Genomic DNA, 57671 nt, shown 5'->3' with positions numbered 1-57671 from the left:
TCTTTTCAAGATGGCCGACTTTACCAAGTTGAAAACTTTGTAGAAAAACCTGCATTAGGAACAGCTCCTTCTAATTTAGCAATAATGGGACGTTATATCCTTACTCCTGAAATCTTTAGTTTTCTTGATCAGCAGGAAGCTGGTGCAGGAGGAGAAATTCAGTTAACGGATGCGATACAAAAGTTAAACCAGATACAACAAGTTTTTGCTTATGATTTTGAAGGAAAACGATATGATGTTGGGGAGAAATTAGGGTTTGTAAAAACGACATTAGAGTTTGCTCTGCAGAACGAAGAAATCAAGGATGAGTTAGTAGAGTTTTTAGAACAAATGGTTAAGGATTTTTCTTCAGAAAAGATTAATGCTTAGGAATAAAGTTACCTATTTATCAGTCCTTTTGACTCGGGTATCGTTTTTTATTTTCCTAGTTGGGTTAACATAAGAAAAAATCTAAAAAAAAAATCAAAACTTGAAAAAAAGCGAGGAAATCAAAGTGGTTGATATACAAGTAAGAAACATACCTTTTTCTCCACCAGATATAACAGATGCTGAGATTGAAGAAGTTATAAAAGCAATGAAGTCAGGTTGGATTACTACCGGACCAAGAACTAAAGAGTTTGAAAAAAAAATAGCTGAATATGTTGGGACAAAAAAAGCGGTTTGTTTAAATTCCGCAACAGCATCTATGGAGCTTACTCTTCGTATTTTAGGAATTGGCCCTGGAGATGAGGTCATTACTTCTGCATATACTTATACAGCATCTGCCTCTATTATTGATCACGTAGGTGCAAAAATTGTACTGGTTGATACAGCGCCAGATTCCTTTGAAATGGATTATTCAAAACTTGCTGATGCGATTAATGAGAAGACAAAAGCGATTATTCCCGTTGATATAGCAGGAAAGATGTGTGATTACGATTCTATATACGAAATAGTGGAGAGTAAAAGAGAATTATTTAAGGCTAATAATAAAATTCAAGAGTTATTTAATAGAGTAATTGTAATGACTGATGCTGCTCATGCTTTTGGAGCTGAGAGAAAAGGTAGGAAAAGTGGGCAAGTTGCAGATTTTACTTGCTACTCTTTCCATGCAGTAAAGAATCTGACAACTGCTGAAGGTGGTGCAGTCGTTTGGAGTGATGACCTTGGGTTAGATGATGAGTGGCTTTATAAGCAATTCATGCTATACAGTCTTCATGGTCAATCTAAAGATGCATTTGCGAAAACACAAAAAGGTGCATGGGAATATGACATTGTCTATCCCGCTTACAAGTGCAATATGACCGATATTATGGCTGGGTTTGGTTTGATACAGTTAAATAGATATGAAGGTCTGATGAAAAGACGTAAAGAGATTATTGAGATGTATGATAAAGCACTTTTACCAATGGGTATTCAAAGTTTACAGCATTATGGTCAGGATTTTGCTTCATCAGGTCATCTTTATTTAGCGAGGATACCAGATATTGGGGAACAACAGAGAAATGAGATAATTGTTCAAATGGCGGAGGTTGGTATTACATGTAATGTCCATTATAAGCCACTGCCTATGTTGACGGCGTACAAGAATTTAAGCTTTGATATTAAGGAATTTCCTAACGCTTTTGATATGTATAGGAATGAGATTACACTTCCACTTCATACATTGTTGAGTGATGAGGATGTAGAGTATGTCGTTGGAAATTTTAAAAAACTAATTGGTGAAATCACGGTGGGTGACTAAATGTATAATATTTTTTTTAAAAGAGTATTTGATATAATACTCGCATTAATAGTTTTCCTAGTTTTCTTTATTATCTTAGTTATTGTAGGCCCAATCATATATTTTCAAGATAAGGGGTCAATATTTTATAATGCACCACGACTTGGTAAGAAAGGAAAAGTATTTAAGATGTATAAATTTCGTTCTATGAAAACAAATGCTCCTGATTTGAGAAATGAGGATGGTTCAACTTTTAATTCAGACGATGATCCTAGATTAACTAAGATAGGGAAGTTTTTAAGAAAAACTAGTATAGATGAATTACCCCAAATTATAAATGTACTTATAGGAGACATGAGTTTTATAGGTCCAAGACCTGACTTACCTGAAGCATTAGGTTTTTATAATAAGGAAGAAATTCAAAAGTTAGATGTAAGACCGGGTATAACTGGTTACAATCAAGCTTATTATAGAAACTCGATAACACAAAGAGAAAAATTTAAAAATGATATTTTATACGTAAATAACATATCATTAATTGTTGATATTAGAATATTCTTTGCTACTATTATTAGTGTTATTAGAAGAAAAAATATTAATATAGAAAATAATAAAAAATTGCAAAATAATAAATGATTTTATAAAGCCTCTTCGTATAAATTTTGCCGTCAGGAAGGTGATTGTATTGGTAATCGGTGAAAAAGTGATTATACGAGCTCTTAAAAGAGACGATTCACAACAGATTTTGAAGTGGGTAAACAATCCTAAGTTGAAATATTTAACAGGAACGTTATATCCCGTTTCGGATGTCGAACATGAAAAATGGTTTGAGAATAAACTCAATGAAAAGGTCGATAAAATATTTGGTATTCAAGAGAGTACTACTGAAAGCTTAATTGGTATTATTGGACTAAAAAACAGCGATTTAATTAATCGGAGTGCAGAATTATATACTTATATTGGTGATGAACTGCAGCGGGGTAAAGGACTTGGAACTGATGCTGTCAGAACCTTAATTCGATTTGCTTTTGATGAACTCAACTTGCATAGAGTTTCTCTAGTCGTATTTTCATATAATACTAGGGCAATAAGTGCATATGAAAAAGTTGGATTTATAACTGAAGGGATAATGAGAGAGAGTCATTTTAAAGATGGAAAATATCATGATAAAATCCTAATGGCTATATTAAATGATAAGTAAAAACCTCTTTTTTTAGGAGAATGATAACATGCTAGAGCAAAAACACATTTTGATAATTGGTGCTGGTATATTGCAAGTACCTGCAATCATTAAAGCTAAAGAGATGGGCCTTTATGTAGTTACCCTGGATATGGATCCTAATGCCCCTGGTTTTAAGATTTCAGACAAACAAATACATTTAAGTACCATTGATGTTGAGAATGCAGTAAAAAAAGCAATGGAGTTAAAACTAGATGCTGTTATGACTTTGGCTAGCGATATGCCTATTAGAACAGTTGCTGCAATAGGAGAAAAGTGTGGCTTAAAAACAATCTCATATGATACTGCAATAAATGCTACAGATAAAGGGAAAATGCGAAAAAGACTTAAAGAAATGAATATCCCAATCCCTAACTTTTTTATTGTTTCAAGTATAGAACAATATCTTGAGGTAACGAGCAATTTTAAGGGAAAATTCATTGTTAAACCATCCGATAATTCAGGTAGTAGGGGAATCGTTTTAGTTAAGGATATCAAAAATTTAAATGAAGCTTTTTGGTATGCTAAACAACATTCAAGAACGGGTGAAATCTTGGTAGAAGAATACATGGAGGGGCCTGAAGTAAGCGTAGAAACACTAACTATTGATGGCATAACTCATGTTGTAGCAATAACAGATAAACTCACTACTGGAGCCCCACATTTTGTTGAAATGGGGCATTCTATACCGTCCCAACTTCCTGTTGATATGCAAAATAAAATAAAAATATTAGCAACTTCTGCGATACATGCAATTGGAATTGATGTCGGACCAACTCATACAGAAATTATTTTTACTTCTGATGGTCCCAAAATTGTTGAACTGGGTGCTAGACTAGGTGGAGATAATATAACAACACACCTAGTACCTTTGGCAACGGGGATTGATATGGTTGAATGTTCTCTACGCTTAGCTCTCGGAGAAGATGTAAAGCTACCCCAAATTCACCAAAGGGGAGCAGCGATTAGATATTTGGAATCAGGAGAAGGAATATTAAAGTCAATCGATTATCCAACCGATTTAATTAAGAAAGATGGCGTTAAAGAGGTAACGATAACGAAAAGTATTGGTGATAGAATCACAAAAATAGGTAGTAGTATCGATAGGATTGGATATGTTATTACCCAAGCTAGCACATCAAATGAAGCGATTAATGTTTGTAAAGAGGCTGTAACTTCCATAAAAGTTAATGTTTTATAATCAATATAATTTATATTAAATAAGGGTCAACACATAGAATATGTTCTTTTTATATTCCGACATTGCTCTTTTAAACCAGCTAATTAAACTGATGTACTAGCCTAAAAGGAAAGCAGAGCAACTGCTTTTCATATTAAAGCAGTTGTTTGGTATAGACCCTTATTTAATATTAAATATTTACTTGCATTTAAATAAAAGGTTTTATTTGATATAAGAAAGGAAGTAAAAATTTGAATGTGTGGATAGTTTCGGACGGTGAACCTTTACCAACAGATGAAGGTAAAGTAAGACTAAGAAGGATGGGTATGCTTTCTGAGATTTTGTATCAAAATGGGCATGAGGTCCACTGGTTTAGTTCATCCTTCCATCATTATAAAAAAGAACAAAGATGCAACAATGATAAAGATATAAGCGTTGAAAAAAATTTTACCATTCACTTGTTAAAAACAAAAGGATATAGCAAAAATGTATCATTTGAAAGAATATCTCATCATAGGGAATTATCACGAAAATTTTCATCGAATACAAATTCCTATGAAAAACCAGATATAATTATAGCAACAATGGCCCCCCTTGAGTTTTCAAAAGCAGTAATAGAATATGGAGAACATAATAACGTTCCAGTAGTAATAGATATTAGAGATTTATGGCCTGAAATTTTTAATGAAGTAGTTCCAAAATGGGGGAAAATAATTATAAAACCATATATATGGTTTTGTAAAAGCCAATTAAGGAAAATACTTAAAAAATCTACCGCAATGATTGGAGTTACTCCACAGTTTTTAGACTATGGTTTAAATATAGCGAAAATAAATAAAAGAGAATTCGATAATGTTTTTTATACATCATATAATCCACGTGATTTATCAGGACAATTAAAAAACTTCGAAAAACATTGGTCGAAGTTTGGCCTAAAAAGTACAGATTTCATTGTTGTTTTCTTAGGCAATTTTGGTCGGCAGTTTATTTTAGAACCATTAATTGACGCAGCAAAAAAACTCAATGGATATAGCAATATTAAGTTTGTCCTTTGTGGTGTAGGGGAATCCCTTGATAATATTAAGAAGATGTCTAGTAATTCAGAGAATGTTGTGCTACCAGGATGGATTGAAGAAGAACAAATCTTATCATTATTATCTGCTTCATCAGTTGGTATTGCTCCTTATAGAAACAGTGTAAATTTTACTAGTAATACCCCAAATAAATTTGGAGAATATTTATCAGCATCACTTCCAGTTATCTTAGGTGTAGAGGGGGTTATGGAAGATTTAGTTTCTGAGTATAAATGTGGAGCGAAATATAAAGATTCAAATGAGCTAGCGTTAATAGTAGAAAGATTTTTTTTAGATAGACATCTATTAAATGATATGTCAGAAAATGCTTATAGATTATATGAAACAAAATTTAATGCCGAAAAAGTTTACGTAGAGCTATCAAGACACTTACAGGCAATATCAAAAAAAATTAACTAATAAAGGGAGATTATTATGAGTTTTAATTTGTATGCTAATATTGTAGAAAAAAAGGAAAAAATATCTGTAATTGGATTAGGATATGTAGGACTCCCCCTTGCTATTGAGTTAGCAAAAAAATTTGATGTTATAGGGTTTGATGTGAATACTAGAAAATTAGACAAATATTTATCTGGTATTGATATAACAGACGAAGTAGGGGATGAAGCTTTAAAAACTACTACTATGATTTTTACAAATGAAGAAGGGAAATTAAGAGATTGTAAATTTCATGTAGTAGCGGTACCTACTCCAATTAATAGTGATAAAACACCTGATTTAACTCCAGTAATTGGAGCAAGTAAAACTGTAGGGAGAAATCTTACTAAAGGATCTATAGTTGTTTATGAATCTACAGTATACCCTGGAACTACTGAAGAAGTTTGTATACCTATACTTGAGAAAGAATCAGGTTTGGAATATGGTAAAGACTTTAAAGTTGGTTATTCCCCTGAACGAATAAATCCAGGCGACAAAATAAACACACTGACAAAAATCACTAAGGTAGTATCTGGATCGGATGAAGTTGCTCTTGAAAATATAGCTAAAATTTATGAGTCAATTATTGAAGCGGGTGTTCATAGAGCTGAATCAATAAAGGTAGCAGAAGCGTCAAAGGTAATAGAAAATTCTCAAAGAGATATCAATATTGCCTTTATGAATGAACTTTCAATGGTATTTAACAGGATGGGTATAGATACAAAAGCCGTTTTAGAAGCCGCGGGAACAAAATGGAACTTCCTTAAATTTGCTCCTGGTTTAGTTGGGGGGCATTGTATAGGGGTAGATCCATATTATTTCACTTATAAAGCTGAACAACTTGGTTATCATTCTCAGATAATTCTTTCTGGTAGAAAAATCAATGATGATATGGGTGTATATGTAGCACATAATATTATTAAAAATTTAATTAAAGCAGAACAACCTATAAAAGGGTCGAAAGTGGCGTTATTAGGAATAACATTTAAAGAGAATGTTTCTGATGTTAGAAATACTAAGATAATTGATATTATTAAAGAACTTGAAGAATTTGGTGTAGATGTTATAGTTCATGATCCCGTTGCAGATAAAGAAGATGTATGGAATTCTTATAGAATAAATCTAGCTGATAAAGAGGAATTGAAAAATTTAAACTGTGTAGTACTAGCTGTTAATCATAATGAATTTAAAGAAAGCTATGATTTAGATTTCTTTGATAATGTGTATAAAGACAATAAAAAGGTTTTGATTGATATCAAAGGATTGATGAATCGAAGAGAATGTGAATTAAGAGAGTATGTTTATTGGAGTTTATAATTTTTTTAATACTACATATGATCTAATAAATATCGAAAATTAAGTGTGTTGAATTAATCTTAATCTATAAAGAAATATCTGGAGTACTCTTTATCCAATGCAAGGGAGCTTAGTTTGGATTAGGGGTACTTCTGTATATTGTTTATCTCGACAAACTATTCTAGAACTTGATGATTTTCACTTAGAAAATCCAATGAATCAAGGGTTGGGAATGTATTTATATGCTTATTGTAGATTATGTAATTGAAAGGTGAATATTATGAGTTTAATAAGGAAAGCATTATTTAGGATTTTCAGAATTACTATAGGTAAAAAAGGGATTTATGGAGATATTCATGGGAAAGGAAATAAATTCACAAAAGGAGTATTTATAGTAGAAGGTGCATCCATTGGTAAGTACAACTACTTTGGACCTTATACAATGATTAATAATGCCAAAGTCGGAAATTATTGTTCTATTGGTCCTGGAGTTAAGATGGGACAAGGAAAACATAGTTTGTCATATATAACAACCTACCAAAAGATTAGTTCTGAGTTAATAGGATATTCGCTAAGTACAACACCTACAATAATAGGAAATGATGTATGGTGTGGTGCTAATGTAGTTATTATGCAAGGAGTTAAGATTGGTAATGGTGCAGTTATCGGCGCCAATGCGGTCGTTACAAGTGATGTACCTGATTACGGAATTGCAGTAGGCATACCAGCTAAAGTAATTAAATACCGCTTTAATGATAAAATGATTAAAACCATACAAGAAAGTGGATGGTATAACTTTGACATTGCCAAAGCTAAAGAAGTAATAAAATCTATTGAAATGCGTCTATAGTTGTATATAATAGTTTCACACCTTAAATTAACTAACTCTATCAACGATTAACTATAAGCTATTAATATAATTATGGCTAAGGGCATATAAAACAAGTTTTAGTGGTTTTTAAAATCCTGATTCAGACAATATTATTATGAAACGAGAATTTAAAAGATGAAAGTATTACACATAAACTCAAATTATTTATATACCACACTTTATGAAAAATTAATTGAATGCTTAAATGAAAAAAATATAACTAACAATGTATATATGCCTACGCATGGAGAAACGGAATTTGTAATATCCTCTAAAGATTATGTTTATCATCCAGTGTGTTTTAAAAAAAATGATAGATATTTTTATTACTATAAACAAAAAAAAATTTTTACTAATTTAAATAAGGATATGGATGTTAATTCATATAATTTAGTACATGCGCATACTCTGTTCACTGATGGTTATGTTGCTTATAAGTTACAAAAAAAATATAGTATCCCTTATGTAGTAACTGTGCGTAATACAGATATTAATGCTTTTTTTAAGAAAAGGGTTTTGTTAAGAAATACAGGGGTAGAGATTTTAAAAAATGCAAGTAAAATAATTTTTATTTCAAAAGTTTATAAAAATGAATTATTAGATAACTATATACCTAAAAAATATCATAGAGATATTGAGGAAAAGAGTGTAATAGTACCTAACGGTATAGATGAATTCTGGTTAAAGAATAAATTTGAGTCAAGGAAAAAAAATAATTCTAATATTATTAAACTTATATATGCAGGACGAATAGATTCAAACAAAAACATTACGACTACTGCAGAAGTTTGTAATTTGTTGAAAAGTAGGGGGATAAATACAACTTTAACGGTTGTAGGGAAAATTGATGACGAAAAGGAATATAAAAAAGTGGCTAAATATGACTTTGTTTCGTTTATACCACCTAAGCCTAAAGAAAAGCTAATTGACTTATTCCGTACAAATGATATTTTTATTATGCCTTCCATACATGAAACTTTCGGTTTGGTATATGCAGAAGCAATGAGTCAAGGATTACCAGTTATTTACACGAAAAATCAGGGGTTTGACGGTCAATTCCAAGATGGTAAAGTAGGATATAGTGTGGATTGTTTTAATCTAAAAGAGATTGCAGATAAGATAATTGATATATCCAAAAATTATGAAATTATGTCACTAAATTGTATTGAACTATGTGATAAGTTTAATTGGGACTTAATAGTTAAAAAATATATAGATATTTATGAAGAGGTAAGTTGTCATGAAAAAAAAGATAAATAGTATTTGTATAATATCAGCAAAATACCCTACAGAAAAGAATCCAGAGTATACATTTGTAGATCAACTTGTATGTGAATTGGCGGATAACGGGATTGAATGCACTGTAATATCACCTGTAAGTATCACAAAACGTATTGTAAGAAGAGTTGAAAATGTGCCAATAGAAAGTACTAAAAAAACAAGAAAAGGTAATACCATAAAAATTTTTAGACCAAGGTTTATTTCTTTTTCTAGTAAAATCATGAATATAAATACATCTAGAATTACTTATAATAGTTATAAAAGATGTGTTTTACATGAGATGAAAAATCGTAATATATCGGTTGATGCCATTTATGGGCATTTTATATCTCCATCAGGAATATGTGCTGCAGATATAGGCCAAGACATGAATATTCCCTCATTTTTAGCATATGGTGAGAGTTCACTTGATAGGTATAAAAATGTAAAAAAATCTTTTTTGAAAAATAAGATTAAAAAATTAAGTGGCATAATATCTGTGTCTAGTGAGAATAAGAGAGAACTTCTAGATGCAGGATTAGTTGAGAATAATTCAGTTGTTGATGTTTTTCCAAATGCAATTGATTCTGGTAAATTTTATAAGGAAGATAAGGCTTCTGTAAGAAAGGAACTTAATATTAGTGAGGATAAGTTTGTTGTTGCCTTTTTGGGACAATTTATTGAAAGAAAAGGAATTAATGTTCTATCTAATGTATTGAATGAATTTCAAGATGTTTATTCTATATTTATTGGTTCAGGGTTAAATGAACCCCAATGTAACAATATTTTGTTTAAGGGCAAAGTCCCACATGATAGTGTCTATAAATACTTAAATGCAGCGGATGTATTTGTATTACCAACAATTGCGGAAGGTTGTTGTAATGCAATTATAGAAGCATTGGCGTGCGGTTTACCTATTATATCATCCAATTTACCATTTAACGATGATATATTAGATGAAAATTGTTCGATAAGAGTTGATCCGTTTGATGAAACTTCAATCTATAATGCTATTAATTTGTTGAAAAATAAGAAGACTCTACGGGAAAAATTATCAGACGGTGCAATAAATAAAGCAGAAAAACTAAGTATAAGTGAGCGTGCAAAAAATATTATTAATTTTATGGAGAGAATGAGTTAGTTATACACTTATTCTCTACCAACTATAATGTGATTTTCTTTGTATAAACGTTTTATGAGTAAATATGTAGGAGGATATAATGAAACATGTTGCACATCTTGGGGTTGAGCCGAAAAATAGTTCGATTATTTTAAAATGTTCAATTATAGCGTTCCTGGTTCTAATTGGAGTGAATATTCCTTTCTTTACTATTATTGCTTTTTTGTTGGCCTGTATCTTTATTTTCTTGGGTTCATTTAAACAATTACTTGGGATACTTTTCTTCGTATTAGCTTTTTCTCCTATATTTAAACTCAATCCAAATAGCTTTAGTTTCTTCAGTTTTTTAATTATAGCAGCAATCGTTAAATTACTATTTACAAAAGTAGATTTGAGGTTTAATTATAAACAGGTTTTTGTACTATTGCTTTTTTTTACTTATGTATTGATATTTGGTGGAGTAAATGGAACAATTCGCTTGGGTGATATTATCCCCGGTTTTGTGTTGATGTTACTCGTGTTTAACCAAGACAAGAAAATAGATTTACGTAGTATATTATTGTTTTTTACTTGGGGTTTAATTTTGGCATCTGTGGCAGGGTTGTTTAGTGATTATATTACCGGACTTTCTTCTTTTATACGAGATGTGAGATTTAAATTAGAGCCTGGTGAATATTTTGAACGGTTTTCTGGTATACAATCAAACCCTAATTTTTATACTATGGACTTAAGTATAGCTTTAGCTGGATGGTTTGGATTGGTAATAAGTAGGCTTGCAAAACCGTTTGATTATATATTAATTATTATGTTATCAGTATTTGGAATAATGTCTCTTAGTAAGTCGTTCTTGGTAATTTATTTAGTATTGTTACTATTAGTGCTGACTAGCTTTGGAAAGCAGAGTATTAGAGGTTTAATAAAGGGAGTATTTATTGTCGGAATAGTAATTGTCGGGATATATATTTTTGTAGATAAGGAATATCTTAATGTATTGTTAGGCAGATTCTTAAATAATGATAGTGCTAATGCATCCTTATCTAGTGTTACTACTGGACGTTATGATATATGGACGAGCTATGTAGGTTATATATTTTCTGATATTAAGGTTTTTTTGTTTGGTAAGGGGCTCGGTGCAGAAGTCTATGGGTCTATAGCATCCCACAATTATATAATAGAGACCATTTATTATCTTGGGGTTATAGGGGCAATTCTATATCTTTTCTGTATAATTAGTATTTTCCCTAAACGTAATTTATCTGTTAAACGTAATTTAGTGAATCATTTACCATTTATAATACTAATGGTACGAGGAACAGCTATTAATTTAATATTTAGAGAAAATCTGATTTTTTATTTGATTATTATAGCAATAATTTTAAACACTAATTTAAATGTTAAGGATAAATTAAATTTTGTTACGATAAAAAACAACTCTTAAATTATTATCTTAATTTAAAGTTTACTAAATTATATGTTGATTTTAAATCTAGACTAAAAGATATATCTACTTCAATTAGAGAGTACTATTAGTATAAATTCTTAAGGGAGAAAATTTGGATGAAAGAAAAGGAATTTAAACTAAAAGTAGCGAAGGCAACAAAATGGTCAACTATTACAGAAGTATCTGCTAAATTAGTTGCGCCTATTGCCAATATGATTTTAGCCAGAATACTTGTACCTGAAGCTTTTGGTGTAGTAGCAACAATAACTATGATTATTAGTTTTGTTGAGATGTTTACTGATGCGGGATTCCAAAAATATCTTGTACAGCATGAATTTAAAGATGAAGATGAAAAGTATAAAAGTGCTAATGTTGCGTTTTGGACAAATTTTAGTATTTCTATTTTTTTGTTTGGAACTATAGCTTTTTTTTCTAATTCAATCTCAGTATTAGTAGGAAGTCCAGGTTTAGGGAATCTGATTATGATAGCATGTATTCAGTTACCAATTACAGCATTTTCTAGTATTCAAATGGCACTTTACAAGAGAGAGTTTGACTTTGAAACTCTTTTTTTCGTTCGAATGGTATCAATCTTAATTCCACTAGTATTGACAATCCCTTTAGCTCTATTAGGTCTTAGTTATTGGGCTCTAATAATTGGCTCAATATTTACGTATCTTTCTAATGCAATTATATTGACAGTTAAGTCTAAGTGGAAACCTAAATTATATTTTGATGTTAGTCTTTTAAAAAAGATGTTAGCTTTTAGTATTTGGTCTTTTATAGAGGCAATATCTATTTGGTTTACAGTTTGGGTAGATGCATTTATTGTAGGATATTACTTAAATCAACATTTTCTCGGACTATTTAAGACATCCACAACAATGGTCAATTCAATTATGGGTCTTATAACTGCTTCTATTATACCTGTCTTTTTTGCAACACTATCTCGTTTACAAAATGACAATAGTAGTTTTAAACAGGTGTTTTATAAATTTCAGAGAATAGCTTCGATTTTTATATTTCCTTTTGGGGTTGGAATATATCTCTTTAGTGATTTAGTTACGAGTGTATTATTAGGCAATCAGTGGGAAGAAGCTAGTGTGTTAATTGGTCTTTGGGCATTAACAAGTGCAGTAAAGATAATTTTTTGTAATTTTTCAAGTGAAGTATATAGAGCAAAGGGTAGACCTAAATTATCATTTTTAGCTCAAATTTTATATTTAATTGTCTTGGTTCCAACTATAATTATTAGTGCTAAAGTTGGTTTTTTGACCCTGGTTTATGCTAGATCATTAATCCAGTTTTATTTTGTATTAATCCATTTTATTGTAATGAAATTTGCTATAGGATTTCCTATTGTAAAAACATTAAAGAATCTAATACCTTCAGCAGTTTCAGTAATGATAATGGGTATTTTTGTTTTTCTACTTCAACATTTATACAGTGGAATATTTTGGAATATAATAACAATAAGTTTATGCGCTTTCTTGTACTTTTTCGTTTTATGTTTATTCCCAATTATACGAAAGGACATCCGAGATTATAAAAATAGGATTAAATCAAGACAAATTTAATTAATGTACCTACTTTTATAATGAGCGTTCTTTAGAGCTGATATAAGATATTATTAAAGATAAGAAGGTAGGATCATTTGTGAAATAAAGGTTTTAAATATATGACTTTGAAACACATATAAAATTACAAGAGCAAAGGAAGGCTAATTATGTACAAAATAGCAGTAGCTGGAACAGGGTATGTTGGCTTAGTGGCAGGTGTATGTTTTGCTGAAGTTGGTCATCAAGTAACCTGTGTTGATATAGATGAAAATAAAGTAAACGTAATGAAGTCTGGGATTTCTCCTATCTATGAAGCAGATTTAGAAGACTTAATGCAGAAGAATTACACTGCTGGAAGGATTGATTATACAACTGATTATAAATCAGCCTATAAGGATGCTGATGCGATCTTTATCGGTGTCGGTACTCCAGAGCAATCAGATGGTTCTGCCAATCTTTCTTACATCGCAACAGTCGCAAGGCAAATTGCTGAATCAGTGGAAAAGGACAGTTTAGTTGTGGTGAAATCTACGGTCCCGGTTGGAACGAATGATAAAGTCGAGCAGTTTATTCAAGACTTTTTGGTTAATGATGTTAAGGTGGAAGTTGTATCGAACCCGGAATTCTTGGCACAAGGTTCTGCTGTGCATGATACACTGCATGCCGAACGGATCATTATCGGAACGGAAAGTAAATGGGCTGAAGAACTGATGCAGAATATTTATGAGCCATTTCATTTACCTGTTGTTTCAGTCAATAGAAGATCCGCAGAAATGATCAAGTATGCCTCCAATGATTTTCTTGCTCTTAAAATCTCTTATATGAATGATATCGCCAACCTTTGTGAACTTGTTGGCGCGGATATACAGGATGTTGCTAGAGGGATGAGCTTCGATAATCGTATCGGAAGCAAGTTTTTAAACGCAGGTATTGGTTATGGAGGTTCATGTTTTCCAAAGGATACTAAAGCATTGGAGTATCTGGCAAGACAAAACGGTTACGAGCTTAAAACCGTCAAAGCCGCCATTGATGTGAACAAGGACCAAAAGACGATGCTATATAAAAAAGCTAGTAAAAGACTGATTACGTTTAATGGTCTTAAGGTAGCTGTACTAGGATTGACTTTTAAGCCTGGGACTGACGATTTAAGAGAGGCTGCATCTCTTGAGAACGTGCCTTTATTATTAGAACAAGGTGCCGATATCTATGCTTTTGATCCTGTTGGAGCAGAGAATTTTGCTAGAGTGTATCCAGAAGGTAAAAATGGCAAAGGCAGTATCACGTATGTTGCGAATATAGAGCATGCCTTAGAAAGTGCAAATGTCTGTTTTATTTTTACTGAATGGGGAGAAGTGAAAGCATTAACTCCTGAAACATATAAAAAGTTGATGAGGACTCCTTTAGTATATGACGGAAGAAATATCTATAATGTTGAAGAAATGCAAAAATCAGGTGTGGAGTATCACTCCATTGGAAGAAAACCTGCAAGTAGAGAAGCTATAAAGGAGTCGAAACAAGTTGAATTACAAATCCCTAGATCCTAGTAAAACATACTTGATTACTGGAGCGGCAGGTTTCATCGGTTTTTTCTTATCAAGAAAACTATTAGAACAGGGCTGTAATGTGATCGGTGTTGATAATATAAATGATTACTATGATGTGAAGCTTAAATATGCTCGTTTGGAGCAGCTTAAACCTTATGAGAAATTTACCTTTATTAAGGGTGATATTTCTGACAAAGCGATGATCTCCAATATCTTCGAAGAGTATAAACCTAATATTGTAGTAAATCTGGCTGCACAAGCGGGAGTACGATACTCGATCGAGAATCCAGATGTGTACATTCAAAGTAATATCATTGGTTTTTACAACATACTTGAAGCTTGCAGGCACTATCCTGTCGACCATCTTGTCTATGCTTCTTCCAGTTCAGTTTATGGAGCTAACAAAAAGGTTCCATTTGAAGAAACGGATTTTGTGGACAATCCTGTATCGCTTTATGCTTCAACTAAGAAATCTAATGAATTGATGGCCCATACATACAGTCATCTATATAATATACCTACTACAGGACTCCGTTTCTTTACGGTTTATGGACCTATGGGACGACCGGATATGGCCTACTTTGGATTTACTGATAAGTATTTTGCTGGTGAACCAATTAAGATCTTTAACAATGGTGATTTTGAAAATGACTTATATAGGGACTTCACCTTCATTGATGACATTATCGAGGGAATAGAACGGCTTCTATCTAATCCTTCAGTTGGAGATAATGACGTTCCTCACAAAGTATTTAACATTGGAAACAATAATCCTGAAAAGTTGATGGCTTTCATTGGAGCTTTGGAGAAATGTTTAAGTAATGCTCTAGGTAAAGAGGTTGAATTTAATAAGGTTTTCGAACCAATCAAACCTGGAGATGTACCTGCTACTTATGCTTCTACTGATTTGCTGCAGAAGGCTGTCGGATTTAAACCGGAAACTTCAATAGAAGAGGGTTTGCAAAAGTTCGCAAATTGGTATGTGGAATATTATAATAAAAAGTAACAATAGTAAACTGATAAATGGTATGAAATTTTTTTGGATGCCAGGCCCTAAGAATTTTCTAAGATTAATAGAGACAGAGAGTGTTTTTGAAAGCTCTTTGTCTTTTTTTAAACTCGAAAAGGGATTCTTCTATTATTATATATACCTCGTGATAGTCCTACATTTCCTTCATAATTAAAGCCCACAAACATTTCAGTCATATTTGTTAAAATTGAAACATTTTTTAGCTGTCTGTACTTTTATATTGACAGTTACTGAAACTATTATGCAAAAATTGATGGGAGACTCTTATCTCCTGTAGGAGTCACCTAAATAAAAAACTTTAAAAAGGATGAATTTCATGAAAAAAATCATCGTTTTTTCCTTATGTTTTTTGCTGATTGTTTTCTTCATTTTTCAGCAGAAACATTCTCTATCAAATCACAAAGAAAAGATATACGTTGAAGATTTTAAAGGGTCCGATGATTCTGCAAAGATACAGGCTGCCATTGATCATGCAAAGGCCAATAAGTTAAAGACGGTTATGCTGGATGATAGGGAGTATTCGGTTTCATCACCGATCAAAGTTAGGAAAGGTGTTAGGCTATTATTTGGATACGGAACGAAGTTCATTGTTGAGGGGAATTTCAGGGTGCTTGAGCTTGAGCAGAATGCTTCCATAGAGGGTGCTTATGTAGTGATAAATGATGCTGAATTTGATTCAGAGGTCATTTACTTAGATGGTAAGTATAAATATTATAATACCTGGAACAAAACGCAAGTGAAGGATGTAAATATCATTAACTGGTCTGAGAGTAATAAGGGTACAGGGCTATCATTGTATGCTGGCGGTAAAGAACATGAGATTTCTTTCGTGAACTTTGAAAATGTCAAAGTTGCAGGAATGGAGACTGGAGTAAAACTAATAGCTAAAAAACCGTCTTCTGGTAAGACCTGGATCAATGCTAATCGTTTTTTTAACCTATCATTAGAAGATTGTGTCAATATGATTTACATAGATAGTAACTCTACCGTACCGAATGAGGTTAGTGGTAATCAATTTACTAGCTTACAGATACAGCCTTCAGGCAAAACAAAGAGCATTTTGAAGATAAGTGGGCAATACAATAAGTTTGAGGGAATGGTTTGGGATCTGGACAAAATCACACTGCAAAACGAGGTTATTGAACTTAAGGATAATAGCATGGGAACTAGCATTGATATCCCATCTCTGCCTATAAGTTGAATAGCTGACAGAGGTCAAGCCAATATCTTGAAGTGATAATAAAATTGAAAAGGGTGATTAGCAGCTAATAGATAGGCATACACCCTGTAATGTAATTGCTGGTACTATTAATCTTTATCACTGGGGAATAATTCTTTCTTCTGTGGATAAAAGGTATATATGCCAGTTTTTTAATATTAATAGTCAAAGCTTTGTAGTGATAATTTGCCCTTGATCATTAATAGTCACTTTCCACTTTGTTCCGTTTGGTGAAGCCATTGTCACAGCTTTCCCCTTTTGAAGTTCTAAATCTCCATATAATGTTCCGCCTGTAGTCGGTAGCCAAGCTGCACCTTGCTGTAACGATGATCTTGCGAAGAGCCGATTGATCCGGAATCGTTTGTGCTCTTGTGTATAGCCGCTTAACGTCAGTCTAATCTTGTACAGTGTTTCTGCTCTTGTTTCTGAGATTACCGTGTTACCTGCATTAAATGGGAGATTTTTAGCTGCAGTCCATGGTCCATTTAAGCTTTGTTGATATTCAATCAATACTCGGCTGGGACTTTCATTCCATCCAAAATAAATACCAAAGCAATTTAGCATTTTAATAGGCTGTTTGGTAAAATCCAATTCAATCACTACCGGTTGCGAACTAGGCACATCGAGGTAATTTACACTTTGCTCATCGAGTAAATTGAAACAGTTATTGATATTTCCTCCATAAGGAGCCTTTCCAGAAAGCTGACGTACAGCGTAGCGGACGTTTGCACTTACTAAAATATCGTCTTGATTCCCGACCAGATGGGCTTTTCCTAAGGCAATAGGTGGATATACTTGAAGCGATTCTTCATGTGGCGATGTGCACCGATTGTATTGGCCACGGTCTAGAATTGATGTAGCTACTTGGTTCGAAAAGAGGTAGTTGTGATGAGATGTAGAAGAGAATTCGATGACCAGAGGAGGAGCATCCATACGATAGGTATCCCATATAACTCCTTCAAAAAAATTATAGGCACCCGAACAACGGATGACTTTCTTTGTTTGGCTCCGGCATTGAACTTGGATTCCGGTAAACATATTTCCGGAAATTTCGTAAGGTAGATCACTGCTTCCGACAATCTCGATTCCATACTGGCAGCCATCTATAAAGATGGACTCGAAGGAGTTGGCATTAATCCAGCATGGGGTATCTACATTTGATAGTTTTTCGGTTTTTAAATAGAGGGCTGTATGGAAGTTTGTAATTTGGAGGGAGCTTGCCTTAAAGAAGCTGATGAAATCCCATGCTTTGTTACAGTATAAATGGATGGCGATACCTTGATATGTTGTTGTACGATTAATAATATTGATATTCGATATAGCTGTATGATTATGGATTTCTATTTGCTGCGCCCCGGAAAGAAAAATGACGGATGAATTGAAGCTAGTATCGACTACTTCAATCGTCCCGCCGGAGAGGGAAGCATCCTTTTGAAGCTCAAAAACCTGGAAATTACCTTTAACGATTAATGTTATCGTCGGATCAATTTCTAGATGGACATTTTGCTTAATGACAATGGGGGAGGAGAGGATATATTGTTTCTTCCCTGTAATGACAACTTTAGAGTAGTTATTATCTACACAATAATCAATCGCTGCTTGAATGGCTGGTGAATTATCCGCTAGATTCGGATCGGCGCCAAAACAATCTATATTAGCGACATTCCTGTTCTGGCAATCCTCAGGGAGGTTGAGTGGGTCTGCCATATATAACACTCCTTTTATGGTGATGTTATATAGCATATGCTTGTCCAAAAAGTATGTATAGGTATAAAAAACAAAAAACAAACGAGGTCATCGTTTGTTTTTTGTTCATTGATAGGTTTTCATTGTAGAATGAATCATATTCGAGAGGGAGAAGGATTCTTCTACTTTTTGTCTCGCTTTACTTCCCAAGCGTTGTCTTAAATCTACACTATCTTGAAGCGCTTTTATTTGTTTGGCAAATTCCTGTTCTGAATGCTGTGAAATGAGAATCCCGGTTTCATGGTCCACAACCGCCTCTTTAATGCCGCCTACATCGACTGACATAATTGGTGTTCCGGCTGCCATTGCTTCCAGGACGACCATCGGAAAAACTTCTCTAAGTGATGTTAAAAGAAGTACGTCCATATTGCATATAAATTCATATGGATTGGAGGCATTGCCTAAGAGCACCACTTTATGGCGTAACTTTAAGTCTTTAATCATTTTTTCTACAGAATCCCGCTCCGGTCCATCACCAGCAATATAAAACATCACATTAGGAACATCCTTTAACTCATTAACGATTTTTAAGAAAAGTTCATGATTTTTCTCCTTTGATAAGCGGGCTAAGATTCCTACATTGAAGGTTTCTTTAGGCTGTAATTGTTTAAAAGAAAAGTGCTCTACATCTACGCCATTGTAAATCGTCCGAATAAGCTCCTTCCTAACACCAAGCTGAAGTAAGTTATCCCGTTCAAAATTACTAATTGCAATAATTTCTTCCACATGCTGATTCAGCACTCTTTTAAATAGAAAGGGCATCTTTTTTTCTAGGATGGTTACATTATGCTTGGTATACACCAGCTTGATATTTCTTCTGGTAAGCTTCTTGATGGCGATCGAGTATAGCAGCATTCGTAAGCTATTGGCATGAATGACATTGATGTGTTTTAAGCGGACTTCTTTAGTCAGTATTTTAAGGTTGGCAAGGTGATTCTTTAAGCTTAAAGGAATGAATTGTTGTTTGTTATGAATTTGCTTGTATAATTCCCCAGTCGCAGCAGCAGAGTAAAACGTCATGTTTTCATCCTGGAGATGGTTTTCCAATTTGCAAAAATACATCTCAGCTCCGCCAATTATGAGTTTATCTGTAAGTAGCAGGACATTGTTCATATACCTTATTTCCCTCCATTTTGTAAAGAGGCAGGCTGTGAACCTCTGTTTTTGTTGTATGCGTTATAGGCGTACTTGCTAAAATAGAAGTTAGCTTTTACAAAGCTTAATTTTTCCTGGCTTCGTAACAGCTTCCAATATCGGTAAGCAGCCTTAAATTTATTTCTTGAAGTAGAGTTACTTACAATCCGATATTTGGATAAGACTTTTGGTAAGCCATGCGCTTTATATCCTTGTCGTAACAGTAACAGCCATAATGCAGTATCTTCAGGCTGAATATCGGGCATTTCGATATGCTTGAATTGCAGCCTATCCAGCATCACGGTTAAACAGCCAATTGTTGTATTTCCAATCAGATGCTTATAATCCACCTCTTTAGGTGCCTTTACTTCAACATCAAGAGACTTACCTTCTTCATCTATTAAAGAATAGGAGGTGAAAGAGAATGCTAGTTTTCCCTTTTGCATAAATGCGACTTGTTCTTCCAATTTAGTTGGGAGCCATAAATCATCACTATCAAGAAACGCGATATATTTTCCGTTGGCTTCTTTAATGGCTATATTTCTTGCGCGGGCAGCTCCGACATTCTTGGATAAGGGAATAAGTCTGATCCGTGAATCGTGCTCTGCAAAGGTTTTAATGATAGAAACAGAATCATCCTTTGATTGATCATCTACAATGATCATCTCCCAGTTAAAATAGGTTTGATCTTGGACAGTTTTTATCGTTTCAGGGATAAAAGACGAGCAGTTATAAGAAGGAGTTATCACGGAAACTAAAGGTCTATCATCCTTTTTGCTGTAGGTCATTACATTCCACCTCTTTTTTCTCATATACCGAAATATATTTTAAAGTTAGTGCTAAAAAGGAAAAAAATGCTTCATTAATCATGAGTGAAAGGGACATCATCTGTATTAAGAAAGCAAAAAGAGTTAGAACAATGAACGGTTTTTCTTTATGTAATTTAGTCTTGAATAAGGTGAGTATAAGCATCAATAAAAAGGAAAGGTAAAAAAGAAAACCAATGATTCCAGACTCTACTAAAACCTCGAGATACGTATTGTGAACATATAGTTTTTCATTATGCTCAAAAGCGTAATAATCGGAAAAATTAAAAGCGCCAATGCCAAAAAGGGGATTTGACACAAAGTAGTTGATCGCCTGCCCCCATAATTCAAACCTTCCGCTTCCCCCATCTGTTGAAAAGTCAGAAATGCGGCTCGTGACGATTTCATTGAGATCTATATTGATAAAAGATCCAGCAACATATATCACCCCTAAAAATAATAAGGAAACAGCTAACATTTTGATTTTTTTTGAGAAATTAGCTAACAGCATGTACAAAACGACCACCAGTACAAGCGCTAAAATACCGCCTCTAGAAAAAGTCAGAAGGGAAGTAATCATACATAGGAGGAATCCAATTGAATGCTTGAATCCCTTTAAATTGGTTAAATAATAGGAAAAAAAGATTGTGTTAAAAAAAATGAAGATATTTGGGTCATCCAGCAAACCGATTAATCTTGGATAATCCCGGTCCAATAATAATCCATATGATGTAATCTCAACACCTGTTGGAAATCTTCCTGTCACCTGTATTCCAATGAAGTATAATAATAGGCTAATGACGTTAAAGATGATTCCGACATTTACAATCGATTTCTCAATCGCATCTAAAGAAGTTAGCTCCAATACATATCTCATGATGAAATAACAGCCAAGTACGAGTATCACTCCTAGAATGACCCGAATGCTCGATTCAGGATACTGAGAAAACGCGCCGCTCAGACAATAGGTGAAATAAAATAAAAGCAAAAGGATTTCATAATGATAAAGGGTATGGAAATAAAAATCCCGAAAATGAATGCAAAAGAAAATGGCAAGAAAAACCATGTAAATTTTTAAAGAAAAACCAATGGAGATATTATATTTACTGAGCGTAATAAAAAATAACAAGAGAAAGACTGACCAGATAGAGGTGTTTTTATTAATTAGCAATCTTTCCATTCTCTTTTTGTCTCCCATCTTGTAAATGTTCGGTAGCAGTTTTCTTTTTAATGAAGCCAACGATTAATTGCTTGATGTTCTTATCAAGCAGCAAAATTAGAGCAGTGACGAAAATGATGGTAGAAATCATGGCTATAAAAGGATACTTGGATAATAAGTTTTGCATCGGTATGAAACTAATGAAAAAGAAGGTACCATACGGCAGGATGACCTTGAAGAATACCGTTCTTTTTTCCGGGTTGGCAGCGACATAGCCAATGAATGAGACGATTTCCATGGTAAGGACGGCAAAAGCTGAGCCAGCCACTGCATAGTTAACGCTTAGAAAATAGAAAGAAGCGAAACCAACAGTGATGGTTATGAACTGGACAATTGTACGCCGGTTTTGTAATCCCCTTGTTGTGAGACCGTCAGCAATGGCAATGTTAAAGCCTTGCAGAACGATTATAAAAGCCAATATTTTTAAAGGCTGAACCGCAGATCCCCACTCGGGTCCAAATAAAATGGTGACGAGATAAGTGGCCAAGTAGAATAAGGTAATAGTCATGCACATGCCGATATAGGACATGATTTTCATTTGCAAGATATTCAATCTTGTGTGTTCTGCAAGCTCACCTTGGTTGTATCGCTTAAATAAAAGCGGAAAAAAGGCGCCTGCGATGACTCCTGGTATTTGGTATAAAGCAGAAGGAATCCGATAGGCTACTGCAAAGAGGCCGACAAGCGCTAAAGGCAGTGTTTTTTCCAGCACCAATGGTCCCAATTGTGGGGTTAGCATAATAAATAACCCACTGATTAAAAACGGACTGAGATTCGTTAATAATTGTTTTTCAAAAGGAGACTTCCATTGTATTTCCGCTTTTTTCAGCAGTAAATAAAGGCTGTAATATCCACCGGCTAAATACGAGAATCCATATAAAAAGGCTGCTAGATGAACATCCACTTTTAAACCCATACTCACCGTGGTTGAAAGTATCAACGCAAAAGAAGAGAAGATTTTTATCGACGCGATGAATTGCATCCTTTCAGTTAATTGAAAATAGGTTATCCCTATACTTTGCATCGCCAGGCCAATGACCATTGGAATCATTAAGCTATAGATCATATAAAGAATTTTTTGTTCTTGATAAAGAATATGAATGCCGGCAAAAAAAACAAAAAAGGTCAAAAGGGAGCAAACAATCCGAATCTTAATATAGGAAGAAAATGTTCTTCCTAGGTTTTCCTTTTTTGATCCTTCCCTTAAAAAAGTATTACTTGTCCCGAGGTCAGTGAAAAAGTTCATGACCATGGCGAGAGCCAATGCCACACTGAAAATTCCATAGTTCTTTGAGTTAAAGTAATTAGCTAATAAAATGAGAGTCGCCGCATTAAGAACATTGGATAGAATGGTACTGTAAAATAAATGGACAATATTTTTTAAAATAGAGTTTTTCTTTGTATTCACTTTATTCGCTCCCGATTTTATGACGATAAAGTCGTTGGGTTGAGTAGTGGTGCAGTTGATTGAATTGTCTTTCTTGTTAAAGAAGGCTGATTTTGGTTTAAATAATATTCATATGTGCTCTCAAGACCCTGTTCAAGTGAATAGGCGGGATGCCAAGCCAATTTTTGAAGTGTCATTTTATTACAGAGTATGCTTTCTTTGATATCCCCATTTTTCGCTGGCTGATAAATAGGAGATAAATCATGGCTGCCAAAGGATTGAATAATCGAAATTAATTGATTGATGCTTGTACTGGTGGTTGATGAGACATTGAAGGTGCCGCTTTCTTCATATTCCAACGCTTTCAGATTGGCATCGGCTACATCCTTTACATAGATGAAATCCCTTGTTTGAGTACCGTCTCCATAAATGACGGGCCGCTCATTTTTTATGACAAGATTAGTGAAAATCGATATAACACCGCCTTCGCCGCTAGCTGTCTGTCTTGGTCCATAGACATTGCTGTATCGAAGATTCACATAATTTAAATCGTATAATTCTTTAGCAAGCTTTAGATAATCCTCTGCCGTTTTTTTTGATGCACCATAGGGTGATAATGGAGAGGTAAGATGTGATAATGTGATTGGCATGACATCAGCATCTCCATATACAGCTGCTGATGAGGCAAACACGATCTTTTTAACGGCATACTTGTGAGAGAGTTTAGCGATGTTTATCGTTCCCATGATATTGATTCGTGCATCATTCGTAATATCCGAAATGGATTGTTGTACACTTACTTGTGCAGCTTGATGAATGACATAGTCAGGCCTAAATGTCTCCATCGCATTTTCAAGCAGGACCTCATCTTCAACATTTCCAAAGAAGGGAGTGACTTTGGCCTGGACATTTCCGATAGATCCGGTGGAGAGGTTATCATATATAGCCACTTCATAATTATTACGGATTAATGTATCAACTATATGAGAACCAATAAATCCAAAGCCCCCAGTTACTAGTACTTTTTTCATTTTTCACTACCCCTTTTTTTAGGTTATCTAGCTCCATTACCAGTAAAGACTATGGTCAATGTTCGGAACAAAATCTTGATTTCCATAGCAAATGAGCGGTGTTGAATATAATATAGGTCGTAATGCAGCTTTTCTTTTGGTGATAAATCATACCCCCCATTTACTTGTGCCCATCCAGTAATTCCAGGTTTTACATATAAACGGTTTTTAAAGCCAGGCAAAAACTTTTCAAATTCTTTATAGAAAAATTCTCTTTCAGGTCTTGGCCCGATGAGTGACATATCTCCTTTTAAAACATTAATAAGCTGAGGGATTTCATCAATCCGTGTTTTTCGTATAAAGGCTCCTATTCTAGTCACCCTGGAATCATTTGCACTTGCCCACTTCGGACCATTTTTTTCGGCATCGATGCCCATGGAACGCAATTTAATCATGTTGAAGGGCTTCCCATCCAGGCCTAGTCTTTGCTGATAAAAAAAAGGGGAGCCAGTTGAATCAATAGGGATAAGAATACAGAATAAAAGTAAAATAGGTGCTGTAAGTATTAGCATAAAAAACGAGATAATAATATCCATAACGCGCTTTATATAAAAATTAGATGTTGTCGATAGTGGCTTTATCAGGATTTCTTCCTGCCTATCGACTCTGACTTTCGAATCCACTGGTTATCCTCCCTGAATTAAGAAATGATCATTGATCCTGAAATTTCAAGATTTGCCCTTTCAAATTGCATTTTCACACCGGCAATTTTCTCTAACTTATCTCTGCCTTCTTGTATCGCTAATATTATGCCATCACAATATTTAGCAACGATATTTGCATCAGGTTTATTTAAGCTGTCTGATGTATGAAATAAAATGATGTCAAAATCCTTCTTCCACTCTTCAATCAGGGTTGGAAGGGTTTCTAATGTTAATAATGTTGCTGGTTCATAAATGGCTTCGCTTGTAGGGATACAGAATAGATGACCCTTTATATGTATAGCATGTTCGTTAATCTTGGGCTCCTCGTTTAAAAGCAAGTTGGTCAAACCGAATGAATTATCGATATTAAACACTTGATGCAGCGAAGGTTGGCGCAGATTAGCATCCACTACCAGGACTCGTTTACGCTGCTCAGAAAAGGCAAGTGCTAAGTACGCTGATGCATTTACAATATTCTGTGATTGTGAAAGAGATGTAATCATTAATATTGAATCGTCTTTATGAAGGTTGGACTCGATATTGTTACATATCGAATAAAATTGCTCTTTATTGATTTCATTTAGGTAAAAGGATTGTTTCCTTGTGAATTTAATACTCACTATATTCACCCCGTTTTGTGGAAGGTAAGGTTTTATATGTTGTTTTACGTTTTCTGTTTATTCTTTTGGTATTCAAATTCAGCCTCCCTAATAATGGAATTCCAAGAAGTTCAAGCTCCCTATCGGAGTAGGTTGAATCATCAAAGTGCTCTCTAAGAAGTGCTAAGCCTATTCCAGCAAAAAAGCCTATTACGATTGAAATGGCTATGATGAATTTTGGCTTTGGGAAAAGCAGTTCTGCTTGTCCCATTTCATTATCATTGAGAATACTAATCTGTTTAACGTTTGTAATGTCTTTAAAATTAGATATCGAATGCCTCGCGACAGTTTGGGCGATGTCTTTAGCGGATTCAGGATTTGAATCCTTGACGGTAATCGTGATGATTTGGGAATTATCTCGATTAGTAATGGAAACTTGCTTAAGTAAGTCATAGCTAGAAGTCTTAAGATTCAATTCCTCTTTAACTCCTAACATGATCTGTGGACTTTTAATGATATCCATATATGAAAGGGCAAGCTGTCTGTTCTCTTGAACTTTGTTTATGGAAGATTCCTTTTCATCCATACTTAAAGATCCTGCCAGAACTTGAGTGGAATACTGATAAGTTGGTTTCATAAGGTACATGGACGAAAAAATAATGAAACCAGTAATACAAAGGGTAGATAGAATAATGATAAATATTCGCTTTTTTAAGATTCGTATAAAATCTTTAATTTTTACTTTTTCATTCATCGATTTCACCACTTTTTTAGAGATAGTAAGAATACGTTCACAACTTGCAAAGAATTTTTATATAATAGTTGGAATTATCCTATTTTACGTTTTAAAGCTATCGAATCTCTGGATATTACTTTTTCTTGTTTGTTTCTTGTGAAATACGTTCCGAGCCTCATGCATGGTTTTTCCACGAGTAAATAGGACGCTGAAGAGAGTAAAAAAGATAAGAAAAATGAAAAGATCAATATTAAAACGGTAGGCAGCTTGTTATAGAAAAGGTACATCAATGAGAATAAGGATATAAGATGGTACAAATACAAGCTATAGGAAATTTTCCCAAGAAGAGTTAGCATTCTAGACCTCAAAATCTTTGAAACTTTCTGGGAAGACACGCTCATGAAAATAAAAATGCAAACACCGCACGAGACTACATAATCCCTGAAAATATAATTGTTTAAAAAATCCACTTCACCAATGATGCCTTCGTACATAAAACAGATAATTGCACCCAACAACAATGCGATTTTTACAGGTTTTTTCATTTTCAAGGTGTAGGAAAAAAGCCCATGTCGATATTTCGCTATTATTGCTCCCATTAAAAAAAGAGTACAGTAGTGGAAACTTAGAAGAATGCTGGTTATATCGCCACCAGAACCAAACAAAAACAAAAAAATAGTCGACGAAAAAATTAAAACAAAAAGCCATAATAAAGAGTCTTTAAGCTTTTTTCGTATAAATAAAAAAATCAGTAAAGGAAATATAATTGAAATTCTCATTTCATGTACAAGAGACCATATAACATTGTTATAGGCGTCTGTATTGTACTGCCCTATAAACAAAAGATGTTCTATTAATAAGGAAGGAGTATCTGGGCCTGTCCAAGATTTATTAAACCAGTCAGTGATATAGGGCAAATCAATTTGGCTTAAAAGCATTTTAGCCAATATAGCCATGCCTATTGCTACTAGATATGGTATATAAATTCGAAACACTCGTTTTATTAAGTATGTAGAATAGTGGAATTTAGCACTATTAACTGATAAATACAAAACAAAACCACTTAATACAAAGAATAGAATGACAGACTCATTTCCACTACTGAAAAAAAGGCGTAAAGGAGTTTCCTTGAACAAATAAATCATGTAGGAGCTGCTTGAACCATACTGATAATTAGCATATGAAGGGTATACCATCAAATAATGCCCAATTAACACAATGAGAGCGGCTAAACCCCTTAATGAGTCGAATTCCTCATATCTAGTCATATCCTCCTCCATAAGAACCGTTTTTTTTATAATATAGCACTTGTTCTTAATAAAGTATAGTTAGTTCTTTAAAACAGACAAGAAAAGACAGAAAAATACAAAATTAACCATCATATCCTAATTTTTAGGCTCAATTATGAAATGTTTAATGGGCGAAAAAACTTTTGTCAATTAATAAAAAGGAGCATAGTTGAAAGTCGGAACACAAATGCCTTAATAATTTCAAGACTTTGGCCAATGGATAAATCCTGTTCCCACTACCATAAATTTAATGTAAGATATGGAAGTTTGGGGATTAGTTAGCAAGTTGTGGATTAGACATACAGGTGATGTTTATTATTCCTGTAAGAGGGAAATAAACTACTAAATATGCAAATAGAATAAACTAAGAAACCAATTGACATAATAATGTAAAGATGGTAATTTCAATTTAACTATTCGTTATAAAGAACATTTTGTTTGTTATGTTAATTCTATCGAAGAATAAAAATAAAGTAACAAAAAATGTAAAATAATAGATGTTACTATTTGATATATACCTGTCACTTTTAAAAGAAAAAGCCCAATTAATAATTTATAGAAGAAAGGATGATCTTTAATGCCTTTATACCAAATGAGAGAAATATGGACACCTTTAAAATTAGTTGGAGTTAAGTTTTTTAAAACAGAAGAAGGAAGTATTTTTATGAAAGTTTTTAATAAACGTCGAAGAAAGTTAACGTAATGCTTTGTTTTAATATTACTCCCTATTTACCTTGTTGTGATTGATAAAAATTCCTAGATATCTAGTTATTATTTGAAGAATATTGTAGAATGATGGCGGAAATTAACGAAAAGTATTTTAATTAATGGACAGGATTTTAAGTATAATTAACATGAATATAGTATTAAATACTTAGTGAAAAAATTCATGGGCTATTACGATTTCTTAAAAAGAAAGAATGAAAAAATTGACTCCATGAACCAAAATAGGAAGATCATAATGTGAAATATTCTTGAAAAAGGCAAACCTATTGAAAAGTAGGGACGCAAAATTACAGGTCTAAGGCTACATGCTAAGACGGCTGTGTTACCACAAGCTGGGTGGGGTTTATCATGGAAGCTAACAACGAACTGGAAGAATGGGTTTATTTAATGTTAGAGGCTAAAAATCTAGGATTATCTATTGAAGATGTGCGGGAGTTCATCAAGGAAAATGAACTGGAAAAAACAAATCAGGGATAAAAATTACGTTAGGGAAGGCTGTTATACAGTCTTCTTTTTTTATTTTCATTAACGTAAAAGGTATCCAGAATAAATAACATGGCTATGATAATAAAAATGCAACCTTATTGAGGGGGATTTTTATTATGGATGTACCTATTGCCTTTTTGAAGGGATTAATGTGGGGAACTGTATTTAGTGTACCGTTATGGTTGGCATTTTTAGGTTGGATAAAAATAATAATGAATTTTATAAAGTAAGCGCTTAATAAATTTAAATATTAAAATGATACCTAGGCAGGATTTAACAGGATAATCATAGAATTTAGTTATTGTACATAATGCGTTAGTCTTAACCTTCTACACATTTGAGAAATATCGCCTATTAAAAAAGTAGTTAATAATGCCTAAATATTTTTGGTTATATGCCGATATTACATTATAGAGATCAAGCAAAGGGACCTCGCAAAAGGCGATGTCAGATAGCTCCATCAAAATATAAGGAGATTATTTGATGAAAAAAAATAAATTCATTACGTTCGAGGAAGTTTATGAAAAGAAACAGAGAAGCAAGAAAATTTTTATTGGGACTTATATCGCTATTACTTTAGTATTAATTTCATTAATGACTTATTTTATGGGACAAGCATAATATGTATTATCAGAGGGGCCGAGGAATCGGTCCTTTTTTGTTTTCTTATATCCACACGTATTTACCTAAAACTTACTAGTTCATTCCTAAGGGATATTTCAGAAATGTTAAAATTGGGTAAATTTTTGGTTATTAAACTAGTTTATGCTTGCCAATTCCTACTATATATGTGATTATCAAATAAATGAGCTATATTCCTTATATTTGAAAAAAGGATTAGGACAACAGTATGAAATGGTGGCTCAATTATATATTGGAGTGGAAATTTCGAATGGATTTTTTTGATATTTTAAAAGACACTTTTGCCAAGGGTGAGTTTGGACAAGATGTTACTGTAAATGAACTTGTGGAGGAGATTAAGGAGAAATTAAGCGGGATCATTGAACAACCTGATAGTATATGATCCGTAGATACCTTTTCCCCATTTTGCTCGTTTTATGGGCGACCGTCATCTTCTTTTCTTTTATCGATGGAGAAGGCGTCAATGAACCTAAGAAATCATTTCAGATACATATACTTAAGGAGCATGTTTAACAACATGCTTCTTTTTTATGGTTTTCCATTATATATATATATGAAACATAACCTGTGAGGGTGATGAGGGTGAGGAGAATCAGTAAGATTCCAATAGGAGTATTGACGGCTATTCTCGTGGTTTTAGCTGTAGGAGCCTGTATCATTTTTCTTTTTCCCAGCGGATCAAAAAGCGTGGTTGAAGATTTCTATGAGTATGAAAGTAAAGCGGAGTTCGGGAAGTCCTGGGTATTGTTAAGTTCTGAAATGAAGCAGCGGTTTCCGAATCAGGCAGATTATGTGCAAAATCGGTCACATGTATTTTTACAGCATATGGATGTGGAGTCCTTTCAGTATGATGTAGGCCATTCTAAGAAAGTGAAGAACTGGAAGTTGGATAAGAGTGGAAGGCTGCATAAAACGGCCTATGAAATTCCAGTTACACAGGTCTTCAATTCTCGCTATGGAATGTTTACTTTGAAACAAAATTGCTATGCCGTCAAAGAAAAAGGCGAATGGCGTATATTATGGGATTATCAGTTTGAATAGATTCCTCTCCTTTTTCAGGCTCAAGTTCGTTTTATTGAAAAGGGAGAGGCGCTGCTCTCATATAATGCCTAATAGATTTACTTCTCATGAAACATATTTCATTCTTGAACGGTCACTGATGGCTTTCAAAATAAACATTTTGTCCTGTGTGCTTAGCATAGCCCAGCTGCCTGCTTTGATTTTCATACAAATACACTCCTTTTGTTTTAGGATTATTTATTATAGGTGATGAATGACGGATGATGGAATTTCTGGGTCCAGAGAATAATAGTGTCAAGTGATTTATAGGGGCAAGGGGAAGATGGATTGTCAGCTCATATTAGATTATACCGTCTTTTAATGCCTAATAAACAACAAAAATTCCAACAAATCTCTACAATTGGTGTTCGTTTTTTGTCAGAATATTGGACGGGGAAAATGAAAAAGCTGTCAGGATGCGGGTCCGGACAGCTCTTTCATTTTTTCTTATTTTATGGATAATTGTTCTTTTAATTCGGATTGTACCTTTTCTTTTTCTTCATCCGACACAATATAATAGTAGATTCCGTCGATTTTCGTTCCATTGCCATTTATGGACGACTGGGTAATGCTTTTGCTTGCGTCCCTGTAGTTCTTCTGGATGTCCATCATGTCATCAAACGTCAAATTAGTCTGGATATTATTACCGAGTGCATCGAAGACTTCATTGTATTTCGTCAGGGAGGAAAGGCTTGCGCCTTCCTTGATGACTGCTTCGATGATGGAACGTTGTCTGGATTGACGGCCGAAATCACCACTTGGATCATCATGTCTCATTCTTGAATAGGCAAGAGCTTCTTTACCGTTAAGGGTATGCGTACCTTTTGCAAAATGAATGCCATCTGATGTAAAGTCCAAATCGTTTTGAACGGTCACGCCGCCGACTGCATCAACGATATCCTTAAAGCCTTCCATATTGATCTTCATATAATAGTCGATTGGGATATCCAAGAAGTTTTCAACGGTATCCATGGACATTTTCGCGCCGCCGAAGGCAAATGCATGGTTGATTTTATCCTGTGTCCCATGACCGACGATCTCGGTCCGTGTATCACGCGGAATGCTTAGCATTTTGACCGATTTCTTTTGTGGATTGACTGTTAAGACGATCATAGTATCTGAACGGCCTTTGTCGCCGTCACGTTCATCGACACCAAGCATGAGCATCGAGAATGGCTCTTGATCTGACAGTGCAAGGTCCTTCGTTCGTTTATCGGTGGTACGGTCTATTGGTGTATGCATCGTGTCAACGGTTTTAGTAAGTGAATTCCATACGGAGTAGGCAAAGGCTCCCCCAGCTAGTATAAAAAGTAGGACAATTATCCCGACTACCTTCAGCCATGTCCGTTTCTTTTTCTTCTTTTTTTCATGTCTCATAGTTTACTTCCTTCCTCTTTTTGTAACCACTTCATCTATTATATTTAATTTCATAGTAAAAGAATAGTATATTTTACTATTTTATAATACCTTTGACATATTTTAGTGTAACTGTGTACTATGTAGCTAGAACAATTTTTAAGGGGTTGGAAAAATTGAATTCATTTAAGGGTTTAGTGCTAAAGGAGTGGTTGATTGGGAAATCCACACTTTTGTGGTTGTTGGTTGCGCAAGTTGGATTTGTGATTATTTCTTTTTTAGTATCCAGGTATTGGGAAGTTGCAGGTATTTTTTATATGTCTACATGGGTAATCATGATCTTGCAGCCATTTATTATGTTCTCTTTGATTTTTGGATGTTTGAATTATGATGGGAAGACGCAATTGTGGATTTACAATCCCCAGTCTGCGGCGATGTTGCTTGGAAGTAAATTATTGTCAAGTGTGCTGTTTCAAGTGGTTTCCATTTTATTTGCCAGCTGTTTAGTTTTTGTGGCTTTTAAGGTTCCGACTAGTTATTTTCAGCAAGACTTTCAGGTGGAAAATATAACGGAATTAGGTGGCTTGTTACAGATAGGCGGGGTTTTGACGGCGGTCAGTATTGTCATTGCAGTGCTTATGATGTTTTTATGGGTAGTGTATCATGCACTCGCAAGGATTCAACTTATTAAAAATATTCGTTGGCTGTTTGTGTTTTTTTTGTTTATAGGAATGATTTTGTTGAAAAATTGGGTTGGAAATACAAAGGTATATCAGAAACTGGATGAAATATGGGCTGTACCGGCATTTAGCGGTTCGTCATCGTTTAGCTTATCTAAAACCAATTTGGAGTTTTATTTGGAAGGCGGAGGGAATATTTCGCTTTTGACAAGCGGATTGGATGTTATTGGATTATTGATATTGTTCCTAGCTTCATGTTGGCTCTTGGATCGAAAGATTGAGGTGTAAATGATGTCTGAGGAATTCCATGCATCAAAGCCGATTTATTTACAGGTTGCAGATCGAATTTGTTATTCAATATTACGCGGTGAGATAAAGAGTGGGAATAGGCTGCCATCGGTTCGCGAAATGGCTGTCCAGATGGGCGTCAATCCGAATACAATCCAACGCACTTATACCGAGATTGAGAGGGATGGAATCGTGGAGACGAGAAGGGGGCAGGGTACATTCGTTAAAAGTGATCCTGCGCTGATTGCTTCATTGCGTACTAGGATTCAAACGGAAGTTATTGAGACATTCGTTGAGAACATGAAAGAAATCGGCTTGTCGAAAGAAGAAATGCTTACAGCAGTACAGCAATTTCTGAAGAAGCAGGGGGATGCGGAATGACGGTTGAGCTGTATGATGTATCTAAAAAGTATGGCAGCATTGCTGCCCTTGATGGTGTAACACTCACGTTTGAAGTGGGGAAGATTTATGGGGTGTTAGGGACCAATGGAAGCGGTAAGTCAACATTGCTCAAACTGATTGCCGGTCTCGTCAAACCGGATCAAGGAGAGGTTACGGTCGGTGGGGTGCCGGTAAGCAGGAGGTCGGCTTCACATGTTTCTTATCTGACAGAGCTTGATTTTTTTTATCCTCATTTTACGGCAGGTCAGTATATTGATTTTCATGCCTCTCAGTTTGCTGATTTTAATCGGGATAAGGCAATTGAAATGCTGGCATTCATGAAATTGGATGTACGGAAGAAGGTCCGTACGATGTCGAAAGGTAATCGCGGAAGGCTTAAATTAGTGCTAGCTTTGTCTCGGGAGGCACCTGTCGTGTTATTGGATGAACCATTCTCTGGGTTGGACGTTATGGTCCGGGATTCGATTGTACGGAGCTTGCTGTCTTATATCGATTTTGAAAGGCAAATGGTTATCATGGCGACTCATGAAATCGAGGAAATCGATAAAATCCTTGATGAAGTCATTCTGATTAAGGATGGCGAGATCATCTCTAAGGAGAGTGTCGAGGGTCTTCGAGAATCTAGTGGGAAATCAGTGATCGGTTGGCTAAAGGGACATCATAGCTAATATGAAGGAATAATAAAGTAGCTTCGGAAAAGAGTCCGAGGTTACTTTTTTGTTTGGAATGAGAAAAACTATGAATCTAATGAATTGAACCAGTCAAAATGGGTGATAAGCAAAGTCCCTCCAAGAAAGAAGGCGCATATATATGATACGGATATCCTTAAAGAATAAATAAGTCTTGGAGGCTAAGCACAAATGGAATTTTTAACGGAAAGTTCCTCATACGAAAGCGATTCAACGGAAAGTTCCTCATACGAGAGCGATTCAGAGGAAAGCTCATCGTACGAGAGCGATTCAACGGAAAGCTCATCATACGAAAGTGATTCAACGGAAAGTTCATCATACGAAAGTGATTCAGCGGAAAGCTCATCGTACGAGAGTGATTCAGCGGAAAGCTCATCGTACGAGAGTGTGCTCATCAGACGAGGGTGAGTTAACGGAAAGCCAATCAGATGATGAAAGTAGTTCAACTGAAAGCTAATCAGATTTAACAACTAGTTAAATTAGAACGGAGATTTACTTAAAAATGGGTGATAAGCAAAGTCCCTATTAGAAAGTAGGAACATATATATGCAGTACGGATATCCCTAGAGGATAAATAAATTTTGGAGGTTAAAGAATAAATGGAATATACAACGGAAAGTTCCTCGTATGAGAGTGATTCAACGGAAAGCTCATCGTACGAGAGTGATTCAACGGAAAGCTCATCGTACGAAAGTGATTCAACGGAAAGTTCATCAGATGAAAGCAGCTCAACGGAAAGCTCATCAGATGAAAGCAGCTCAACGGAAAGTTCATCAGATGAAAGCAGTTCAACGGAAAGCTCATCAGATGAAAGCAGCTCAACGGAAAGTTCTTCAGATGAAAGCAGTTCAACTGAAATCCTTTCCGAGGCTGCAGAAGAAACTGAAAATTCAGCTGAGGGTGAGGGAAATGGCACTCCTCGCCGTGTGAACGTATTTAAGAAAATGTGGCTGGATAATATGATTAAAGCATCGAAGGGTATCTATAAAGACGAAGATTGACCATACAGGTACAGCAACCAAAGAGTTGTTGTGCCTTCTTTTGTAAAAGGACATGCCGCTAGACTCATAATTGACGCTAGGATTGTAATCCATTTACTAGATACGAGAAAAATTGGCCAAGCAAGGCAATTCAAAGGGAATTTAGTTTTAAGCGGTTTCTTAAGAAAGGACCTAGCCAGGGTGTTTGGCTGACAATTGTACATATTGCCTAGGGATGATTAAAACACAATGGCTTACTGGTGGTTTTTTGCGGGATAATGGTCAATATATTGAACTGGATCTCTTTGGGAAATTCATGCAGTAGGGATTTTAATAGAAATAAGTTTAAGTGGAATGTGGCTGTACACTTTTCTGTTTACAAACCAAAAAACTGGTCCGTGCTCAATTTAGTTTGCGTCCGTTAGATTAGTGGGATGATCAGTGCGGTGAAAGATGGCATCATTGAGATGATGAATGAACAATGGGGAGGCAGTTTTGTCAACATGAGGCATGTTGAAAGTTTTCAATAAAAAAACTCCGGATTTGAAGTGATCCGGAGTTATTTCTTTTTCTCGATATTTTCATAGACCGAGGCAAGTGCTTGTTCAAATTTCCCGCTCTTTTTCGGTTTGTAATATTTTTTGCTGCGCAGTTTGTCCGGTAAGTATTGCTGCTTCACCCAGCCATTTTCGTAGTCATGCGGATAAAGGTAGTCGATGCCGCGGCCGAGTTCTGTGGCCCCTTTGTAATGGGCATCCTTAAGATGATCTGGTACATCGCCGCTATGGCCGCTGCGAATGTCTGATAGAGCTGCATCGATTGCGACAATGGCCGTGTTCGATTTGGGTGATAGGCATAATTCGATCACTGAGTTGGCAAGTGGAATCCGGGCTTCAGGAAAACCGAGTCGTTCAGCGGCTTCGACTGCAGCGAGGGCCCTGGGGCCAGCCTGGGGGTTGGCAAGAGCTATGTCTTCGTAAGCGATGACTACCAAACGGCGGGCGATGCTTACAAGATCGCCGGCTTCGACTAAGCGACCCAAATAATGAAGGGCGGCATTCACATCACTGCCGCGAATTGATTTTTGGAAAGCGGACAGGACATCATAATGGGCATCTCCATCCTTGTCATGCGAGAAGCTTTTTTTCTGCATGCATTCCTCGGCAATTTGCAGATCTATATGAATGGTTCCGGACTCATAGGGTTCTGTGGAAATGACGGCGAGCTCAAGTGCGTTAAGGGCACTGCGGACATCTCCATTCGAAGCAGTCGCGAAATGGGTAAGGGCATCAAAGCTAACCTCGGTTTCATATGCACCAAGTCCCCGCTCTTCATCATGAAGTGCCCGTTCCAGCGCTTTGGTTATATCCTCGGTTACCAATGATTTGAGCTCGAAAATCTGGCACCGGCTTCTGATGGCCGGATTGATGGCGTGATAGGGATTGCTGGTCGTTGCACCGATCAGGGTGATCATTCCGTTTTCAAGATAAGGCAATAGGAAATCCTGCTTCGCCTTATCGAGCCGATGAACCTCATCAAGCAGCAAAATCACTTTACCGGACATTTTTGCTTCGGCTGCCACGATTTCCATATCCTTTTTATTATTGGTCACTGCGTTCAGCGTCCGGAACGCAAACTTCGTGCTTCCGGCAATCGCACTTGCGATTGATGTCTTGCCAATTCCCGGGGGACCATACAGGATCATGGAAGAAAGCTGCTTGGCTTTGACCATCCTTGCGATAATTTTTCCTTCACCGACCAGATGCTCCTGCCCGATGATTTCATCAATCGATCGAGGCCGCATCCGGAAAGCAAGCGGTTTAATATTCATTGCGCACCTCTCCTTTTTATATAAGGTATCACAACTGATGGGGGAAATGCGCTGATTATGCTATAAAAAGAGGGGGATTCCTATTATGGTGGTCTCGAATAATTCGATCTGCCCCTCGAGCGGTTTACATTTCATTCTTTATTTCCACTTATCCTACCTCTCCAATTAGGATAATTTGACAAAGGAAGGGCGGGTGAATGCATTTCCGGCGCGAATATGCTATAATTTCAAAAGAATTTAGAAACGGATAAATAATTTGGGGTGTATATGTATGAAGATATCTACTAAAGGCCGTTATGGTTTGACGATCATGATCGAGCTTGCTAAACATTATGGAGAAGGCCCGAAGAGTTTGAAATCGATTGCCCAGACGCATAATTTGTCGGAGCATTATTTGGAGCAGTTGATTGCTCCGCTTCGCAATGCGGGGTTGGTGAAGAGTGTCCGCGGTGCGTATGGCGGGTATGTCCTGTCCAAAGATCCTCAGGAGATTACTTCAGGTGATGTCATTCGTGTATTGGAAGGGCCGATTACGCCTGTTGAGGGAATCGAGGATGAAGAGCCGGTGAAGCGTCAGCTTTGGATCAGGATTCGCGATGCCGTGAAGGATGTATTGGATAATACGACGCTTATGGATTTGGCGAGCTACAAGGATACGGGTGAAATCGATTCTTATATGTACTATATTTAATTGATCAGCAATGCGCCTATTATGTAGGCGCTTGCGTTTTTTAATGGAGGCGACAAAAAAGTGGACAGAATATATTTAGATCATGCTGCGACTTCACCGATGCATCCGAATGTGATCGATACGATGATGAGGGTCATGAGCAATGATTTCGGAAATCCGTCGAGCATTCATGCTTTCGGACGGGAGGCGCGGCATGTTTTGGATGAGGCGCGTTCGAGTGTTGCAGCGAGCATCGGTGCCGGGCGGAATGAAATCATTTTCACGAGCGGCGGAACCGAGGCTGACAACACGGCGATCATTGGTGTTGCGAATGCTTACAAAGAACAAGGGAAGCACATCATTACGACGGAGATTGAGCATCATGCGGTCTTGCATACTTGCCAATACCTTGAGAAGTCTGGCTTTGAGGTCACATATTTACCTGTGAATGAGGCGGGGCTTATTTCAATTGCCGATTTAAAGGCGGCATTGAGGGACGACACGATTTTGGTTTCGGTCATGTTCGGCAATAATGAGGTGGGTACGATCCAGCCGATTGCTGAAATAGGGCAGGTGCTCAAGGGTCACCAAGCCATTTTCCATACGGATGCGGTTCAGGCATATGGTTTGATCTCTATCGATGTTCGTGAGCTGGGTGTGGATTTGCTGAGTGTATCCGCGCATAAAATCAACGGTCCCAAGGGAATCGGCTTTCTTTATATTCGTGAAGGGTTGAAGCTGAATCCGCATTTATATGGCGGGGAACAAGAACGCAAGCGCCGTGCTGGTACGGAGAGTGTGCCGGCAATTGCCGGTTTTTCAGAAGCTGTTTCAATTGCACAGAGCACGATGGAAAAGAAAAAGGAGCAATACAAGCGATTCAAAGACGTATTGCTTGCCGTCTTTGATGAGGCGGATGTACAATATGAAATTAACGGATCCATGGAACAGTCGCTGCCGCATTTGCTGAATGTTAGTTTTCCTGGTACGAATGTGGAATCGATGCTCGTCAATATGGACTTGGCAGGTGTTGCTGTATCGAGCGGATCCGCTTGTACTGCCGGGTCAATCGATCCGTCGCATGTGCTTGTGGCGATGTTCGGGAAAGATTCGGAGCGGACGAAGAATTCGATCCGTTTCAGCTTCGGTCTGAACAACACGGAAGAGGAAGTAAGGCAGGCGGCAGAAACCACCGTTAAAATCGTTAATAGATTAGTGAGAAGATAATTCTTACTTTAAATAAATGAGGTGACAGAATGAGAAAAGCACCACAGGACACCCGCGTCGTCGTGGGTATGTCAGGAGGCGTGGATTCTTCTGTGTCAGCCCTGCTATTGAAGAATCAAGGCTATGATGTGGTCGGGATTTTCATGAAGAACTGGGATGATACAGATGAAAACGGAGTCTGTACGGCAACGGAAGACTACAATGATGTAATTGCCGTTTGTAATCAAATCGGCATCCCATATTATGCGGTCAATTTCGAGAAGCAGTATTGGGATAAAGTTTTCACTTATTTCCTGGATGAGTATAAAGCGGGCCGTACCCCGAATCCGGATGTAATGTGCAATAAGGAAATCAAGTTCAAGGCTTTTCTTGAACATGCGGTAAGCCTTGGTGCCGACTATGTGGCTACAGGTCATTACGCACAGGTTGAATACCGGGATGGCGAATACAAAATGCTGCGCGGTATCGATAATAATAAAGATCAAACGTACTTCTTGAACCAGCTTACTCAAGAACAGTTGGAAAAAGTCATGTTTCCGCTTGGACACATTGATAAGAAGGAAGTTCGTGAAATTGCGAAAGAAGCGGGTCTTGCCACAGCAACGAAAAAAGATTCTACAGGAATTTGTTTTATCGGTGAACGCAATTTCAAAGAGTTTTTAAGCAATTACCTCCCAGCTCAGCCGGGTGATATGGTCACGATGGAGGGCAAGGTTATGGGCAAGCATGACGGATTGATGTATTACACGATCGGTCAGCGTCACGGTCTGGGAATTGGCGGCAGCGGCGATCCTTGGTTTGTTGCGGGAAAAGACTTGAAGCGCAATGTACTGTATGTGTGTCAAGGATTTGATAATGATGTGCTGTATTCCAATTCCCTTCGTGCCGTGAATGTCAGCTGGGTAGCGGAACATGCGCCTGCCGATGAATTCACATGCACGGCAAAATTCAGGTACCGTCAGGACGATAGCGGTGTTAAGGTGAAGGTCTTGGACAATGGTGATGTCGAAGTCATCTTTGACGAGCCAGTCCGTGCGATCACACCTGGACAAGCAGTCGTCTTCTATGATGGTGAAGTGTGCCTTGGCGGCGGTACGATTGATGAAGTATTTAAAAAAGGTGAAAAACTGACTTACGTAGGGTAAAATAATCATGTCCCCAGCTGTGTTTGCGGTTGGGGACTTCTTTTGGATTGCGGGTGACCGCCTGAATTCGACCACTGGCTTATGCTATACTTTTTAATATAAAAATGGAGTGTGAATGGATATGGATAAGAATCAACAAGGTATTGAATTTATGCAGCAAGGGAAATACGAAGAAGCGGCGAAAATTTTTAATGAGGCGATTGAGGAAAACCCGAATGAGCCTGTTGCTTACATAAACTTTGGGAATGTATTGACTGCCGTGGGTGAAACGGATAAAGCGGTCAAGTTTTACAAAAAGGCGATCGAGCTGGATGAAAATGCAGCAGCGGCGTACTATTCATTAGGAAACTTATATTATGAATCCGATTCTAAATTGGTCGAAGCGAAGGATATGTTTGAAAAGGCCATCCGTCTGGGACTGGATAACAGCGATGCTTACTTCATGCTTGGATTGACATTGATGGCATTGGATCAACCGAAATTGGCGATGCCTTATCTGCAGAGAACGGTGGAGCTGAGCCCTGAGGATGTTGATGCAAGATTCCAATATGCGTTATGTCTTGCTAATGCGGAATTGTATGATGAATTGATCGATCAGCTGAATAAAGTTGTGGAACAGGATCCGGGCCATGCGGATGCTTATTATAATTTAGGTGTTGCGTTTGCAGGGTATCGTGAGGATGCGAAAGCCGCGATGGTTTATTTTGATAAGGCTTTGGAAGCACAGCCTGACCATATGCTTGCTGCGCACGGTAAGAAACTGATGGAAGAAATGAATGCTGAGTAAATAAAAAGCATATGCATGGAAAGGTGGGGAGAAGAGTTGAGCCAGCAAGATTCGTTGGATTTGTTTTCAGAAGAGAAAAAGTTCATGAAAGGCAGTCATTTAGTGACGATCTTTCATAATGAAGAAAATATGTACTCGGTTGTAAGAATTCGTGTGCATGAAACGAATCTGAATTATGAAGAGAAGGAAGCGGTCGTAACCGGTTACTTTCCAAAGATGCATGAGGATGAGATCTATATTTTTTATGGGGCCATGAAGGAACATCCGCGTTTTGGCCTTCAATTCCATGTAGAGCATTTTCGCAAGGATCTGCCTCAATCCAAGGAAGGAATCGTCAGTTATTTATCAGGTGACCTTTTCAAGGGCATTGGGAAAAAAACAGCCGAAAGCATTGTTGAGACACTGGGTGAAAAGGCCATTTCAAAAATTCTGGCTCAGCCTTCGCTGCTTGATGATATCCCGAAGCTATCAGGGGAAAAGGCAAAAGGCCTCTATGATACATTAGTCGAGCATCAAGGTCTGGAGCAGGTGATGATCGCCTTGAATCAATATGGCTTCGGTCCGCAGCTGTCGATGAAAATCTATCAAATGTATAAGCAGGATACGATCACGATGGTTCAGGGTAATCCGTATAAGCTCGTAGAGGATATTGAAGGGATTGGGTTTGGACGGGCGGATGAGCTTGGGCATCAGCTGGGCATTTCCGGCAGCCACCCCGACCGAATCAAGGCTGCGTGCTTGTATACGCTTGAATCCCAATGCCTCCAGGACGGAAATATCTACATAGAAGCCGAGCAGCTCTTGGAAGCGGTCAAACGGCTGCTGGAGGAAAATAAACGGGATCGCATTGAGTTCACCAACATTTCCTCGGAAATAATCGAATTGACGGAAGAGGGGAAAATCGTTGTCGAGGATCAACGAATTTATCCGCCTTCGCTATTTTATTCGGAAAAGGGAATCGTGATGAACATCAAGCGGCTGCTTGCTCAAACCGAGTATGAGGACCAGTTCCCTGAATCGGAGTTCTTGCTGGCACTTGGGGAGCTGGAAGAGCGGCTGGATGTTTCCTATGCCCCGGCCCAAAAGGAAGCGATCCAGACAGCCTTGCAATCGCCGATGTTAATCTTGACTGGGGGACCGGGTACCGGTAAGACGACAGTCATCAAAGGCATCGTTGAGCTATATGCAGAGCTGCATGGTGTATCCATGGACATTAACGATTATAAAAAAGAAGGAAGCGATCCCTTTCCATTCGTACTTGCGGCTCCTACTGGCCGTGCAGCGAAACGCATGGCCGAGTCGACGGGGCTCCCCGCAGTCACGATCCATCGTTTGCTGGGGTGGAACGGAAGTGAAGGCTTTTCCCATGATGAGGATAATCAGCTGGATGGCCGTATCGTGATCATCGATGAGGTTTCGATGGTGGATACGTGGCTTGCTAATCAATTGTTTAAAGCTCTGCCGGAAAATGTCCAAGTGATATTGGTTGGTGATGAAGATCAGCTGCCATCTGTTGGCCCTGGGCAGGTTTTAAAGGATTTGCTTGCATCGAATTGTGTACCGACTGTCAGTCTCGAACATATATATCGTCAAGCTGATGGCTCATCGATCATTGAATTGGCCCATGAAATCAAAAAAGGAAGGCTTCCGGATGATGTCACGAAACAGCAGGAAGATCGATCGTTCATTCGCTGCCAAACGAATCAAATCCCCCAAGTGATCGAGAAAGTGGTTGCCAATGCGAGGACGAAAGGCTTCACGGCCAAAGATATACAGGTGCTGGCCCCCATGTATAGAGGGCCTGCCGGAATTGATGCACTGAATAAAATGCTTCAGGAAGTGTTCAATAGCAATGCGAATGAAAAGCGGCGGGAAATAAAATTCGGCGATGTGATATATAGAACCGGAGATAAGGTGCTTCAACTGGTGAACCAGCCAGAAGAGGGTGTCTTTAATGGCGATATGGGGGAAATCGTATCCATATTGTTCGCTAAAGAAAATACCGATTCTGTCGATAAAGTGATCATATCGTTCGAAGGCATCGAAGTGACTTACACGAAGCAGGATTTGAACCAGATTACACATGCCTATTGCTGCTCCATCCATAAGTCGCAGGGAAGCGAATTCCCCATCGTCATTTTACCTGTAGTGAAAAGTTATTACCGGATGCTCCGCCGTAATTTATTGTATACGGCGATTACCCGCAGTAAAAATTTCTTGATCCTATGTGGTGAAGAAGATGCATTCCGTTTAGGGATCGAACGTAATGATGAGATGCGCCGGAAAACGACTTTGCGTGAAAAGCTGCGGGAGATCTTGAGTGAAGAAGAAATGCCGGTCGAAAAGGGAGAGGTACATCAAGAGGCAAGTTATCTTGATATTCTTATGCATGCTGACCCGATGATCGGGATGGAGAATGTCACGCCATATGATTTTATGTAGGTTCTTTTTGATTGATTTTGTTTAAAATTCATGGTTTTGGTGGAACTAATAAGGATATAACTTATATGTAAGCAGGGGGGATTTGATGAAAAAGGGTTGGATAATCGGGATAGTCGTTGTCGTTCTACTGGTCATTTATGGTGCATCTTCGTACAACGGACTTGTTAGTGCCAGTGAAGACGTCGATAATAAATGGTCACAGGTGGATAACCAATTAAAACGAAGAGCGGATTTGATTCCGAATCTTGTAGAAACGGTGAAGGGTTATGCCGCTCATGAAACGGAAGCCATTAAAGCGGTGAGTGATGCACGCTCGAAGCTGGCAGGTGCCAATTCGACCGAAGATGCAATTGAAGCCGATCAAGAATTGAGCGGGGCCTTGAGCCGTCTTTTGGTGGTTGTCGAGAACTATCCGGACTTAAAGGCCAATGAGAACTTTAAGGGTCTCATGGATAGTTTGGAAGGCACGGAAAATCGGCTGACGGTAGCACGAAAAGACTATAATGATGAAGTTACCAACTATAATAAGATGATTAAACGCTTTCCGAAGAATATGATGGCAGGAGCGTTCGGGTTCGATGCCAAACCATATTTTGAAGTGACCGATCAAGAAAAAGAAACGCCAAAGGTTGATTTCGGGAGCGATAAATAATGAAAAAACTCGCTGTGTTTGCGCTATTCTTCATTCTCACGTTCAGTTTAGCAAACGTGGCCGCAGCACAACCTAACATTCCTGAACCAGTTGGGGATATATATGTTCAGGACTTCGCCGGAGTCCTGGATGATCAGGAAAAATCGGAACTCATCGAACTTGGGAAACGATTGGATGATGCCACAAAAGCACAAATTTCCATTTTGACGGTTGATTCGATGGAAGGATCCGAGATCGAGGAGTACTCGGTCGAGGCATTAAGATCATTCAAGCTTGGTGATGCCGAGCTGAACAATGGAGTCCTCATCGTGCTGGCCATGGAAGAACAGAAAATCCGTATTGAAGTGGGATACGGTTTGGAAGGGGCCATCACCGATATAAAATCTGGACAGATTTTGGATGATGTGGCTATCCCCGCGCTGAAAGAGGGTAAATATGATGTTGCCCTGACGGAGACCTATAAGGCTGTATATAATGACGTCACGAAAGAATACAACCTAGGTGACGAGTTTTATCAAGATCTCTCCGTTCAGTCCGATTCAGAAACCTTTCAGCCATCAGGTTTACAGATTTTCCTCATTATCATCGTCGTCATCATCGTATTCATCCTCGATGCCAAATTCTTTAAAGGGTTTTTCCTTCAAACGCTAATCAATATCCTTTTGATATTCATAAGTCGCGGCGGCGGCGGCCGTGGAGGCGGAAGCGGCGGTCCACGGGGCGGCGGCGGAGGAAGTTCCGGCGGCGGAGGTGCCAGCAGGGGCTGGTAAAGCAGTGGGTCTGACCGGGAAACCGGTCTTTTTTTTCGTAAAGATTGTTTTTTTAAAAACGAAACTATTTAAGGTTGATTGGAGCGAAAGTGCGAGACTCCTGCGGGAGCAGCGGGACAGGTGAGACCCCACAGGCGTTTACGCCGAGTAGGCTCACCGCCCGCCCCGCGGAAAGCGAGCATCTGGAGGGGAAATCAACCACAACTCACTACCTGGTAAATAGCAACAAAGTATGTGAAAACAGCCTTTTTTTATGTATGGCCCCTGTGTCGGACCAACAATGGAAAACCTTTCAGCACATCTATTTTCAGTAGTAAAGAGATAATAAAAATGTTCGGAAAGGCGGGATGACCTTGCGGACGTTTTCTATATTGAAAGGAATGCCGGTTTTCACAATCAAAGGAGAAAGAATCGGCACGGTCCACGATTTATCAATTTCTGAAATGGGAAAGGTAACGGGCTTGGTCGTTCATCAGCAAGCATTGTTCAAAAGAGCTTTTCATTTGAAACTTGACGATATTTCTTCATTCGGTCCAGATGGGATCATCATCAGCCACCAAGATTCAACCTTAAGGAAAGTGCCTGTGGATTCCATTTGCCTTTCGAAGGACGAAGTATTGGGACGCATGCTGTTTTCAGAAATGGGCGAAGAACTTGGTTTACTGCAGGATGTATATTTCAAGGAAAAAATGGGCACGATTATAGCGTATGAAACAACGGATGGGTTTTTCTCGGAGTCGACAGTGATAGAATCAAAACAGCCGCCTGCATTAGGGAAGGATACCATCATTGTTTCAGTTTATGAACAGTGAGGTGTCCATTTTGGAAATTAAATGTCCGAATTGCCGCAGTAAAGATGTTGGGAAGATTGGCGTAAATCAATATTATTGTTGGAATTGCTTTATTGAAATGACTCTGTCCGAAGGGCTCATCAATACGCACCAAGTCGAGGAAGATGGAAGTTTAAGCTCATTGGACGATTTGTTTGAGGAAAATGACCGCCGCTTCGGTATGTAAATAACGGAAGAGGTGTTTGCAATGGCTAGACGTTCACGCAATACTCTAATGAATATGGGTTCCGACTTGATGAACTCGAAGATGATCAAACGGAACATGAAGAAAATACGCAAAAGATTAAAGTCATTATTATAGCAGGAATGGGTGTCCTGATAATGAGGGCACTCTTTTTTATGTATGAAAACCTTCCGCCTTTCGAAGAATAAATGAGCGGGGGGTGTTATTGTGAGTATTCGGCTAAAGTGGTTTTATCGCCTGGGTTTTTTATTGCTCTTATTTTTCGTCATCTATATTTTTATGAAACTTAAGCCCATGTGGGGACCTGCCGTTACTGTATGTGTGACGGTGCTGCTGCCCTTTTTGGTCGGTGCGTTCATCAGTTACTTGCTGCACCCTGTAGTGGAATATTTGAATGAGAAAGGGATGCGTCGCTGGCTTTCGATCACGATCATCTATTTGTTGTTTTTCGGGGGGATTGGTTTTGCCGTTTATAAAGGAATTCCAGTGATCGTCAGCCAGGTTCGCGAGCTGTCGGAAAGCGTGCCGGAACTGGTTGAACAGTACCGGGGCAGCATTGATAAGCTCAATCATCAAACGGCGGCCTGGCCGTTCGGAATTCATGAAAGATTCGAAGAGGGTGTCACCCTTTTCGAAGGGTGGCTGAAGCGTATACCGGAAAAGGCGATGGAGTATGCAATGAAGATGATTGATTTCATCGTCCTGATAGCGTTGATTCCATTCATTGCTTTTTATATCCTCAAAGATTTCACCGTTTTAAAAAAAATGGCATGGTATATGACCCCGAAAAAATGGCGCAATCAGGGACGGGCATTCGTCCGTGATGTCGATGCATCGCTTGGAGGCTATATCCGCGGACAAATCATCGTCTGTGTCGTGATCGGTTTGATTTCCTCGCTGCTCTTCTGGATAGCCGGAATGAAATATCCGCTTCTTTTGGGGGCGATAATCGGAATAACGAATGTCATTCCGTATTTCGGACCGATTATTGGGGCCATTCCTGCTGTAGTTATCGCCGCGACAATGTCAGTGAAAATGGTGTTGATCATCGCGGTCATTGTGCTTGTCCTTCAATTTCTTGAAGGAAATATCCTGTCTCCGCTAATAGTCGGTAAAAGCCTCCATATGCATCCGCTGTTCATCATGCTTGCATTATTGGCCGGAGGCGAAATAGGCGGTATCGTCGGCATGGTCGTTTCGATTCCAATCTTGGCTGTGTTGAAAGTTTTTGTACTTCATGCCCGCGTTCACTTTAGAAAGAAGCCGCCCCTTATTGACAAATAAAAGTCTTGTGAATATAATCCATAACATAAGATAATTCGTTGAAGGATGAAGTATGCTGAAGTCCATCTAAAGAGAGGGGTCCCCCAGGCTGAAAGGGACTGCCAGGTGAAGAGCAGCAGAAAGCTAGTCCTGAGAGCAGCTAATACCTGCCGTTACGCCGCGTTAAGGCTTTTATGAAGGTGATGGGCCTGGGATGAATTCCTGCGTCCATAATCAGGGTGGTACCGCGAGTCAACTCTCGTCCCTGTTTTTGGGATGGGGGTTTTTTGTGTGCTCAAAATTACATAATTTTTAAAAGGAGGATATATATATGAAGTATTTAACTGGTGCTCAAATCCGCCAAATGTATTTAGACTTTTTTAGTGAAAAAGGACATAACATCGAACCAAGTGCATCATTGGTTCCTCATGAAGATCCATCATTGCTTTGGATCAATTCCGGGGTGGCGACGTTAAAGAAATATTTTGATGGACGGGTGATTCCTGAAAATCCAAGGATTACGAATGCTCAAAAGGCGATCCGTACAAACGATATTGAAAACGTGGGGAAAACGGCACGTCATCATACGTTTTTCGAAATGCTCGGAAACTTCTCCATTGGTGAATATTTCAAAGAAGAAGCCATCACATGGGCATGGGAATTTTTGACCGATGAAAAATGGATTGGGTTCGATAAAGATAAATTGGCTGTGACGATCCATCCTGAAGATGATGAAGCATTCGAACTTTGGAATAAGAAAATCGGTGTACCTGCTGAAAGGATCATTCGCCTGGAAGAAAACTTCTGGGATATCGGGGAAGGTCCAAGCGGTCCGAATACGGAGATTTTCTATGACCGCGGACCAGCATATGGCGATGATCCGAATGATCCGGAACTATATCCAGGCGGGGAAAATGAACGTCATCTGGAAGTATGGAATCTTGTTTTTTCTCAATTCAACCATAATCCGGACGGTTCTTATACACCGCTTCCAAAGAAAAATATCGATACAGGGATGGGCCTTGAACGTATGGCTTCCGTCGTTCAAGATGTGGCGACGAACTATGATACAGATTTATTCATGCCAATCATCCGCGCAGTCGAAGAGATATCCGATGTGAAATATGGTGTTGATTCAGAAAAAGATGTGGCATTCAAAGTCATAGCCGACCATATTCGTACGGTAGCCTTTGCAGTAGGTGACGGGGCTCTTCCATCCAACGAAGGCCGCGGTTATGTATTGCGCCGTTTACTTCGCAGAGCGGTTCGATATGCTAAGCAAATCAACATCAACCGACCATTCATGTTCGAGCTTGTGACGGTCGTCGGTGAAATCATGAAAGACTTCTATCCTGAAGTCCTCAAGAATAAAGAATTCATTGCAAAAGTAATCAAAAATGAAGAGGAACGTTTCCATGAAACCCTGAATGATGGACTGTCCATCCTTTCTGAGGTCATTAAAAAGGAAAAGGAAAAAGGCAATACGACCATTCCGGGCAGCGATGCATTCCGTTTATATGACACATATGGTTTCCCGATTGAGTTAACGGAAGAGTATGCAGAAGAAGAAGGCATGGCGGTCGATCAAGCTGGATTTGAAAAAGAGATGGATGCTCAGCGTGAACGTGCCCGTTCAGCGCGTCAAGATGTTGATTCCATGCAAATCCAAGGCGGGGTATTGGGCGATATTAAAGTTGAAAGTGAATTTGTCGGATATGAGCAAGTTGCTGTCGAAGCCAAAGTTGCCGCCATCATACAAAATGGCGAGCTTGTAACGGAGGCACAAGAAGGAGAAGAAGTTCAAGTGATATTGGACAAGACTCCTTTCTACGCGGAAAGCGGCGGACAAATAGCCGATATAGGAACGATGGCCAGTGAATCGGTGAAGGTTGATGTCCTTGATGTTCAAAAAGCTCCTAATGGCCAAAATCTGCACCGTGTAGCAGTTACTGCCGGGACATTAACAGCAGATTCCCATATCGTTGCTGCGGTAAATCAAGAAAATCGCATCCATATCACGAAAAACCATACAGCGACGCATCTTTTGCATCAGGCGTTGAAAGATGTGCTTGGTACACATGTCAACCAAGCGGGTTCACTCGTACAGGCTGAGCGCCTTCGCTTCGATTTCTCGCATTTTGGCCAGATAACGGCGGAAGAGATTGAACAAATCGAAACGATTGTAAATGAAAAGATTTGGCAAAGCTTACAAGTGAATACGGATTATAAAAACATCGAAGAAGCCAAGGCTATGGGCGCAATGGCCTTGTTCGGCGAAAAATACGGCAAGATTGTACGTGTCGTTCAAATAGGCGATTACAGCTTGGAACTATGCGGCGGTGTCCACGTTCCGAATACAGCGGTGATCGGCTTGTTCAAAATCGTTTCCGAAAGCGGCATCGGTGCAGGAACTCGCCGTATAGAAGCGGTAACGGGTGCCGGGGCGTACAAATTGATGACCGATCAAATCGGTGTCCTGAAAGACGCGGCTGCAAAATTGAAAACGAACTTGAAAGACGTACCTTCAAGAATTGAAACGGTACTGGCTGAAGTGAAGGATCTTCATCGCGAGAATGAAAGCCTTACTGCAAAATTAAGTAATATTGAAGCAAGTAGCCTTGTTTCTAACGTAAAAGACGTAAATGGTGTTCAAGTATTGGTGGCGAAGGTTCAAGCTACCGACATGAATAATCTGCGTGCCATGGCGGATGATTTGAAACAAAAGCTCGATTCTGTCATTATCGTATTAGGCTCGGCCCAAGGCGATAAAGTCAATTTGATTGCCGGGGTGACCAAGGATTACATCGACCGCGGTTTCCATGCTGGTAAATTGGTGAAAGAAGTTGCTTCCCGTTGCGGCGGTGGCGGTGGCGGACGTCCAGATATGGCCCAAGCCGGCGGAAAAGACCCTGAAAAATTGGATGCAGCACTTAATTTTGTTGAAGAATGGGTCTTATCGATTTCATAATCAATGGAAAGTGTTGTACAATGTAGGTAATAGTGGATTTGGACGCTGAGGAGAGGTGCATGTTAATGAGTTCCTTTGATAAAACGATGAAATTTAATTTTCCCGAAGAACCATTCGAAAGAGATGTACAAGAAGTATTGTCTCAAGTGTATGTTGCACTTCAGGAAAAAGGTTATAACCCGATAAACCAGATTGTCGGTTATCTATTATCTGGTGACCCGGCCTACATCCCGCGCCATATGGATGCTCGAAACATTATTCGTAAGCTTGAACGCGATGAAATCATCGAAGAATTGGTTAAATCGTATCTTAAGAACCATCGAGAGGAATACTAATGCGCACAATGGGACTTGATTTAGGTTCAAAAACCATCGGCGTCGCCTTGAGCGACGCGATGGGTTGGACTGCACAAGGATTGGAAACGATCAAAATTAACGAAGCTGGAAATGACTTCGGCTTTAAACGCCTCAATGAAATTATAAAAGAGCATGATGTTTCTAAAATTGTCCTCGGTTTACCTAAAAACATGAATGGGACTGTTGGACCGCGAGGCGAGATCAGCCAAGATTTCGCTAAACGATTAGAATACAAATTCAAGCTGCCGGTGTTTCTCTGGGATGAACGGTTGACAACTATGGCGGCTGAACGTGTCCTTCTTGAGGCGGACGTGAGCCGAAGCAAACGCAAAAAAGTCATTGATAAAATGGCAGCTGTCATGATTCTGCAAGGATTCTTGGACAGACAAACAAATTCAATATGAGGTGAATACAAATGGAACACGGCGAAAACAACATTACAGTAGTAGATGAAAATGGAAACGAGCAGCTATGCGAAATCCTTTTCACATTCGACTCAGATAAATTCAACAAATCTTATGTACTTTACTATCCGATGTCTGCAGAAGATGAAGAGGAAGAAATTGAAATCCACGCTTCATCATTCGTACCGAGCGAAGATAATAAAGATGGTGAACTTACACCGATCGAAACAGAAGAAGAGTGGGATCTTGTCGAAGAAATGTTAAATACATTCCTTGACCAAGAAGAAGCTGAAGAAGAATAAAAAAAAACCGGCCCCTAAAGGTCGGTTTTTTTTTTGGCTCTTTTCGTAAAGATTGTTGTTTTTAAACGAAACTATTTAAGGTTGATTGGAGCGGAAGTGCGAGACTCCTGCGGGAGCAGCGGGACAGGTGAGACCCCACAGGCGTTTACGCCGAGGAGGCTCACCGCCCGCACCAAGGAAAGCGAGCACCTGGAGGGGAAATCAACCACACTGCACTACTTCGTAAATAGCAACAAAGTATGAAAATAGCCTTTTTTTGAAAAGGGACTTCATCTAAAATTTAATAACAAAATTGATGGGAGCGGGTGTGCGAGACCTCTGCGGAAAAAGCATATCAAAGGAGGACCCCGCAGACGAAATCCGCGAAAAGTGAGTGCCTGGAGTGGGAATCAACGTTTGAATTGTAAAAACCTGTATAAAATTGCAGGCGTATACGCCGTTTTTTTCATTTTTGTACCAGTTACCCCTTATCTTTTCTTTGCGAATAAAAGCATAAAAGTAGCGAACGGACCCAAAAATAATGATAGCAAGAACCAGTTCAGCGCCGTTCTATTTTTTCCTTGAGCAAGTCCGGCGTTTATGAGTGCCAATGTCCCCCAACCTACAAAATAAGACTGATCCAACTCCTTCACACCTTTCCTTTTCCTCAAATCATTATGGCATTCCTATATGAATATTCCTGCTATTTCTTGAAATGCCTAATACATGCCGGGAACAAATTTTTAAGCTGAGTAAATAATTAAAACAAAGTTGATTGGAGAGTAAGGTGCGGGAAAAACGCGTCAAAGGGAATGCCTGAAGCGGAAATTAATATGCCCTCAAAAAAACTGTAGACAAAGATATCACCATTTTCCTATTAAATAATACCTGTATATTGACAAAACTAGTGCATTTTTGCCATAAATAGAGTATTGATGAATGTAGTTTTGCAAAAAACATGTAATTATTTGTTGATTTTAGTATAATGTTCGAAGCAAAGATTAATTAGAGAAAAGCATCATCTAGAAACCATTCTGTAGTTGGTGTGAGTTTGCAGGGGGAATGAACATGGATGAAAAAGATAAAAATCTATCTAAAAAGGAACATATCCGAATGAAATTGTTAGAACAGCAAGGAGAAGCCAAGCTGGTTCGTAAAATCATCATGATTACGGTCGCTTCGCTTATTTTACTAATCGGGATAGTTGGTCTTGTGGGCTTTTTATATATCAACTCAGCCATGAAACCAGTCGATCCGGATGATGACACCATCAAGAAAGTGAAAATCCCGATCGGTTCATCCGTTAACGGAATTTCAACTCTGCTTGAAGAGCAGGGAATAATCAAGGACGCACGCGTATTCAAATATTATATTAAATTCCGCAATGAATCCGGTTTTCAGGCAGGGGAGTATAAATTATCACCTTCCATGCCGATTGAAGATATTGTCACAAGCATCAAAACCGGGAAACTCATGAAGGAAGCGGCAATGAAGATAACGATTCCTGAAGGGAAGCAGCTAATCCAAATTGCCGATATCATCGCGGGGAAGACGGGTGAAGATCCGAAAAAGGTCTTCAAGAAATTGAATGATAAGAAGTTCGTTAATTCCATGCAAGAGCAATTTCCGCAGCTATTGACCTCGGAAATTGAAAATGAAAAGGTTTTATATCCGCTGGAAGGGTATCTTTTCCCAGCTACTTATGACTTTTATGAAGAAAAGCCGACCCTGGAGTCGATCGTCATCGAGATGCTGAAGAAAACCGAAGAAACTTTGCAGGCTTACGAGGGCCAAATGGACAAGAACGATTATTCCGTACACGAGATGCTGACCTTCGCTTCGCTTGTCGAAGAAGAGGCGACGGCACAAGTCGATCGCGGAAAGATAGCTTCCGTCTTTTACAATCGTATTAAGGAAGATATGCCGCTTCAAACGGATCCGACCGTTTTGTATGCGAAGGGTTCACATAAGAGCAGGGTGTATTATAAAGACCTTGAGGTGAAATCCCCTTATAATACGTATAAGAACAAGGGGCTTCCGCCAGGGCCGATTGCAAATGCCGGAACGACATCGATCGATGCGGTATTGAAACCTGAGAAAACGGATTACCTGTACTTTTTGGCAACACCTGAAGGGGAAGTCCTTTACTCCAAGACCTTGGATGACCACAATAACAAAAAGGCAGAGCATATTTCCAATAAATAAATAAAAAAATGCAAGGACACCGAGGGGGGAGAGATATTACTTTCCCCTTGTTTTTATGATAGAATAGTACAAGTGAATTTTTGATCCGATTCTTATCGGTGACGTAACTCGGCGAATGCCGGGTTTTATTTTGAAAGATAAGGAAATGTAGATCGTCAAGCATACTTGTTTCAGCTCCTTGTGAAGAAATTGTTTAATCAATTTTTTCATGTTACTGACCAAGCGCTTTTGTTTTCCTTATAAATGGAGGAAACGTTTTGAACGGAAAAATAGAACAATATCTTCATTCCTTAATTCCGGAGCGTACGGGTTTGCTTAAGGAGTTGGAAGATTTTGCGATGGAAAATAATGTGCCGATCATGGAGCCCGAAGGAATTGAAGTGCTGCTTCAGATTTTAAGGCTTCATCAGCCAAAAGCGATATTGGAAGTAGGTTCGGCCATTGGCTATTCGGCCATAAGGATGGCTGAGACCCTTCCGGAAGCTCAAATCGTCACACTTGAACGGAATGAAGCCCGCATTGAGCAGGCAAAGGCTAACTTCAAGAAGGCGGGACTGTCGGAAAGGATCACCCTCATTGAAGGGGATGCCCTTGAAGCGGGACCGAAAGTGATGGAGCATGGCCCGTTCGATATCATCTTCGTTGATGCAGCTAAAGGGCAGTACAAGCGATTCTTTGAACTGTTTGAACCATTCCTTGCTGATGCTGGCATCATCATTACTGACAATGTTTTATTCAAAGGCTTGGTTGCCGAAAACATTGAAGAAATGGAAATGACGAGAAGAAAGCGAGCTCTTATCAAAAAAATCAGAGACTTTAACATCTGGTTACATGACCATCCTCATTTCGATACTGTAATTTTGCCGATTGGTGATGGTGTGGCCATTAGTAAACATAGAGGTGACAAAAATGAAAAAGCCTGAATTACTCGTGACTCCGACAAGTGTCGATCATATAACAGAACTCATCGATGCTGGCGCTGACGCCTTCGTCATTGGCGAACAACGTTATGCACTAAGGCTGGCAGGGGAGTTCAATCGTGAAGATGTAGAGAAGGCAATTGAACTTGCACATGCTGCGGGCAAGAAAGTGTACGTATCCATGAACGCCATTTTTCATAATGAAAAAGTGGACGAGCTTGAAGGGTATGTTACATTCCTTAAAGAGGCTGGTGCCGACCGGATCATTTTCGGTGATCCCGCAGTCTTGATGGCAGTCCGTGCCGTGGCACCTGATATGCCCCTGCACTGGAATACAGAGATGACGGTAACGAACTGGTACACATGTAATTACTGGGGAAAACGCGGTGCTGTCCGTGCCGTTGCTGCCCGTGAGATAAGTCTGGACGAGATCGTGGAAATGAAAGAAAATGCCGAAGTGGAGATTGAAGTGCAAGTGCATGGCATGACATGCATGTTCCAATCGAAGCGTACGCTCCTAGGTAATTACTTTGAATACCAAGGCAAGGCATTGGAAGTGGAAAATCGGAAGGAACATAGAAATATGTTCTTGCATGATAAGGAACGCGAAAATAAATACCCGATTTATGAAGATGAAAATGGTACACATATCATGAGTCCGAATGATATGTGCATGATTGATGAACTTCAGGAATTGATTGAAGCGGAAATTGATTCACTGAAAATCGAAGGGTTACTACAAACTCCGGAATATGTCATTGAAATGACAAGGTTATATCGGGAAGCGATTGACGTATGTGCTGAAGACCCTGACCGCTATGATGATATCAAATCGGAACTTTTTGAAAAAGTCAAAGCGGTTCAGCCGGATAACCGTGAGTTGGATACTGGGTTCTTCTTCAAAGAATCGGTTTATTAAAGAAAAGGGTAAGAGAAAGAGGAGGAATAGCCTTGAATGCTATTGCTGATAAAATTTCCAAGATCGTTGATGGAAAGAGAGTCATTGTAAAAAAACCGGAATTGCTGGCTCCGGCCGGAAACCTGGAAAAATTAAAAATTGCCGTCCATTACGGCGCGGATGCCGTGTTCATTGGCGGTCAGGAATATGGCCTTCGTTCCAATGCCGGTAACTTCACGTTTGAAGAAATGAAGGAAGGCGTCGAATTCGCTAATAAGTATGGTGCCAAAGTATATGTAACTACAAATATCTTCGCACATAATGAAAATATCGATGGTCTTGATGAATATCTGGAAGGTCTTCAGGAGGCAGGGGTCCATGGTATCATCGTCGCCGACCCATTAATCATCGAAACCTGTAAAAGGGTCGCTCCGAAAGTCGAGATCCATTTAAGCACACAGCAATCGCTATCGAATTGGAAGGCTGTTCAGTATTGGAAAGAGGAAGGCTTGGAGCGTGTTGTTTTGGCACGTGAGACGAGTGCTGATGAAATCCGTGAAATGAAGGAAAAGGTCGATATCGAAATCGAGGCTTTCGTTCATGGGGCCATGTGCATTGCCTATTCTGGACGCTGCACCCTTTCGAACCATATGACGGCGCGTGATTCGAACCGCGGCGGCTGCTGTCAGTCTTGTCGTTGGGATTATGATTTATATGAGTTGGATCAAGATGGGGAAAAGGCTTTATTCGATAAAGAAGATGCTCCATTCGCAATGAGTCCAAAAGACTTGAAGCTGATTGAATCACTGCCTGGCATGATTGAAATTGGCATAGACAGCTTAAAAGTTGAAGGAAGAATGAAATCGATTCATTATATTGCAACGGTTGTCAGCGTGTATCGTAAAGTGATCGATGCGTATTGTGCCGATCCCGACAATTTCAAGATTAAACAAGAATGGCTGGAAGAGCTTGATAAGTGTGCGAACCGTGAGACGGCATCATCGTTCATGGAAGGGGAAATTCCTGGGTATAAACAGCAAATGTTCGGGAATCATACCGTAAAGACTCGCTTCGACTTCGCAGGATTGGTGCTTGATTACAACGAGGAAACTAAAATCGTCACCATGCAGCAACGTAATTTCTTCAAGCCTGGGGATGAAGTGGAGTTTTTTGGACCGGAAATCGAAAACTTCACTCAAAAAATCGGTACGATCTGGGATGAGTCAGGTAAGGAGCTGGAGGCAGCCCGCCATCCGCTTCAAATTGTCCGCATTCAAGTAGATAATAGAGTTTATGTGAACAATATGATGCGGAAGGAGAATTGATATGACAAGAAAGAAACCAGTGGTCATCGGAGTTACCGGAGGGTCGGGATCAGGTAAAACAAGTGTTACCCGTTCCATTTTTGAATTCTTCCAAGGACATTCCATCTTGATGATCGAACAAGATTATTATTATAAAGATCAAAGTCATCTGCCTTTTGAAGAGCGCCTGAAAACGAACTATGATCATCCGCTTGCATTTGATAATGATTTGTTAATCGATCACATTAACGCATTGCTGCGCTATGAAACGATAGAAAAACCGGTTTATGATTATTCGATCCATACGCGCTCGGAAGAAGTCATCACAGTTGAGCCACAGGATGTCATCATCCTTGAAGGGATTCTTGTACTGGAGGATGAGCGCCTGCGAGACCTGATGGATATGAAGCTATATGTCGATACGGACGCAGACCTGCGGATCCTTCGCCGGATGACCCGTGATATTAAAGAACGCGGCCGTTCCATAGATTCCGTCATCGAACAATACATCAGTGTCGTCCGTCCGATGCATAATCAGTTCATAGAACCGACGAAGCGTTATGCCGACATCATCATACCAGAAGGCGGCCAAAACCATGTGGCGATTGACCTTATGGTGACAAAAATTCAAACAATCCTTGAACAAAAGTCTTTTTTGTAATAACATAGCATAAATAATGATAGGTGCCATTTTCCTCCGTTTATTTAAAAATCCCATTTATTTAATGGGAAAGACTGGACAAATGTTGGAAAACGCAATACTCTATTCTTGATACAGAACGAACCGGCTGCTCACCGCAGTCGGTTTATATACTAAGGAACGGATTGTTTCTTAGTATCGAAGCGCGACTTTTTAAGTCGCGCAATTATATATTTTGACTCGATTTAGGGTTAAGCACGATATAGTACATAAACTTGTCACAGCGAATGCTTGCTGTAAAGAAATTGAAGGAGTGAAGGGTTTTGGCAATTGAAAAAGAATATCCAATGACTAAAGAAGGTAAGTTAAAGCTTGAACAGGAACTGGAACAGTTAAAAACGGTTAAACGTAAAGAAGTGGTGGAAAGAATCAAAATCGCCCGCAGTTTTGGCGACCTTTCCGAGAACTCAGAATACGATTCCGCAAAAGAAGAGCAGGCTTTCGTTGAAGGACGTATTACAACGATCGAAAACATGATCCGCAATGCAAAAATCATTGAAGGCAATGATTCGAATACAGATACAGTTTCACTTGGAAAATCGGTAACCTTCGTGGAACTTCCAAATGGTGACGAAGAAACATATTCCATCGTAGGAAGCGTTGAAGCGGACCCATTCGAAGGAAAAATCTCCAATGATTCCCCAATCGCGAAAAGCCTGATAGGGAAAAGGGTCGGCGACAAGGTATCGATCATGACACCTGGCGGCGAAATGAGCGTCAAGATTGTATCCATCGACTAAATAAAATGCAAAAGGGATGTCCATCGGGGCATCCTTTTTTTATGGAAGGCTGTTTTCACATACTTTGTTGCTATTTACCAGTAGTGAGTTGTGGTTGATTTCCCCTCAGGATGCTCGCTTTCCTTGGTGCGGGCGGTGAGCCTCCTCGGCGTAAACGCCTGTGGGGTCTCACCTGTCCCGCTG

At 38.4% G+C, this 57671-nt stretch carries 56 protein-coding genes and 1 riboswitch (1 of these 57 only partly in view); of the genes, 43 read left to right on the top strand and 13 right to left on the bottom strand.

The window, feature by feature from the left end; all coding sequences use genetic code 11:
* The 15 genes from galU to AC0VX1_RS18035 all read left to right on the top strand — a co-directional run.
* Window positions 1–369, top strand: partial view of a UTP--glucose-1-phosphate uridylyltransferase GalU gene (gene galU, locus AC0VX1_RS18105; protein ID WP_475468234.1) — the 3' end only. 528 nt of this gene lie to the left of the window's left edge; 369 of the gene's 897 nt are visible here — the last part of the coding sequence; the start codon falls outside the window, past its left edge; its stop codon occupies window positions 367–369.
* A gap of 124 nt (window positions 370–493) precedes the next feature.
* Window positions 494–1723, top strand: a complete 1230-nt coding sequence (locus AC0VX1_RS18100) for a DegT/DnrJ/EryC1/StrS family aminotransferase (protein WP_475468233.1) — start codon at window positions 494–496, stop codon at window positions 1721–1723.
* Window positions 1724–2338, top strand: a complete 615-nt coding sequence (locus AC0VX1_RS18095; RefSeq protein ID WP_475468231.1) for a sugar transferase — start codon at window positions 1724–1726, stop codon at window positions 2336–2338.
* 49 nt (window positions 2339–2387) lie between these two features.
* Window positions 2388–2903, top strand: a complete 516-nt coding sequence (locus AC0VX1_RS18090; RefSeq protein ID WP_475468229.1) for a GNAT family N-acetyltransferase — start codon at window positions 2388–2390, stop codon at window positions 2901–2903.
* 28 nt (window positions 2904–2931) lie between these two features.
* The gene (locus tag AC0VX1_RS18085; protein ID WP_475468227.1) at window positions 2932–4122 is read left to right on the top strand and encodes an ATP-grasp domain-containing protein; all 1191 of its coding nucleotides are present in this window, start codon (window positions 2932–2934) and stop codon (window positions 4120–4122) included.
* Window positions 4123–4358: 236 nt separating this feature from the next.
* The gene (locus tag AC0VX1_RS18080) at window positions 4359–5594 is read left to right on the top strand and encodes a glycosyltransferase family 4 protein (RefSeq protein WP_475471822.1); all 1236 of its coding nucleotides are present in this window, start codon (window positions 4359–4361) and stop codon (window positions 5592–5594) included.
* Window positions 5595–5609: 15 nt separating this feature from the next.
* Window positions 5610–6929 carry a nucleotide sugar dehydrogenase gene (locus AC0VX1_RS18075; protein WP_475468225.1) on the top strand — a complete coding sequence of 440 codons (1320 nt, stop codon included), beginning with the start codon at window positions 5610–5612 and terminating at the stop codon, window positions 6927–6929.
* A gap of 259 nt (window positions 6930–7188) precedes the next feature.
* Window positions 7189–7758 carry a CatB-related O-acetyltransferase gene (locus AC0VX1_RS18070; RefSeq protein WP_475468224.1) on the top strand — a complete coding sequence of 190 codons (570 nt, stop codon included), beginning with the start codon at window positions 7189–7191 and terminating at the stop codon, window positions 7756–7758.
* A 156-nt stretch (window positions 7759–7914) separates the two neighbouring features.
* The gene (locus AC0VX1_RS18065; protein ID WP_475468222.1) at window positions 7915–9039 is read left to right on the top strand and encodes a glycosyltransferase family 4 protein; all 1125 of its coding nucleotides are present in this window, start codon (window positions 7915–7917) and stop codon (window positions 9037–9039) included.
* Window positions 9020–10180, top strand: a complete 1161-nt coding sequence (locus AC0VX1_RS18060; protein WP_475468220.1) for a glycosyltransferase family 4 protein — start codon at window positions 9020–9022, stop codon at window positions 10178–10180. Before AC0VX1_RS18065 ends, AC0VX1_RS18060 begins: the two co-directional genes overlap by 20 nt.
* A 79-nt stretch (window positions 10181–10259) precedes the next feature.
* Window positions 10260–11597: a hypothetical protein gene (locus tag AC0VX1_RS18055; protein ID WP_475468219.1), complete on the top strand. Its 1338-nt coding sequence runs from the start codon at window positions 10260–10262 to the stop codon at window positions 11595–11597.
* 119 nt (window positions 11598–11716) lie between these two features.
* Entirely contained in the window at window positions 11717–13177 is a 1461-nt protein-coding gene (locus AC0VX1_RS18050) for a lipopolysaccharide biosynthesis protein (RefSeq protein ID WP_475468217.1), read from the top strand.
* A gap of 149 nt (window positions 13178–13326) precedes the next feature.
* Window positions 13327–14703: a UDP-glucose dehydrogenase family protein gene (locus AC0VX1_RS18045; RefSeq protein WP_475468215.1), complete on the top strand. Its 1377-nt coding sequence runs from the start codon at window positions 13327–13329 to the stop codon at window positions 14701–14703.
* Window positions 14678–15709: an SDR family NAD(P)-dependent oxidoreductase gene (locus AC0VX1_RS18040; protein WP_475468213.1), complete on the top strand. Its 1032-nt coding sequence runs from the start codon at window positions 14678–14680 to the stop codon at window positions 15707–15709. Before AC0VX1_RS18045 ends, AC0VX1_RS18040 begins: the two co-directional genes overlap by 26 nt.
* Window positions 15710–16049: 340 nt before the next feature.
* On the top strand, window positions 16050–16934 hold the full coding sequence (locus AC0VX1_RS18035; protein WP_475468211.1) for a hypothetical protein: 885 nt from the start codon (window positions 16050–16052) through the stop codon (window positions 16932–16934).
* Between the two features lie 183 nt (window positions 16935–17117).
* On the opposite strand, the gene AC0VX1_RS18030 is transcribed toward AC0VX1_RS18035, so the two are convergent.
* The 10 genes from AC0VX1_RS18030 to AC0VX1_RS17985 form a co-directional block, all read right to left on the bottom strand.
* Entirely contained in the window at window positions 17118–18659 is a 1542-nt protein-coding gene (locus AC0VX1_RS18030) for a hypothetical protein (RefSeq protein ID WP_475468209.1), read from the bottom strand.
* A gap of 105 nt (window positions 18660–18764) precedes the next feature.
* The gene (locus AC0VX1_RS18025; RefSeq protein WP_475468207.1) at window positions 18765–19811 is read right to left on the bottom strand and encodes a glycosyltransferase family 4 protein; all 1047 of its coding nucleotides are present in this window, start codon (window positions 19809–19811) and stop codon (window positions 18765–18767) included.
* 5 nt (window positions 19812–19816) lie between these two features.
* Window positions 19817–20620: a glycosyltransferase family 2 protein gene (locus tag AC0VX1_RS18020; RefSeq protein WP_475468205.1), complete on the bottom strand. Its 804-nt coding sequence runs from the start codon at window positions 20618–20620 to the stop codon at window positions 19817–19819.
* Window positions 20598–21818, bottom strand: a complete 1221-nt coding sequence (locus AC0VX1_RS18015) for an O-antigen ligase family protein (RefSeq protein WP_475468203.1) — start codon at window positions 21816–21818, stop codon at window positions 20598–20600. The genes AC0VX1_RS18020 and AC0VX1_RS18015 overlap by 23 nt, the downstream gene beginning before the upstream one ends.
* Window positions 21799–23265: an oligosaccharide flippase family protein gene (locus AC0VX1_RS18010; RefSeq protein WP_475468201.1), complete on the bottom strand. Its 1467-nt coding sequence runs from the start codon at window positions 23263–23265 to the stop codon at window positions 21799–21801. The genes AC0VX1_RS18015 and AC0VX1_RS18010 overlap by 20 nt, the downstream gene beginning before the upstream one ends.
* Before the next feature lie 17 nt (window positions 23266–23282).
* Window positions 23283–24275: an NAD-dependent epimerase/dehydratase family protein gene (locus AC0VX1_RS18005; RefSeq protein WP_475468199.1), complete on the bottom strand. Its 993-nt coding sequence runs from the start codon at window positions 24273–24275 to the stop codon at window positions 23283–23285.
* 23 nt (window positions 24276–24298) lie between these two features.
* Window positions 24299–24937, bottom strand: coding sequence for an exopolysaccharide biosynthesis polyprenyl glycosylphosphotransferase (locus AC0VX1_RS18000; RefSeq protein ID WP_475468197.1), 639 nt, complete (start codon window positions 24935–24937; stop codon window positions 24299–24301).
* A 17-nt stretch (window positions 24938–24954) separates the two neighbouring features.
* Window positions 24955–25578, bottom strand: coding sequence for a CpsD/CapB family tyrosine-protein kinase (locus tag AC0VX1_RS17995; protein WP_475468195.1), 624 nt, complete (start codon window positions 25576–25578; stop codon window positions 24955–24957).
* A complete protein-coding gene (locus AC0VX1_RS17990) occupies window positions 25568–26311 on the bottom strand; it encodes a YveK family protein (RefSeq protein WP_475468193.1) in 744 nt (247 codons plus the stop codon). The genes AC0VX1_RS17995 and AC0VX1_RS17990 overlap by 11 nt, the downstream gene beginning before the upstream one ends.
* Window positions 26312–26385: 74 nt before the next feature.
* Complete coding sequence (locus tag AC0VX1_RS17985; RefSeq protein WP_475468190.1) at window positions 26386–27561, bottom strand: acyltransferase family protein; 1176 nt, start codon at window positions 27559–27561, stop codon at window positions 26386–26388.
* 993 nt (window positions 27562–28554) lie between these two features.
* A riboswitch (cyclic di-GMP riboswitch) is annotated at window positions 28555–28638 on the top strand.
* Between the two features lie 18 nt (window positions 28639–28656).
* Between AC0VX1_RS17985 and AC0VX1_RS17980 the strand changes: the two genes are divergently transcribed.
* The 4 genes from AC0VX1_RS17980 to AC0VX1_RS17965 all read left to right on the top strand — a co-directional run bounded on the left by AC0VX1_RS17980 (window position 28657) and on the right by AC0VX1_RS17965 (window position 30477).
* Complete coding sequence (locus AC0VX1_RS17980; RefSeq protein ID WP_475468188.1) at window positions 28657–28785, top strand: anti-repressor SinI family protein; 129 nt, start codon at window positions 28657–28659, stop codon at window positions 28783–28785.
* 492 nt (window positions 28786–29277) lie between these two features.
* The gene (locus AC0VX1_RS17975; protein WP_258249673.1) at window positions 29278–29415 is read left to right on the top strand and encodes a hypothetical protein; all 138 of its coding nucleotides are present in this window, start codon (window positions 29278–29280) and stop codon (window positions 29413–29415) included.
* 271 nt (window positions 29416–29686) lie between these two features.
* On the top strand, window positions 29687–29818 hold the full coding sequence (locus tag AC0VX1_RS17970) for a YwzD family small protein (protein ID WP_258249672.1): 132 nt from the start codon (window positions 29687–29689) through the stop codon (window positions 29816–29818).
* 200 nt (window positions 29819–30018) lie between these two features.
* Entirely contained in the window at window positions 30019–30477 is a 459-nt protein-coding gene (locus AC0VX1_RS17965; RefSeq protein ID WP_475468185.1) for a hypothetical protein, read from the top strand.
* 465 nt (window positions 30478–30942) lie between these two features.
* On the opposite strand, the gene tagU is transcribed toward AC0VX1_RS17965, so the two are convergent.
* Complete coding sequence (gene tagU, locus AC0VX1_RS17960; RefSeq protein ID WP_309518706.1) at window positions 30943–31872, bottom strand: polyisoprenyl-teichoic acid--peptidoglycan teichoic acid transferase TagU; 930 nt, start codon at window positions 31870–31872, stop codon at window positions 30943–30945.
* Between the two features lie 155 nt (window positions 31873–32027).
* On the opposite strand from tagU, the gene AC0VX1_RS17955 reads away from it, so the two are divergent.
* The 3 genes from AC0VX1_RS17955 to AC0VX1_RS17945 are packed head-to-tail and all read left to right on the top strand — an operon-like array spanning window position 32028 to window position 33889.
* Window positions 32028–32819, top strand: a complete 792-nt coding sequence (locus tag AC0VX1_RS17955; protein WP_475468183.1) for a hypothetical protein — start codon at window positions 32028–32030, stop codon at window positions 32817–32819.
* Window positions 32820–32822: 3 nt separating this feature from the next.
* Window positions 32823–33200: a GntR family transcriptional regulator gene (locus tag AC0VX1_RS17950; protein ID WP_034311366.1), complete on the top strand. Its 378-nt coding sequence runs from the start codon at window positions 32823–32825 to the stop codon at window positions 33198–33200.
* On the top strand, window positions 33197–33889 hold the full coding sequence (locus AC0VX1_RS17945; RefSeq protein ID WP_475468181.1) for an ABC transporter ATP-binding protein: 693 nt from the start codon (window positions 33197–33199) through the stop codon (window positions 33887–33889). Before AC0VX1_RS17950 ends, AC0VX1_RS17945 begins: the two co-directional genes overlap by 4 nt.
* 182 nt (window positions 33890–34071) lie before the next feature.
* On the opposite strand, the gene AC0VX1_RS17940 is transcribed toward AC0VX1_RS17945, so the two are convergent.
* The gene (locus AC0VX1_RS17940; protein ID WP_475468179.1) at window positions 34072–34356 is read right to left on the bottom strand and encodes a hypothetical protein; all 285 of its coding nucleotides are present in this window, start codon (window positions 34354–34356) and stop codon (window positions 34072–34074) included.
* A 153-nt stretch (window positions 34357–34509) separates the two neighbouring features.
* On the opposite strand from AC0VX1_RS17940, the gene AC0VX1_RS17935 reads away from it, so the two are divergent.
* Window positions 34510–34911 (top strand): hypothetical protein, encoded by a 402-nt coding sequence (locus AC0VX1_RS17935; protein WP_475468177.1) that lies wholly within the window; start codon window positions 34510–34512, stop codon window positions 34909–34911.
* Window positions 34912–35449: 538 nt separating this feature from the next.
* Here AC0VX1_RS17935 and AC0VX1_RS17930 read toward each other — a convergent pair.
* Window positions 35450–36721 carry a replication-associated recombination protein A gene (locus AC0VX1_RS17930; RefSeq protein ID WP_475468175.1) on the bottom strand — a complete coding sequence of 424 codons (1272 nt, stop codon included), beginning with the start codon at window positions 36719–36721 and terminating at the stop codon, window positions 35450–35452.
* A 271-nt stretch (window positions 36722–36992) separates the two neighbouring features.
* Between AC0VX1_RS17930 and cymR the strand changes: the two genes are divergently transcribed.
* The 20 genes from cymR (at window position 36993) to greA (ending at window position 57488) form a co-directional block, all read left to right on the top strand.
* On the top strand, window positions 36993–37412 hold the full coding sequence (gene cymR / locus AC0VX1_RS17925) for a cysteine metabolism transcriptional regulator CymR (protein ID WP_034308657.1): 420 nt from the start codon (window positions 36993–36995) through the stop codon (window positions 37410–37412).
* Between the two features lie 60 nt (window positions 37413–37472).
* Complete coding sequence (locus AC0VX1_RS17920; protein WP_340859881.1) at window positions 37473–38618, top strand: cysteine desulfurase family protein; 1146 nt, start codon at window positions 37473–37475, stop codon at window positions 38616–38618.
* A 29-nt stretch (window positions 38619–38647) separates the two neighbouring features.
* Window positions 38648–39763 (top strand): tRNA 2-thiouridine(34) synthase MnmA, encoded by a 1116-nt coding sequence (gene mnmA / locus AC0VX1_RS17915; RefSeq protein ID WP_475468172.1) that lies wholly within the window; start codon window positions 38648–38650, stop codon window positions 39761–39763.
* 121 nt (window positions 39764–39884) lie between these two features.
* A complete protein-coding gene (locus AC0VX1_RS17910; RefSeq protein WP_475468170.1) occupies window positions 39885–40550 on the top strand; it encodes a tetratricopeptide repeat protein in 666 nt (221 codons plus the stop codon).
* A 36-nt stretch (window positions 40551–40586) separates the two neighbouring features.
* On the top strand, window positions 40587–42992 hold the full coding sequence (gene recD2 / locus AC0VX1_RS17905) for an SF1B family DNA helicase RecD2 (protein ID WP_475468168.1): 2406 nt from the start codon (window positions 40587–40589) through the stop codon (window positions 42990–42992).
* An 82-nt stretch (window positions 42993–43074) separates the two neighbouring features.
* Complete coding sequence (locus tag AC0VX1_RS17900) at window positions 43075–43644, top strand: LemA family protein (RefSeq protein ID WP_376708008.1); 570 nt, start codon at window positions 43075–43077, stop codon at window positions 43642–43644.
* Window positions 43644–44414: a TPM domain-containing protein gene (locus AC0VX1_RS17895; protein ID WP_475468165.1), complete on the top strand. Its 771-nt coding sequence runs from the start codon at window positions 43644–43646 to the stop codon at window positions 44412–44414. Before AC0VX1_RS17900 ends, AC0VX1_RS17895 begins: the two co-directional genes overlap by 1 nt.
* Window positions 44415–44767: 353 nt before the next feature.
* A complete protein-coding gene (locus tag AC0VX1_RS17890) occupies window positions 44768–45226 on the top strand; it encodes a PRC-barrel domain-containing protein (RefSeq protein WP_475468163.1) in 459 nt (152 codons plus the stop codon).
* Window positions 45216–45431 (top strand): hypothetical protein, encoded by a 216-nt coding sequence (locus tag AC0VX1_RS17885; RefSeq protein WP_034311361.1) that lies wholly within the window; start codon window positions 45216–45218, stop codon window positions 45429–45431. The genes AC0VX1_RS17890 and AC0VX1_RS17885 overlap by 11 nt, the downstream gene beginning before the upstream one ends.
* Window positions 45432–45656: 225 nt before the next feature.
* Window positions 45657–46733, top strand: coding sequence for an AI-2E family transporter (locus AC0VX1_RS17880; protein WP_475468161.1), 1077 nt, complete (start codon window positions 45657–45659; stop codon window positions 46731–46733).
* A gap of 310 nt (window positions 46734–47043) precedes the next feature.
* Complete coding sequence (gene alaS / locus AC0VX1_RS17875; protein ID WP_413021965.1) at window positions 47044–49680, top strand: alanine--tRNA ligase; 2637 nt, start codon at window positions 47044–47046, stop codon at window positions 49678–49680.
* A 65-nt stretch (window positions 49681–49745) separates the two neighbouring features.
* Window positions 49746–50015: an IreB family regulatory phosphoprotein gene (locus tag AC0VX1_RS17870; RefSeq protein WP_034311358.1), complete on the top strand. Its 270-nt coding sequence runs from the start codon at window positions 49746–49748 to the stop codon at window positions 50013–50015.
* The gene (gene ruvX, locus AC0VX1_RS17865) at window positions 50015–50440 is read left to right on the top strand and encodes a Holliday junction resolvase RuvX (protein WP_413001096.1); all 426 of its coding nucleotides are present in this window, start codon (window positions 50015–50017) and stop codon (window positions 50438–50440) included. Before AC0VX1_RS17870 ends, ruvX begins: the two co-directional genes overlap by 1 nt.
* An 11-nt stretch (window positions 50441–50451) precedes the next feature.
* Window positions 50452–50742, top strand: coding sequence for a DUF1292 domain-containing protein (locus AC0VX1_RS17860; RefSeq protein ID WP_034308630.1), 291 nt, complete (start codon window positions 50452–50454; stop codon window positions 50740–50742).
* A gap of 1047 nt (window positions 50743–51789) precedes the next feature.
* Window positions 51790–52926: an endolytic transglycosylase MltG gene (gene mltG, locus AC0VX1_RS17855; protein ID WP_475468158.1), complete on the top strand. Its 1137-nt coding sequence runs from the start codon at window positions 51790–51792 to the stop codon at window positions 52924–52926.
* 257 nt (window positions 52927–53183) lie between these two features.
* Window positions 53184–53849 carry an O-methyltransferase gene (locus AC0VX1_RS17850; protein WP_082854569.1) on the top strand — a complete coding sequence of 222 codons (666 nt, stop codon included), beginning with the start codon at window positions 53184–53186 and terminating at the stop codon, window positions 53847–53849.
* Window positions 53836–54765 (top strand): peptidase U32 family protein, encoded by a 930-nt coding sequence (locus AC0VX1_RS17845; protein WP_095389834.1) that lies wholly within the window; start codon window positions 53836–53838, stop codon window positions 54763–54765. Before AC0VX1_RS17850 ends, AC0VX1_RS17845 begins: the two co-directional genes overlap by 14 nt.
* 32 nt (window positions 54766–54797) lie before the next feature.
* The gene (locus tag AC0VX1_RS17840) at window positions 54798–56069 is read left to right on the top strand and encodes a peptidase U32 family protein (protein WP_034308621.1); all 1272 of its coding nucleotides are present in this window, start codon (window positions 54798–54800) and stop codon (window positions 56067–56069) included.
* Between the two features lies 1 nt (window position 56070).
* Complete coding sequence (gene udk / locus AC0VX1_RS17835; protein ID WP_034308619.1) at window positions 56071–56709, top strand: uridine kinase; 639 nt, start codon at window positions 56071–56073, stop codon at window positions 56707–56709.
* Window positions 56710–57011: 302 nt separating this feature from the next.
* Window positions 57012–57488, top strand: coding sequence for a transcription elongation factor GreA (gene greA, locus AC0VX1_RS17830; protein WP_034308617.1), 477 nt, complete (start codon window positions 57012–57014; stop codon window positions 57486–57488).
* Window positions 57489–57671: the final 183 nt, after the last annotated feature.

The sequence above is a fragment of the Peribacillus sp. QJM3NY_7 genome, assembly GCF_056173225.1.
Note: the sequence above shows the minus strand (reverse complement) of the source record. Positions and strands in the feature narration are given on the sequence as shown.

Excerpts from the sequence above, each read along its gene's own strand:
- AC0VX1_RS17950 (WP_034311366.1), top strand. The coding sequence starts at position 32,823 with ATGTCTGAGGAATTCCATGCATCAAAGCCGATTTATTTACAGGTTGCA.
- alaS (WP_413021965.1), top strand. The coding sequence starts at position 47,044 with ATGAAGTATTTAACTGGTGCTCAAATCCGCCAAATGTATTTAGACTTT.
- AC0VX1_RS18070 (WP_475468224.1), top strand. The coding sequence starts at position 7,189 with ATGAGTTTAATAAGGAAAGCATTATTTAGGATTTTCAGAATTACTATA.
- ruvX (WP_413001096.1), top strand. The coding sequence starts at position 50,015 with ATGCGCACAATGGGACTTGATTTAGGTTCAAAAACCATCGGCGTCGCC.
- AC0VX1_RS17885 (WP_034311361.1), top strand. The coding sequence starts at position 45,216 with ATGAACAGTGAGGTGTCCATTTTGGAAATTAAATGTCCGAATTGCCGC.
- AC0VX1_RS18045 (WP_475468215.1), top strand. The coding sequence starts at position 13,327 with ATGTACAAAATAGCAGTAGCTGGAACAGGGTATGTTGGCTTAGTGGCA.
- mnmA (WP_475468172.1), top strand. The coding sequence starts at position 38,648 with ATGAGAAAAGCACCACAGGACACCCGCGTCGTCGTGGGTATGTCAGGA.
- AC0VX1_RS17980 (WP_475468188.1), top strand. The coding sequence starts at position 28,657 with ATGGAAGCTAACAACGAACTGGAAGAATGGGTTTATTTAATGTTAGAG.
- AC0VX1_RS17990 (WP_475468193.1), bottom strand. The coding sequence starts at position 26,311 with ATGAATGAAAAAGTAAAAATTAAAGATTTTATACGAATCTTAAAAAAG.
- AC0VX1_RS17945 (WP_475468181.1), top strand. The coding sequence starts at position 33,197 with ATGACGGTTGAGCTGTATGATGTATCTAAAAAGTATGGCAGCATTGCT.
- AC0VX1_RS18060 (WP_475468220.1), top strand. The coding sequence starts at position 9,020 with ATGAAAAAAAAGATAAATAGTATTTGTATAATATCAGCAAAATACCCT.
- AC0VX1_RS17860 (WP_034308630.1), top strand. The coding sequence starts at position 50,452 with ATGGAACACGGCGAAAACAACATTACAGTAGTAGATGAAAATGGAAAC.
- AC0VX1_RS18005 (WP_475468199.1), bottom strand. The coding sequence starts at position 24,275 with ATGAAAAAAGTACTAGTAACTGGGGGCTTTGGATTTATTGGTTCTCAT.
- AC0VX1_RS17930 (WP_475468175.1), bottom strand. The coding sequence starts at position 36,721 with ATGAATATTAAACCGCTTGCTTTCCGGATGCGGCCTCGATCGATTGAT.
- AC0VX1_RS18095 (WP_475468231.1), top strand. The coding sequence starts at position 1,724 with ATGTATAATATTTTTTTTAAAAGAGTATTTGATATAATACTCGCATTA.
- AC0VX1_RS17845 (WP_095389834.1), top strand. The coding sequence starts at position 53,836 with ATGAAAAAGCCTGAATTACTCGTGACTCCGACAAGTGTCGATCATATA.
- AC0VX1_RS18050 (WP_475468217.1), top strand. The coding sequence starts at position 11,717 with ATGAAAGAAAAGGAATTTAAACTAAAAGTAGCGAAGGCAACAAAATGG.
- udk (WP_034308619.1), top strand. The coding sequence starts at position 56,071 with ATGACAAGAAAGAAACCAGTGGTCATCGGAGTTACCGGAGGGTCGGGA.
- AC0VX1_RS18055 (WP_475468219.1), top strand. The coding sequence starts at position 10,260 with ATGAAACATGTTGCACATCTTGGGGTTGAGCCGAAAAATAGTTCGATT.
- AC0VX1_RS17970 (WP_258249672.1), top strand. The coding sequence starts at position 29,687 with ATGGATTTTTTTGATATTTTAAAAGACACTTTTGCCAAGGGTGAGTTT.
- AC0VX1_RS18015 (WP_475468203.1), bottom strand. The coding sequence starts at position 21,818 with ATGGAAAGATTGCTAATTAATAAAAACACCTCTATCTGGTCAGTCTTT.
- AC0VX1_RS18020 (WP_475468205.1), bottom strand. The coding sequence starts at position 20,620 with ATGACCTACAGCAAAAAGGATGATAGACCTTTAGTTTCCGTGATAACT.
- AC0VX1_RS18085 (WP_475468227.1), top strand. The coding sequence starts at position 2,932 with ATGCTAGAGCAAAAACACATTTTGATAATTGGTGCTGGTATATTGCAA.
- mltG (WP_475468158.1), top strand. The coding sequence starts at position 51,790 with ATGGATGAAAAAGATAAAAATCTATCTAAAAAGGAACATATCCGAATG.
- AC0VX1_RS18035 (WP_475468211.1), top strand. The coding sequence starts at position 16,050 with ATGAAAAAAATCATCGTTTTTTCCTTATGTTTTTTGCTGATTGTTTTC.
- AC0VX1_RS17895 (WP_475468165.1), top strand. The coding sequence starts at position 43,644 with ATGAAAAAACTCGCTGTGTTTGCGCTATTCTTCATTCTCACGTTCAGT.
- AC0VX1_RS17910 (WP_475468170.1), top strand. The coding sequence starts at position 39,885 with ATGGATAAGAATCAACAAGGTATTGAATTTATGCAGCAAGGGAAATAC.
- tagU (WP_309518706.1), bottom strand. The coding sequence starts at position 31,872 with ATGAGACATGAAAAAAAGAAGAAAAAGAAACGGACATGGCTGAAGGTA.
- AC0VX1_RS18030 (WP_475468209.1), bottom strand. The coding sequence starts at position 18,659 with ATGGCAGACCCACTCAACCTCCCTGAGGATTGCCAGAACAGGAATGTC.
- cymR (WP_034308657.1), top strand. The coding sequence starts at position 36,993 with ATGAAGATATCTACTAAAGGCCGTTATGGTTTGACGATCATGATCGAG.
- AC0VX1_RS17975 (WP_258249673.1), top strand. The coding sequence starts at position 29,278 with ATGAAAAAAAATAAATTCATTACGTTCGAGGAAGTTTATGAAAAGAAA.
- AC0VX1_RS17870 (WP_034311358.1), top strand. The coding sequence starts at position 49,746 with ATGAGTTCCTTTGATAAAACGATGAAATTTAATTTTCCCGAAGAACCA.
- AC0VX1_RS18025 (WP_475468207.1), bottom strand. The coding sequence starts at position 19,811 with ATGAACAATGTCCTGCTACTTACAGATAAACTCATAATTGGCGGAGCT.
- AC0VX1_RS18075 (WP_475468225.1), top strand. The coding sequence starts at position 5,610 with ATGAGTTTTAATTTGTATGCTAATATTGTAGAAAAAAAGGAAAAAATA.
- AC0VX1_RS18065 (WP_475468222.1), top strand. The coding sequence starts at position 7,915 with ATGAAAGTATTACACATAAACTCAAATTATTTATATACCACACTTTAT.
- AC0VX1_RS17935 (WP_475468177.1), top strand. The coding sequence starts at position 34,510 with ATGGAATATACAACGGAAAGTTCCTCGTATGAGAGTGATTCAACGGAA.
- AC0VX1_RS17985 (WP_475468190.1), bottom strand. The coding sequence starts at position 27,561 with ATGACTAGATATGAGGAATTCGACTCATTAAGGGGTTTAGCCGCTCTC.